33 protein-coding genes, 2 tRNA genes and 1 pseudogene (1 of these 36 cut by a window edge) are annotated in these 41,469 nt (G+C 71.2%); 20 read left to right on the top strand and 16 right to left on the bottom strand.

Annotated elements, in window-relative coordinates; genetic code table 11:
• The 6 genes from ADK54_RS22725 to ADK54_RS22700 form a co-directional block, all read right to left on the bottom strand.
• Positions 1 to 207: carboxyl transferase domain-containing protein (locus ADK54_RS22725; RefSeq protein ID WP_053727519.1), on the bottom strand; the 207-nt coding region annotated here is incomplete at its 3' end.
• Positions 208 to 282: 75 nt separating this feature from the next.
• Positions 283 to 1,260, bottom strand: a complete 978-nt coding sequence (locus ADK54_RS22720) for an LLM class flavin-dependent oxidoreductase (RefSeq protein ID WP_053727518.1) — start codon at positions 1,258 to 1,260, stop codon at positions 283 to 285.
• Positions 1,261 to 1,534: 274 nt separating this feature from the next.
• The gene (locus ADK54_RS22715; protein WP_053727517.1) at positions 1,535 to 2,326 is read right to left on the bottom strand and encodes a thioesterase II family protein; all 792 of its coding nucleotides are present in this window, start codon (positions 2,324 to 2,326) and stop codon (positions 1,535 to 1,537) included.
• Positions 2,323 to 3,987, bottom strand: coding sequence for a long-chain-fatty-acid--CoA ligase (locus ADK54_RS22710; protein WP_078966549.1), 1,665 nt, complete (start codon positions 3,985 to 3,987; stop codon positions 2,323 to 2,325). Before ADK54_RS22710 ends, ADK54_RS22715 begins: the two co-directional genes overlap by 4 nt.
• 37 nt (positions 3,988 to 4,024) lie before the next feature.
• Positions 4,025 to 9,865, bottom strand: a complete 5,841-nt coding sequence (locus ADK54_RS22705) for a type I polyketide synthase (protein WP_053727516.1) — start codon at positions 9,863 to 9,865, stop codon at positions 4,025 to 4,027.
• Positions 9,855 to 10,145: an acyl carrier protein gene (locus ADK54_RS22700; protein WP_267887031.1), complete on the bottom strand. Its 291-nt coding sequence runs from the start codon at positions 10,143 to 10,145 to the stop codon at positions 9,855 to 9,857. Before ADK54_RS22700 ends, ADK54_RS22705 begins: the two co-directional genes overlap by 11 nt.
• Before the next feature lie 459 nt (positions 10,146 to 10,604).
• Between ADK54_RS22700 and ADK54_RS22695 the strand changes: the two genes are divergently transcribed.
• The 4 genes from ADK54_RS22695 to ADK54_RS22680 all read left to right on the top strand — a co-directional run bounded on the left by ADK54_RS22695 (position 10,605) and on the right by ADK54_RS22680 (position 15,089).
• Positions 10,605 to 11,012, top strand: coding sequence for a nuclear transport factor 2 family protein (locus ADK54_RS22695; RefSeq protein WP_053727514.1), 408 nt, complete (start codon positions 10,605 to 10,607; stop codon positions 11,010 to 11,012).
• Positions 11,013 to 11,284: 272 nt separating this feature from the next.
• On the top strand, positions 11,285 to 12,745 hold the full coding sequence (locus ADK54_RS22690) for an MFS transporter (protein WP_053727513.1): 1,461 nt from the start codon (positions 11,285 to 11,287) through the stop codon (positions 12,743 to 12,745).
• A gap of 50 nt (positions 12,746 to 12,795) precedes the next feature.
• Positions 12,796 to 13,992, top strand: a complete 1,197-nt coding sequence (locus ADK54_RS22685; RefSeq protein WP_053727512.1) for a cytochrome P450 — start codon at positions 12,796 to 12,798, stop codon at positions 13,990 to 13,992.
• A 260-nt stretch (positions 13,993 to 14,252) separates the two neighbouring features.
• On the top strand, positions 14,253 to 15,089 hold the full coding sequence (locus tag ADK54_RS22680) for a helix-turn-helix domain-containing protein (protein WP_234392163.1): 837 nt from the start codon (positions 14,253 to 14,255) through the stop codon (positions 15,087 to 15,089).
• Here ADK54_RS22680 and ADK54_RS22675 read toward each other — a convergent pair.
• Entirely contained in the window at positions 15,076 to 16,011 is a 936-nt protein-coding gene (locus tag ADK54_RS22675) for an NAD-dependent epimerase/dehydratase family protein (RefSeq protein WP_053727510.1), read from the bottom strand. The two genes, ADK54_RS22680 and ADK54_RS22675, sit on opposite strands and share 14 nt — an antisense overlap.
• A gap of 83 nt (positions 16,012 to 16,094) precedes the next feature.
• Here ADK54_RS22675 and ADK54_RS22670 point away from each other — a divergent pair, with 83 nt between their 5' ends.
• Positions 16,095 to 16,862, top strand: a complete 768-nt coding sequence (locus ADK54_RS22670) for an SDR family NAD(P)-dependent oxidoreductase (protein ID WP_053727530.1) — start codon at positions 16,095 to 16,097, stop codon at positions 16,860 to 16,862.
• Positions 16,863 to 16,864: 2 nt separating this feature from the next.
• Here ADK54_RS22670 and ADK54_RS22665 read toward each other — a convergent pair whose 3' ends face one another.
• Positions 16,865 to 18,094 (bottom strand): hypothetical protein, encoded by a 1,230-nt coding sequence (locus ADK54_RS22665; protein ID WP_053727509.1) that lies wholly within the window; start codon positions 18,092 to 18,094, stop codon positions 16,865 to 16,867.
• A gap of 306 nt (positions 18,095 to 18,400) precedes the next feature.
• A complete protein-coding gene (locus ADK54_RS22660; RefSeq protein ID WP_053727508.1) occupies positions 18,401 to 19,348 on the bottom strand; it encodes a ScbA/BarX family gamma-butyrolactone biosynthesis protein in 948 nt (315 codons plus the stop codon).
• Positions 19,349 to 19,509: 161 nt separating this feature from the next.
• Here ADK54_RS22660 and ADK54_RS22655 point away from each other — a divergent pair, with 161 nt between their 5' ends.
• Positions 19,510 to 20,202 (top strand): ScbR family autoregulator-binding transcription factor, encoded by a 693-nt coding sequence (locus ADK54_RS22655; protein WP_053727507.1) that lies wholly within the window; start codon positions 19,510 to 19,512, stop codon positions 20,200 to 20,202.
• 250 nt (positions 20,203 to 20,452) lie between these two features.
• Positions 20,453 to 21,175 carry a ScbR family autoregulator-binding transcription factor gene (locus ADK54_RS22650; RefSeq protein WP_053727506.1) on the top strand — a complete coding sequence of 241 codons (723 nt, stop codon included), beginning with the start codon at positions 20,453 to 20,455 and terminating at the stop codon, positions 21,173 to 21,175.
• 22 nt (positions 21,176 to 21,197) lie between these two features.
• Here the strand turns inward: ADK54_RS22650 and ADK54_RS22645 are convergent, their stop codons facing one another.
• Positions 21,198 to 22,448: an acyltransferase family protein gene (locus ADK54_RS22645; RefSeq protein ID WP_063802036.1), complete on the bottom strand. Its 1,251-nt coding sequence runs from the start codon at positions 22,446 to 22,448 to the stop codon at positions 21,198 to 21,200.
• A gap of 336 nt (positions 22,449 to 22,784) precedes the next feature.
• Between ADK54_RS22645 and ADK54_RS46170 the strand changes: the two genes are divergently transcribed.
• From ADK54_RS46170 to ADK54_RS22635, 4 genes are all read left to right on the top strand, one after another.
• Positions 22,785 to 22,878 (top strand) — tRNA-OTHER (locus ADK54_RS46170).
• A 35-nt stretch (positions 22,879 to 22,913) separates the two neighbouring features.
• A tRNA-Gly gene (locus tag ADK54_RS46165) sits at positions 22,914 to 23,005 on the top strand.
• Positions 23,006 to 23,282: 277 nt separating this feature from the next.
• Positions 23,283 to 23,483, top strand: coding sequence for a hypothetical protein (locus ADK54_RS22640; protein WP_053727505.1), 201 nt, complete (start codon positions 23,283 to 23,285; stop codon positions 23,481 to 23,483).
• A gap of 214 nt (positions 23,484 to 23,697) precedes the next feature.
• Positions 23,698 to 24,462 carry an alpha/beta hydrolase gene (locus ADK54_RS22635; protein ID WP_053727504.1) on the top strand — a complete coding sequence of 255 codons (765 nt, stop codon included), beginning with the start codon at positions 23,698 to 23,700 and terminating at the stop codon, positions 24,460 to 24,462.
• 63 nt (positions 24,463 to 24,525) lie between these two features.
• On the opposite strand, the gene ADK54_RS22630 is transcribed toward ADK54_RS22635, so the two are convergent.
• Positions 24,526 to 25,275 carry a dienelactone hydrolase family protein gene (locus ADK54_RS22630; RefSeq protein ID WP_053727529.1) on the bottom strand — a complete coding sequence of 250 codons (750 nt, stop codon included), beginning with the start codon at positions 25,273 to 25,275 and terminating at the stop codon, positions 24,526 to 24,528.
• A 225-nt stretch (positions 25,276 to 25,500) separates the two neighbouring features.
• Between ADK54_RS22630 and ADK54_RS22625 the strand changes: the two genes are divergently transcribed.
• The 5 genes from ADK54_RS22625 (at position 25,501) to ADK54_RS22605 (ending at position 30,806) form a co-directional block, all read left to right on the top strand.
• The gene (locus ADK54_RS22625) at positions 25,501 to 26,169 is read left to right on the top strand and encodes a DUF4097 family beta strand repeat-containing protein (RefSeq protein ID WP_053727503.1); all 669 of its coding nucleotides are present in this window, start codon (positions 25,501 to 25,503) and stop codon (positions 26,167 to 26,169) included.
• 167 nt (positions 26,170 to 26,336) lie between these two features.
• On the top strand, positions 26,337 to 27,053 hold the full coding sequence (locus tag ADK54_RS22620; protein ID WP_053727502.1) for an RDD family protein: 717 nt from the start codon (positions 26,337 to 26,339) through the stop codon (positions 27,051 to 27,053).
• A gap of 98 nt (positions 27,054 to 27,151) precedes the next feature.
• Positions 27,152 to 29,368 carry a telomere-associated protein Tap gene (tap, locus tag ADK54_RS22615; protein ID WP_053727501.1) on the top strand — a complete coding sequence of 739 codons (2,217 nt, stop codon included), beginning with the start codon at positions 27,152 to 27,154 and terminating at the stop codon, positions 29,366 to 29,368.
• Between the two features lie 9 nt (positions 29,369 to 29,377).
• Positions 29,378 to 29,935: a telomere-protecting terminal protein Tpg gene (gene tpg, locus ADK54_RS22610; RefSeq protein WP_053727500.1), complete on the top strand. Its 558-nt coding sequence runs from the start codon at positions 29,378 to 29,380 to the stop codon at positions 29,933 to 29,935.
• A 139-nt stretch (positions 29,936 to 30,074) separates the two neighbouring features.
• A complete protein-coding gene (locus tag ADK54_RS22605) occupies positions 30,075 to 30,806 on the top strand; it encodes a TetR/AcrR family transcriptional regulator (RefSeq protein WP_053727499.1) in 732 nt (243 codons plus the stop codon).
• Between the two features lie 362 nt (positions 30,807 to 31,168).
• Here ADK54_RS22605 and ADK54_RS22600 read toward each other — a convergent pair whose 3' ends face one another.
• The 5 genes from ADK54_RS22600 to ADK54_RS22580 form a co-directional block, all read right to left on the bottom strand.
• Entirely contained in the window at positions 31,169 to 31,573 is a 405-nt protein-coding gene (locus ADK54_RS22600; protein ID WP_053727498.1) for a DUF6009 family protein, read from the bottom strand.
• The gene (locus ADK54_RS22595) at positions 31,570 to 33,084 is read right to left on the bottom strand and encodes a DNA primase family protein (RefSeq protein ID WP_078966547.1); all 1,515 of its coding nucleotides are present in this window, start codon (positions 33,082 to 33,084) and stop codon (positions 31,570 to 31,572) included. The genes ADK54_RS22600 and ADK54_RS22595 overlap by 4 nt, the downstream gene beginning before the upstream one ends.
• Positions 33,081 to 34,205: a bifunctional DNA primase/polymerase gene (locus ADK54_RS22590; protein ID WP_078966546.1), complete on the bottom strand. Its 1,125-nt coding sequence runs from the start codon at positions 34,203 to 34,205 to the stop codon at positions 33,081 to 33,083. Before ADK54_RS22590 ends, ADK54_RS22595 begins: the two co-directional genes overlap by 4 nt.
• A gap of 711 nt (positions 34,206 to 34,916) precedes the next feature.
• On the bottom strand, positions 34,917 to 35,609 hold the full coding sequence (locus ADK54_RS22585; RefSeq protein WP_053727497.1) for a TetR/AcrR family transcriptional regulator: 693 nt from the start codon (positions 35,607 to 35,609) through the stop codon (positions 34,917 to 34,919).
• A gap of 184 nt (positions 35,610 to 35,793) precedes the next feature.
• The gene (locus ADK54_RS22580) at positions 35,794 to 37,710 is read right to left on the bottom strand and encodes an acyl-CoA dehydrogenase (protein WP_063802035.1); all 1,917 of its coding nucleotides are present in this window, start codon (positions 37,708 to 37,710) and stop codon (positions 35,794 to 35,796) included.
• 404 nt (positions 37,711 to 38,114) lie between these two features.
• On the opposite strand from ADK54_RS22580, the gene ADK54_RS22575 reads away from it, so the two are divergent.
• From ADK54_RS22575 to ADK54_RS22560, 4 genes and pseudogenes are all read left to right on the top strand, one after another.
• Positions 38,115 to 38,801, top strand: coding sequence for a ScbR family autoregulator-binding transcription factor (locus ADK54_RS22575; RefSeq protein WP_053727496.1), 687 nt, complete (start codon positions 38,115 to 38,117; stop codon positions 38,799 to 38,801).
• A 93-nt stretch (positions 38,802 to 38,894) separates the two neighbouring features.
• A complete protein-coding gene (locus tag ADK54_RS22570; RefSeq protein WP_053727495.1) occupies positions 38,895 to 40,124 on the top strand; it encodes a cytochrome P450 family protein in 1,230 nt (409 codons plus the stop codon).
• 319 nt (positions 40,125 to 40,443) lie between these two features.
• The gene (locus tag ADK54_RS22565; RefSeq protein WP_053727494.1) at positions 40,444 to 41,070 is read left to right on the top strand and encodes a ScbR family autoregulator-binding transcription factor; all 627 of its coding nucleotides are present in this window, start codon (positions 40,444 to 40,446) and stop codon (positions 41,068 to 41,070) included.
• 311 nt (positions 41,071 to 41,381) lie between these two features.
• Positions 41,382 to 41,469, top strand: a pseudogene (locus tag ADK54_RS22560) (AfsR/SARP family transcriptional regulator) (it continues 744 nt past the right edge of the window).

Here is a 41,469-nt window from a genome sequence, read left to right as displayed (position 1 = left end):
ACCCACCGCACGATGCCGACGCAACTGCTCCACCTCGTGAAACGAACCGGGATCGAGCAGCAGGTCGATACGCTCACGCGCCGTCAGCTTGCCCTTCGCGTGCTGCGCCTGCGTCGCCCGCTCGCTCGGCCCACGACACGCCTCCGCACGCAACGCAAGAAGCTCGGTGACGCGCCCTGTCAGGGACGGGTCCGCGGTGGTGGTCATGGTGGGGCGCTTCCCTTCGTTCGGTACGGCAGAGGCGGGCGGCACGGGGGAATGGGCCGCCCGCCGGACTGGGGGTCAGGCGCCGCGGAGGGCGGGAAGCACGGTCTCCGCGACTTCCTTCAGCTGTTTCTCGGGGGCCATCGAGCCGATCCGGATGATGATGTGCCGCGCGCCGGAACGGACGTAGCCGGCCAGCCAGTCGGCGCAGCGCTCGGCGGAACCCCAGCCGTACGCCTGGATCTCGGCCATGCCGGCCAGGGTGTTCTTGTAGTAGCCCTGGACGTAGTGCTCCAGCTCGTTCTTGGCCGCCGTCTCGTCCGGGTTCACGTTGATGGTGGCGTACAGCGCGGGAGTGATCGCGCCCTGCGGCCTGCCCGCTTCCTCGCGGAGCTCCTCGATCTGCCGCCAGGCCCTGCCGTACGCGGGCACGGACGGCAGGAACGGCATCCAGCCGTCGTACTTTCCGGCCACCCGGCGCAGCACGGCCGGGGTGTCGCTGCCGGCCAGCCACAGCGGCGGGCCGTCCTCGCGCACCGGCGGGCACAGCCGGTCCAGGTCCTCGGCGCTGAGGTAGCGGCCCTCGAAGTCGTTCGGGGCGCCGGGCTCGCCGCTGCGCCACGTGCGGCGCCACAGCTCGACGATCTCGTCCAGGCGCCCGGCGCGTCCGGTGTAGGAGGCGCCGACGGCGGCGAACTCCCGCTCGGTCTCGGGGATGGGGAAGCCGGACCCCAGGGCGAGGCTGAGCCGGCCGCCCGCCATGTGGTCGAGGCTGGTGATCATGTTCGCGCCGATCAGCGGGTGGCGCAGGGCCGGGGTGAGGGCCGCGGTGCCGAGTGCGATCCGGTGGGTGGCGGCGGCCACGGCGGACAGCACGATCAGCGGGTCCAGGCGGGGCCGGGCGACCAGGGAGTCGCCGACCCACAGGGAGTCGAAGCCGAGCAGCTCGGCCTCGGTGGCGAACTCGATCAGGCCGCCCGCGTCGAGCGCGCCGAGCATGGCCTGCTCCCGGGTCGGCAGCAGAACCCCGATGTGCGGCCGGGGAGTTGGGGGCATGGGGGTGCTCCTTCGGTGTGCGGGTCGGTCGGACGCCGGGGCCGGGACGACCACGCTCCTGCGGCGGGTGCGGTGCCCTGCGCCCGGCCGGAGTGCCTGGGTGCTTACGCGGTAAGCACTTGCTCGGCCGCATCACGCTGGGGTGCTTACGCCGTAAGCACTGGCCCGGCCGCGATGCCCAAGAGCGCTTACGCCGTAAGCACCCCAAGCGAGCGGGCTCCCTTCGGCGCGGCCGGTTTCGGGCCGAGCCGAAGGGATTTGATGGTGCGTCAGGTCAGTTCTTCGCGGCCGCCGCCAGCCGGTACAGGTGGCTGCAGAAGTCCTGCGTGATGGCCTCGGCGTGGCTGTCGATGAAGAAGTGGCCGCCGGGGTACTCGCGGTGCCCCAGGTACTGCGGGCTGCGCGGGACCCAGGACTGGAACGCGTCGTCCTCCTCCTGCAGCCCGTCGTTCTTGCCGCCGTAGGACACCAGCGGGCACGGCACCAGGGCGCCGTGGTCCTTGCGCTGCGCGGCCACCGACAGGTCGGAGCGGAGCGCGGGGATGACCATGGCGAGCATCTCGGGGTTGTCGTAGATGTCGGCGGGGAACGATCCGAGCCGCTTGATCCAGCTGATCAGCTCGTCCGTGGGCATCTCGATGTGCTCCTCGGTCGGGCAGAAGAAGCCCTTGGGAGCCCAGCCGGACATGCCCACCATCAACGGCCCCTGGACGCCGTCCTTCTCCATGCGCACGGCCAGCTCGTAGGCGAGCTGCGCGCCGAGGCAGTGACCGTAGAACGCGAAGGGCCGGTTGTCGTTCGTGGCGAGCACCGCCTCGTACAGGCCCTCCACCAGCGGCTCCCACTCGGTGAAGGCCTGCTCGCCGCGCCGCTCCTGACGGCCCGGCAGGGTCAGGGCCTGGGCGCCGATGTCCCGCGGCAGCAGTTCGGGCCAGTCGCGGTAGATGATGGCCCCGCTGCCCGCGTGCGGGAACAGCAGCAGGCGGATCGAGGCGTCGGGATCGGCCTCGGCCGGCTGGAACCACTGGCCCTGCCTGGACATCTTCTGGGCGATCGAGGTGCTCATCGTGGAGTTCCTTCCATAACATCGGTTTTCTCGGCAACATCGGTCTTCTCGGCCGGCGCGGTGCCGGGTGCGGCCGCGCGGGTGCCCGCTCGCGCCGCGGGCCGCCGGTTGTTCAGCCCCTCCCGGACCACGCGGCGCAGGACCTTCCCGGCGGGATTGCGGTCGAGCGTCGCCACGAAGTGGTAGGCGGAGGGAATCTTGTAGTCGGCGACCCGGCCGCGCAGGAAGAGCATCAGTTCGCGCGGGGTCACCTGCTCGCCCGGCCGGAGCACGACGCAGGCGTGCACCGCCTCGCCCCAGCGGGCGTCGGCCATGCCGACCACCGCGCTCTCGGCGACCGCGGGGTGCTCGGCGAGCTCCTTCTCGATCTCGGCGGGGTAGATGTTCTGCCCGGCGACGATGATCGTGTCGTTGATCCGGTCGCAGACGTAGAGGTAGCCGTCCGCGTCGAGGTAGCCGTTGTCGCCCATGAACAGCCAGCCGTCGCGCAGGGTCTTGGCGTTGGCGTCGGGCCGGTTCCAGTACCCGAGCATGCGGGAGGGGGTGCGGATGCAGATCTGTCCGATCTCCCCGGCGGGCAGCGGCCGGCCCTCGTCGTCGACGATCTTCAGCTCGACGCCGGGGCACACCCGGCCCGCCGAGCGGAGCAGCGGGCTGCCCGGGACGTGGTCCTCGGGCGGCAGGCACACCGGCACACTGGCGGTCTCCGTGCTGCCGTAGATCTGGGTGAACTGACAGCGGAACACCTCCAGGCAGCGGGTCAGCAGCTGCGTGGAGATGGGCTCCCCGCCGTAGTAGACCTTGCGCATCGAGGCGAAGGCCTCCGGTCCCGCCCCGCGTTCGTCCAGCATCATCCGGAGCATGGCGGGCGCGGCGAAGGTGGTGGTCACGCCGAGCGTCTCGATGAGGCGTACCGCGTCCTGCGGTACGAACATGCGCATGACGACGTTGGTGAGGCCGGCGTTGAAGCCCTGCCAGAACCAGGCCGTGCCCGCGGTGCCCAGGCCCGGCAGGGAGATCAGGTTCACGTCGTCGGGCAGCCAGTCGACCCAGTCCAGGCCCGCCTCGCGCATCGCGGCGGGCAGCGTGAAGAAGCTGCGGTGCGGCACCACGGCTCCCTTGGGCAGGCCGGTGGTGCCACTGGTGTAGATCTGCACGACCGCGTCGCCGGGACCGGTCCCCGGATCCAGGTCGTCGTCCGGCGCCGTGGCCCACCACATCCGCAGCCCGGAGCCCGGGTCCTCGTCGCCGGTACGGTCGATCTCCACCAGTGTGTCGAGCGCGGGCAGCGTGGGCTGCACCCGCTCGGCGACCGGCAGGAACTCCCCGTCCACGAACAGGACCTTGGCGCCGGAGTCCCGCAGGATGTGGTCCGCCTCGCGGGGGGTGAGCCGCCAGTTGACCGGCACGAGCACCGCACCGGCCTTCGCGCAGGCGAGGACGACGGTGTAGTAGTACTCCGACTCCCGGCCGAGCCAGGCCACCCGGTTCCCGCGTCCCACCCCGGCCGCCCGCAGGGCGTGCGCCGCACGGTTGCTCATCAGGTGCAGCTGCGCGTAACTGGTGCGGCGGCCCTGGCAGATGACGGCCGGGTGGTCCGCGCGGTCGCGGGCGTGCGCGGCGGACGATGCGAACAACGTCCACTGACTGGCCTCGTCCATGTACTCCTCCGAAGGTGGTAGGTCGCGGTCGGCCGGATCAGCCGGTCTGCGGAACGAGCTGCGCGTCGAGGAACTCCGTGAGGAGCTGCGGGGAGGGGAAGTCGAAGGCGAGGGATGCGGGCAGCGCGACCTTGAAGACCGATTCGAGACTGGTCTTGAGTTCCAGTGCCATCAGCGAGTCGAGCCCCAGCGACACGAATTCCGTGGTCGGGTCGATCTCCTCCTCTTCCTCCGCGTGCAGCGCCGCCGCCACGCTCGCCAGGACCACCTGGCCGACCACGGCCACGCGTTCCGGCTTCGGCTTGGCGACCAGGGCGCTCAGGTCGACGGCGGGCCGCCCGGCCGGCTGGTCCCCCGAGGCGGCGTCCCGGCCGCCGAGCAGCCGCGCGTACAGCGCGTTGTCCAGCGGGTTCAGGGACACGAACCGGTCCCAGTCCCACTCGCCGGCCACGTACTGCGGCGCGGGCGCGGGCAGCAGGCGCTCCATCGTGCGCAGCGCCCTGGCCGGGGAGAAGAACCGCATGCCGGTACGTTCCAGCTCGCGCGCCAGGTTCTCGTCGAGGCGGGCGGACATGCCGACCCGGGACCACATGCCCCAGTTCGTCGCCTGCGCGGGCAGCCCCTGCCGGGTCCGCCAGGCGACCAGGCCGTCGAGGAAGGCGAAGGCCGCGGCGTAGTGCGCCTGCGTCGAGCCGCCGACGACCGCGGCGATCGAGGAGTGCACGACGAAGAAGTCGAGATCGGGGACGTCCAGGCTGGCCTCGTGCAGCAGCCAGCCGCCGTACGCCTGGGCCTGGAGCTGTTCGTCGATGGCCCCCCAGGTCAGGTTGCCGATCAGGGAGCTGCCCGCGCGGCCCGCCGCGTGCACGATGCCGCCCAGCGGGACCCGGCCGCCCCGGATCTCGGCGAAGAGCCTGTCGACATCGGCGGCGTCGCCCAGGTCGGCCCGGGCGAGCACGATCTCGCAGCGCTTCGCGAGTGCTTCCAGGACCGGCTCGGCCTCGGGCGTGGGCCGCCCGCTCCGGCTGACGAGCACCAGGTGCCGGGCGCCGAGGTCGGCCAGCTTCGTCGCGGTGACCAGGCCGAGGCCGCCGAGGCCGCCGCTGATCAGATAGGTGCGGTCGGGACGTACGACGGGAGTGGCCGCCGGACTATCGGAAGCGGCCGGGGTGGGCGCCAGGGTCACCACCGGCTGTGCGGCGCCTTCCTGACGGTCCGTCACCAGTGCTTCGTCGGCCTCGTCGAGGGCGAAGGCGAGGGTGTGCACGGCCGGGAGGTCGCCACGGGCCACGGAAGCGGCCACGTCGCGCAGCGCCCGGCCCGCGGACTGCTCGGAGTCGTCCGCGTTCGCGGCCCGGTGATCGGTGACGTAGGTGACCGGGAGGGCGGCGGCCGCTTCAAGGTCCATGCCGTCGGGGACCGGGGCCACGGCCGCGGCCGCGACGGTGACCGTCCGGCGCAGGGTGCCCCGGTGGCAGGTGATGACCCGGTCGCCGGCGGCGAACTCCACGACGCCGTCGCCGACCGCGAGGACCGTGCCGCTGCATCCGGAGCCGAGCGCCACCGGGGTGTCCGCGGCGTCGGCCGCGTCCGCCTCGCCGGGCCGCACGGCCGCGGTGTGCACGAGGAGCTGGACCTGGCCCGGGCCGGGAGGAACGTCCTCGGCCGCGACCGGGCGGAGGCCGGTTGCGTCGCCGGACTCCGGTGCCCGCACCTCGAACCCGCCGCTCCAGGCGGGCGTCGACTCGCCGGCCAGGATCCGGCGCACATACCGCCGGCCGTCCCGGTGGGCGATCTGGAAGTCGCCGGTGTCCGCCGCCCGCCACTCCGCGGCCAGCACTCCGAGGTCGGCGCCCTCGGGCAGGTCGACCAACGTGGCGCGGTAGCGCGGGTATTCGTTGAGCAGGACGTGCCCGAAGCCCCACAGGGTCGCCGCGGCCAGCTGCTCGCCGGTGCCGGGACGGTCCTGCGGCAGCCACTGCGCGCGCTCGGTGACCAGCCACAGCCGCGGCGCCGTGTTCGGTCCCGCGCCGGTCAGCGCGGTCACGACGGCCAGCAGGTCGCGGTAGTTGCGCTCGGCTTCGGCGCGCAGCACGGCGGCCGACATCGGCCTCCCGTCCGGCCGCCAGAACCAGCACACGTCGGTCACCGAGGGGTCGGCGAGCGCGTCGGGCAGCGCGTCGGTACCGGCCAGGCGGGTCAGCCGCACCCCGGAGGTCTCGGCGGCCGCGAGCCGGTCGGGCTCGCCGCCGAGGACCAGGACGTGCCGGTCCGCCGGGTCGCTCCGGGGGGTCGCGCTGTGCCGGAGCCAGCTGAGGCGGTGCAGGAACGAGGACCGCTCGTCGGGGCGCCCGGGACGGGCCAGCACCACGTCGCGCAGCTCGGCCACGGGGGAGTCGCCGTCGAGCAGCAGGACATCGGCGTGCCGCTCGTCGGCGGCGAAGGCCGTGGTGAGCCGCGCCACCACGCGCAGCCGCTCTCCGCGGGGCTTCCTGAACAGCCGTACGCTGCCGAGCCGCGCCGGGGCGAACGCCGGGCTCGTGCCGTCCAGGGCCACCGCGGCCTGCACGGCGCACTCCAGGACCTCGACCGGCAGATGTTCGAGCGCCGAGGCGTCCCGGCTCGTCAACTCGGCTGTCAGGACGCCCTGTTGGTGACGGGACACCTCGGTGAGCAGCTGGTAGCGCGCGCCGTAGCGGCGCCCTACGGACGCGAAGTCGGTGTAGATGTCCTCGCCGTCGACACGTTCCTCGGTCTCGCCGGGTGCCTCGGCGAGCGCCAGCAGCGTCGCGTCCGGTCCGTCGGCGCGCTCGCCCGGTGCGGCGAGGCGCGCGGTGGCGTGCAGCAACTCCTGACCGGCGGGACCGCTGACCACCTCGACGCGGGCCTCGCCCCCGTCCTGGGGAAGCAGCCGGGTGCGGAGCGCGACGGCGGTCTCCTCGGGCAGCGGCAGCGGCTCGTGCAGCGTCACGTCGAGCAGGGCGCCGCGGGTCTCGCCGTACACGGCGTCCCGCAGGGCGAGCAGCATCTCGACGTACGCTCCGGTCGGCAGCACCGGCCCGTCCGGGCCGTCGTGCCCGGCCAGGAACGCAGGCTGGCCGACCGTGTACTCGGCGGTGAACTCCCGTATTCCGTCCGCCAGTTGGGAGGAGGTCACGGACCGGCCGAGCAGCGGGTGCCGGCTCGCGCCCTGGGCCGCGGGGGTCCGCGGGGAGGTGGCGGGCAGCCAGTACCGCTTGCGTTCGAAGGCGTACGTGGGCAACTGCATCTTCGGCAGCGCCCGGTCCGCGTGGACGCCCGTCCACGACACGGAGACCCCGGCCGTGTACAGCGAGGCGAGGCTGCGCAGCATGGTGTCGCCGCGCGGGTCGCGCTTGCGGACGCTGGGCACCCAGTGGTGGTCCTCCGCGCTGATGCAGCGCTTGGCCAGGGCGGTGAGCGCGGTCGAGGGGCCGATCTCGACGAAGGCGTGCCGGCCGCGCTGTTCGACGGCCCGGATGCCGGACAGGAAGAGCACCGGCTCGCCGATGTGGCGCACCCAGTAGTCGGGGGTGCCGAGCTCACTGAACCTGCCGAGCGTGCCGGTGGTGTTGGAGATGAGGGGGAACTCGGGCTGGTGGAAGGTGAGCCCGGCCACCGCCGCCCGGAACTCGTCGAACACCTCGGCCATCAGGGGGGAGTGGAAGGCGTGCGACACGGCCAGCGCGTCGACCTTCACCCCGCGTTCGCGCAGCTCGGCGCAGAGCGCATCGAGCTCGTCGGCCACGCCCGAGACCACGCACTGGTCGGGCGCGTTGACCGCGGCGAGCGCGAGGCCCGGGCGGCCGTCGAGCAGCGCCGTGACCTCCTCCTGCGCCAGCGCGACCGCGGCCATCCCGCCGGCCGTCCGCACCGACTGCATCAGGCGTGCGCGGGTGGCGACCAGCGTGACGGCGTCCGGCAGCGAGAAGAGCCCGGCGACCGCGGCGGCGGCGACCTCGCCGATGCTGTGGCCCATCAGGACGCTGGGCTGGACGCCCCACGACATCCACAGCCGGGCCAGTGCGTACTCGAAGGTGAACAGGGCCGGCTGGGTGTAGCCGGTCTGGTCCAGGAGGCTCGCGTCCTTGGCGGTGCCGAGGATCAACTCCCGTACGGACGCGGTCAGATGGGGCGCGAAGAGGCGGTCGCACTCGTCCACCAGGTCGCGGAAGACCGGGTACCGCTCGTAGAGCGCTGCGCCCATGCCCGCGTACTGGGTGCCCTGCCCGCCGAACAGGAAGGCGACCTTGCGGACGGAGGGTGTGGCGGGCTGCTCGTCGCCGAGCGCGGAGTCGAGGAGTTTGGCCAGGTCGGCGGGGGTGTTGACGGCGCCCGCGAGCCGGTGGCCGAAGTGGGCCCGGCCGACGTTGGTGGTGTAGCACAGGCGGGCGATGTCCAGGTCGGGCGTGGTGTCGAGGAAGTGCCGGTAGTTCTCGGCCTGCCGCCGCAGCCCGGCGGTGTTCTTGCCGGACAGCGTGAACACCCCGCCCGGTGCGGCGGGTTGGGGGGCGGGCGGCACCGTGTCCGGCGCCGGGGCCTGTTCGAGGACGGTCGCGGCGATGGTGCCCGCGAACCCGAAGCTGTTGACGACGGCGCGCCGCGTCTCGGCCTTCCACGGCAGCACCTCGGTGGGCACGGTCACCGGGTAGGTGGCCCACGGGATGCGGCGGGAGGGCTCGGTGAAGTTCAGGTGGGGGTAGATGGTGCTGGAGCGCAGCTGGAGCGCGGTCTTGATCACGCCGACGATGCCGGAGGCCGGCTCCATGTGCCCGATGTTGGTCTTCACCGAGCCGACGACGAGCGGCTCCTCGTGGGTGTGGGACTTCGCGAACACGTTGCTGATGGCGCCGAGTTCGATGGGGTCGCCCAGCGGGGTGCCGGTGCCGTGCGCCTCCACGTACTGGATCTGGTCGGGGGTGAGCCCGGCGGCGGCCAGGGCCTGGCCGATGACGAGTTCCTGGGCGGGGCCGTGCGGCACGGTGAGCCCGGCGCTGTCGCCGTCCTGGCCGATCGCGGTGCCGCGGATCAGGGCGACGATGTTGTCGCCGTCGCGCTGGGCGTCGGACAGACGCTTGAGGACCAGCACGCCGCAGCCCTCGGCGCGCGAATAGCCGTCCGCCGACTCGTCGAAGGTCTTGCACTTGCCGTCGGAGGCGAGCATCTGGCCGTGCGAGAACATGACCATGAAGCTGGGGTGGTGCACGGCGTTCACGCCGCCGCACAGCGCGATCTCGCACTCGCCCGCGCGCAGCCCCTGCACCGCCAGGTGCAGCGCGCTCAGCGACGACGAGCAGGCGCTGTCGACACAGACGCTGGGGCCGCGCCAGCCCAGGAAGTACGACACCCGGCCGGCGATCGCGAAGATCGGGCTGCCGGCCGCGAGGTGCCCGTCCAGCTCCTCGTAGGGCAGCGCGCCCATGTGCAGGCCGTAGTCGAAGGAGCTGACGCCCATGTAGACGCCGCCGGTGCCGCGGCGCAGCGGCGTCGGGTCGATGCCGGCCTGTTCCAGGGCCTGCCAGGCGGTTTCCAGGACGATCCGCTGCTGGGGATCTATGTAGCGGGCCTCCTTGGGGGAGATGTTGAAGAACGGGGCGTCGAACAGGTCGATCCGGTCGAGGAATCCGCCACTGGTGGTGGTGATCTTTCCCTTGTCGTCCGGTCCTTCGGGCCGAAATGCCTCGACGTCCCAGCGGTCTTCGGGAATGGTCCGGATTCCGGACTTGCCGGCCCGCAGGAACGCGTCGAACTCGTCGGGTGATTCCGCGCCACCAGGCAGGCGCAGCCCTATGCCGACGATGGCTATCGGCTCGTTCTTCGCCGCCTCGTGCTGTTCGGCGGTCGTCTCGTCACGCGACATTGCACGCCTCTTCGTCAGTGGACGGGTTCGACAGGGCGTCGGCCAGATAGGAAACGAGTTGCTCGACCGTGGGCTGGCTGAACAGCACAGTCGCGTCGATGCCGAGGTCGAGCAATTCTTCGAGGTGTGCCCTGAGGTCGTTGAGCCTGAGCGATGTCAGGCCGATGTCGAAGTAGCCATGGTCAAGGGGAAGTTCCTCGTGGTCGTCCATCAGGAGAATCTCTTTGATGTATGCGACAACGAGGTCTTCCAGGGCGTCTCGGCGCTCTCGCCGGCTCATCTCTCGCAGGTACCGACTCGTATTCATCGCACCAAGGTAAACAGCATGTGCTGACGCCCTGCTGATTCAGAGCTGATGTGATCGACTGCGCTGAACCGGGGCGCCGCGCGGGCGAGTTGGCGAACACCCGTGCCCAGCTGACACCCTCGCCGGAGGCGGACCCCGCCCTCGCCGCGCGCCCGGGAGAGATCGTTCCGGGGGCGCCGGGGTTTATTACCCCTGAGGTAATCGACGGTGGCCGCCTCCCGCTGCGAACCTCGTAGAGGCAGGAAGAACGGACGTCCCCGCCGCACCAGGCCGCTCGGCCCCCCGGGCATCCGGCCGCACGGTACGGCGGGAAGTTATTACCCCTGAGGTAATCGACGGCCCGCACCCTTGCTGACAGCCTTGAGTTGTCGGGGCAGGCGAGCGCACTGCCGCACCGAAACTCCCACCCCCTTTTCGCACGAGGAGAGCACCATGAGTGAAATCGAAGCGGCCGTCGAGAAGTACGTCGCAAGCTGGGCGGAGCCGGACGCCGAAATTCGCCGCAAGGTCATCGCGGAACTGTGGGCAGAAGACGCGATCTACAAGAACCCGTTCGTCGAATTCCACGGCCGCAAGGGCGTCGAGGACGCGGTGACGCAGGCGTACGACCTCTTCGTCGCCACCAAGGGCGCCACGTTCAAGGTCACCAAGGTGGACATCAGCATGGACGCGGTCCGCTACACCTGGGAGATGACGTTCGCGGGCGCCACCGAGCCCGAGGCGATCGGCACCCAGGTGGTCATCCTCGACGAGAACGGCCTCATGGCCAACGACCACCAGTTCATCGACAAGGCCCCCACCGGCATGGAGGAGCTCGTCCACGTCGGTCTCGACGTCTGAACAGGAATTCCGCAGTTCACCTTCTTCGCCGCCACCCCATCCGCGGAGGGAATTGAATCCGCGACGTATGCCGGCAGAGCAGCCGAGGCACCGGCTTTCGGCTCTGCCGGCCCCCGGCGGCACCTTTCTCGCGCGTGACGGAACGGCTGGGCCGATTTCAGCTGCGCCGGAACAGGCGGAATCCCCGGAATGCGCATGGCCCCGGAGATTTCCTGCGAGCTTCACAGCCCGTGCAGGCAGTACTGAAAACACTTCGATCGGGAGACCGAACCATGTCGGTAGACGAAAGCATCCGCTCAGCCTCACCCGGGTTGGAGGAGGCGGCCGAACCGGGGATGGACAAGACCGCCCTGATCCGGATCCTCATCGTGGTCTCGGGCATGTTCATGATCGGCCTGGACTTCTTCGGGGTCAACGTGGCCATCCCGTCGCTGCGCTCGGACCTCAACGCCAGCTCCGCGTCCATCGAGTTCATCGTCTCCGGGTTCAACCTCGCCTACGCGGCCAGCATGGTCACCGCCGGACGCCTCGGCGACCTCTACGGCAGGCGCCGCATGTTCGCCCTCGGCATGGCGTTCTTCACGCTCGCATCCCTGGCCGCGGGCCTCGCGCCCACCCCCGGAGTGCTGATCGTGGCCCGCGTCGTCCAGGGCATCGGCGCGGCCGTGATGACCCCGCAGATGCTCGCCATCCTGAACACCGCCTTCACCGGCGTCCAGCGCGTCCGCGCCTTCACCGCCTTCGCCCTGTCCATGGGCCTGAGCGCCACCTTCGGCCAGCTCATCGGCGGCGCACTGATCTACCTGGACATCGCCGGAATCGGCTGGCGCACCATCTTCCTCATCAACGTGCCCATCGGCGCCGTCTCGCTGCTCCTGATGCGCAAGTACATCCCCGAGTCGCACGGCACCGGCCGCACCGGACTCGACCTGATCGGCGCGGTCCTCGGCTCCTGCGGCCTGCTCGCCATCGTCCTGTCCCTGGTCGAGGGCCGTGAGCAGGGCTGGCCCGCCTGGTCGTGGGTGGTCCTGGTGGCCTCCGTACCGCTGCTCGCCGCCTTCGCCTGGCGCCAGAACCGCCTGGAGCGCAACGACCGCGCACCGCTGATCTCGCTCAGCCTGTTCAAGGAGCGGGCGTTCTCCGTCGGCATCCTGATCATCCTGGGCTTCTTCGCGGCGATGGCCTCCTTCATGTTCGTCCTCGCCCTCTACCTCCAGGACGGCCACGGAGTCTCCCCGCTGCACTCCGGCCTGATCTTCGGCGCCCTCGGCATCGGCTACGTACCGGCCGCCTTCGCCGCCCCCAGGATCGCCGCCCGCATGGGCAAGCAGGTGCTCACCCTCGGCGCCCTCGTCGTCGCCGCCGGGTACGGCCTGATGATCGCCGCCACCTCCGTCATCGGTGTCACCGGACCTTCGCCCTGGGTGATGCCCGGCCTGTGCGTCGCCGGCATCGGCATGGCCCTGTTCGCCAACCCCGTCACCCCCACCGTGCTCGCCGGCGTCAAGCCCGACCACGCCGCCGCTGCCGCCGGAGTCCTCTCCACCGCCCAGGAAGGCGGCAACGCCCTCGGCGTCGCGGCCATCGGCGTGGTGTTCTTCGGAGTACTGGGCCACGGCGCCCGCAGCGCCTACGCGGACGCCTTCGGATGGAGCGTCGCCGTCCTCGCCGCCTTCACCGTCGTCGTCGCCCTCCTGGTGCAGGCCCTGCCCAAGCCGGCCCCCCAGAACTGACCGGCCCCCGCCCCCCACCCGTCTTCCCCGCCCCCCTGTGAGGAGGCACGATGACCACGTCCGAGACAGTCGCCCCGAACTGGCCGATGCCCCGGTCCTGCCCGATGCTGCCGCCCGACCAGTACGCCGAACTCCGTGAGGAGGCGCCCCAGCAGGTACGCCTCGACGACGGCACCCTGGCCTGGATCGTGAGCCGCCACAAGGACGTACGCGAGGCCATGATGAACCCGGCCCTCAGCGTCGACAACACCCGGCCCGGCTTCCCCCAGCGCCTCCCGATCCCGCCCGTCCCGCGCATCCAGTCCTTCATGCGCATGGACGCCCCCGAACACACCCGGCTGCGCCGCATGGTGATGCCCGAGCTCGGCAAGTCGGCCGTCAAGGCCTACCGGCCGATGGTCACCGAACTCGTCGAGGGCCTCCTCGACGAGGTGGCGGCCCAGCCGCACCCGGTGGACCTGCTGCCCGCCTTCGCCTTCCCCATCCCGGCCCTCACCATCGCCCGCATCCTCGGCGTCCCCGAAGGCGACGCCGACGTGTTCCAGAAGCAGACCCTCGCCCTCACCACGTGCGACGTGGGCAGCGACGCCGGAGCCGAGGCGCTCGGCCTGCTGACCGGCTACCTGGACGAGCTGATCCGCACCAAGGAGGCCGACCCCTGCGACGACCTGATCGGCCGCCTGGTGCGCCAGTACTGGGCCACCGGCGAACTCGACCACGCCGACCTGGTCGCCATGGTCTTCCTCGTCCTGGTGGCCGGTCACGAGACCACGGTCAGCCAACTCACCCTCAGCATCCTCACGTTGATCCAGCACCCGCACGAAGTCGAGAAGATGCTGGCCGACCCCGCACGCCTTGACAAGGTGATCGACGAGCTCCTGAGGTACTGGTCGATCCCCCAGGACAACCAGGTACGGGTCGCCGTCAAGGAGACCGAACTCGGCGGGGTCCCGGTCTGCCCCGGCCAGGGCGTGGTCTTCGCGATATCCGCCGCCAACCACGACGACAGCGTCTTCCCCGACCCGGCCGTCTTCCAGCCCGACCGCGACGCCCGCCAGCACCTGGCCTTCGGGCACGGCGCCCACTACTGCCCGGGCGCGGCGCTCGCCAAGATGGAGATGGAAGTGGCCCTGCCCGCCCTCTTCCGCCGCTTCCCGGACCTGCGTCTGGGAGTCGACTTCGAGGACCTCTCCTTCCGCCACGACACCGTCGTCTACGGTCTCAACGCCCTGCCCGTCACCTGGTGACACCCCCGACCGGGCGCGGCCGGCCGACCGCCGCGAGCCGCACCCCCGCACACCGCCCTGCTGCCGTTCTTCCCCCGGCCGGCAGCAGGGCCTTCCCCATCGGCCCGCCGCGCGGGGGAACACGTCCACCGGGGCCGGCCCGCCGCCGCGCACCCGCCCGGACTCCGTGAACACACCGTCGAACAAGGCGTGGTGACGGAGAATGACGCCAGGCGGACCGAAGCATCGCCCGCCCGAGAACGAGGTGAGGACCAGTGACCGTGACGACAACGGACCCGCGGCTTTCGCAGTCCCTCGGGGATCTGCTGCGGCAGTGGCGCAAGCACCGTCTGCTCAGCCAGATGGAACTGGCCACGCTGGCCGAGATCTCCCCGCGGCACCTGAGCTTCATCGAGAACGGCCGCTCGGTGCCCAGCCGGGACGCCGTCCTGCGCCTGGCCGAAGCCCTCGGCCTCGAACTGCGCGAACGCAACCCGCTGCTGCTCGCCGCCGGCTACGCCCCCGTCTACCACGAGACCAGTCTGGAGGCCCCGCACATGTCCGCAGTCCGCGACATGGTGCGCCAGGTCCTTGCCGCCCACGAGCCGTACCCGGCGGTCGTCCTGGACCGGTACTGGAACCGGGTCGACGCCAACGACCCGGCCTGGCTGTTCGGCCAGGGCGTGCACCCGGAGCTGCTGGAGGAGCCGGTCAACCTGCTGCGGGTCAGCCTGCACCCCGAGGGCATGGCCCCGCGCATCGCCAACCTCGGCGAGTGGCGCGGCCACCTGATGAGCCGGCTGCGCCAACAGGTCACGATGACCGCCGACCCCGATCTCATCAAGCTGTACGACGAGTTGAGCGGCTACCCCTGCGACCAGCCCGAGCCGAAGGTCGAGCTGCCCGGCCCCGGCGAGATCGCCGTCCCGCTGAGGCTGCGCCACCAGGGCCGCGAGCTCGCCTTCTTCAGCACCATGGCCACCTTCGGCACGCCGCTGGACATCACGGTCGCCGAGCTCGCCATCGAGTCGTTCTTCCCGGCCGACGCCGAGACCGCCGAAGTGCTGCGCACCACCGACTGGAAGGCCGCCGCCGAGGGCGTGGCTACCGGGCAGTGAGCACCGAGCGGTACCAGGGCAGGTACTGAGCGAACCGCGCGGGCAGGCCGGGACCCGCCGGGCAGCCCGACAGCTGCCACAGGCGCGAGCTGGTGAACCAGTGATCCGCGGACAGCATCCGCAGCGGCCGCCCGCCCGCCGCCCCGATCCTGGCCGTGGCCTCCTCCAACGACAAGGAGCGCTCGGGCAGTTGGAGGCCGAGTCCGCCGGCTACCTCGGCGACCAGGTCCCGTACGCGCACGGGCTCGGGATGGCAGCCGTGCAGGACCCGGCCCGCCGGCAGGCGCTGCGGCCGCACCGCGAGGGCCGCGACCGCCGCGGCCAGGTCGTCGGCGGCCACCAGGGAGAGCCGCGGCCGCCCCTCGTCCACCCAGTACGGAAAGTGCCGCAGGAGCTGGACGACCGCCGGTACGACCCAGGTGTCGCCCCTGCCGTACACGAGGTAGGGCCGCACCACCGTGCCGCCCGCCGCGAGCACCAGCTTCTCCCCGGCGAGCCGCGAAACGCTGGTCGCCGAGGTCGGCCCGGGCGCCACCTCGCCCTCGGCCGGGCCGGCGTGCGGGCCGTCCCCGTACACCGCCGAGGTGCCCATCTGCAGGACGTGCCGCACGCCCGCGCGGCGCGCCTCGGCGAGCAGCGCCCGGGTGCCCTCCTCGTTGACCGCGCGGCAGGTCTCCTCGTCCTTTCCCACGGCGGCGGCGATGTGCAGCACCGTGTCGACGCCGTCGCACGTGCCGCGCAGCGACGCCGGATCGGACAGATCGCCCCGCACGGTCTCCACCCCCCTGCCCTGATGGTCCGTCACCTCCCGTTCGTGCACCATCAGCCGGACCGCGGGGCCCCGGCCCCGGGCGGCCAGGGGACACAGCCGTCCGGCCACCGAGGTGCCCAGGAATCCGGTGCTGCCCGTGACGAGAATCATCGCGTTGCCTTTCGAGGTGGGATCCGGTCAACGTTTTCCACGAGGTAGGACTCGTGGCGCGGGCCGTGGGTAGCGTGGCGATCATGACGGAACGTGAAGGGCTGCTCACCGGCAGGGCCGCGCTGATCACCGGCGCGAGCAGCGGCATCGGCGCGGCCGCGGCCCGGGTGTTCGCCCGGGAGGGTGCCCGGGTCATGCTGGCTGCCCGGCGCGAGGAGGAACTCGCCGCCCTGGCCAAGCAGTTGCGCAACGCCGGGTTCCAGGCGGCCTACACGGTCACCGACGTGACGTGCGAGCGCGGGGTGGAGCGGGCCGTCCAGGAGACCCTGGACCGCTTCGGGACGCTGGACGCGGCCTTCAACAACGCCGGCGCCGCGCTGCCGCACACCCCGCTGCACCTGATGCCCGCCCAGGCCTACGACACCCTGATGGACACCAACGTGCGCGGCGTGTGGCACTGCCTGCGCCACGAGGTCGCCGCCATGCTGGAGCACGGCGGAGCCATCGTGAACACCAGCAGCACCGCGGGCACCGTCGCCACCCCGACCGCCGCCCCGTACATCGCCTCCAAGCACGCGGTGAACGGGCTGACCAAGGCCGCCGCCGCCGAGTACGCGGGGCACGGCATCCGGGTCAACGCGATCGCGCCCGGCACCACCCGCAGCGAGATGATCACCCAGTGGCTGGAGCTGCACCCCGAAGCGGAGACCGGGCTGCTGCAACGGGCCCTGCTGCCCCGGATCGCGGATCCCGAGGAGATCGCCGAAGCCGCGGCCTGGCTGTGCAGCGAGCGCGCCTCGTTCCTGACCGGCGCCGTCGTCCCCGTAGACGGGGGCTGGACCGCCCGCTGAGATCAGCACCCCGTACGCTCCAGCCACTCGCCGAGCGAGTGGCCCTCGGGGCCGCCGAAGCGGCGCTCGCGCGAGGCCTGCTCGGCTCCCGCGAGCGAGGCGAGGATTTGTTCCCGGATGCGGGCCGCCTGCCAGGCGGCGAGCGCGCCGGGGTCGTCCCGGAGGCAGCCCGGCACCTCGTCCTCCTCGCGACGGCGCGTCAACCGCGCGACGGCGGCCCGGAATTCGGCGTTCGGCGGTACCGGCTCCGGAGCATCCGGGCCGGCCGGGCACAGGGCCGTCCCGCCGAGTGCGGGCGGCGGCCGACGGGCCAGCCGCGCCCGGATGAAGGCGGCCGCGTCCCGCGGGCGCGGCGCCACCCACCAGGCGGTCAGTTCGCAGACGATCTCCTCGGCGTCCAGGCCCGCGTCGACCAGCGGGCGCAACGCATGGGCCAGGCGCCGCAGTTGGGTGCCCTGCGTCCATGCGACGCGGGGCCGGATCCTCGCCGCCAGGGCCACATCGGCCGCGACCCGCGCCGGCTCGCGCCGCGTACCGGCGGACGGCGCGCGGCGACGCCGCCCAGCGGTGGCTGTCGCGGGACCGGTTGTGTAGTTCCTTCCTCTTCCTACCTCGGCTTTCCCACTCAGGGGGGAGCGAGTGAAAGAAGGGGAGCAACGGCGGGCGGCCTCCCGCACGGCACGCCGCCTGCCGTGCGCGGTCACCCCGCACACGCGCTTCCAGTAGCCGGTCCCGGCCACCCGTCGGCCCATGGCCGCATCCCACTGCGGCGGCGCACAGGCGGCGTAGAGCGTCGCTGTAGCGGCATAGCCGGGCAGGCCCCGCGCACGGCGCGCATTGGCCCTCGAACCGCGCACCGCCCATACCAGGAGCCCGAGTTCACGCAGGTACCGGACGTGGTACGCCACCGAGCGCGGGCACATGCCGAGCCGGGCGGCCACGCGGTCGCGGCCGTAGGCGACCTGCCCGGCGGAGTTCAGCCTGCCCGCCAGGTCCTCGGCCACCCGCACGGTCGCGGCGTTCGCGCGCGGGTGCAGGGCGGCCGACACCGCCCAGCGCACCGCGTCCAGGAAGTCGGAGGCCCGGCGCAGTCGGCGGGAGTCGGTGCGGTCGACCCAGTGGCGCCCGGCATCCGGTACCGGAACGGGAGCCGGCTGCCGCGCGCAGGGGGTTTCGGCCAGGTCATGTGGCCCGGGGGCCGCTGGCTGAAGATGGGCGGCAGGGTCGTTCATGATGGGAGAGACTCCTCCGAAGAAGTGGATCCCCCTCCAGGCCGGTGCCGTACGAAGACGTCGCTCAGGGCCTGGAGGCAGCACGAAGTCCCGTGGAGGACTTACATGTTCAGTCAGCGCCGCAGCCGTATCCGGGCATGCGGCCGGGGCGTCCGGCACACCGGTCCGGGCGCGGCCACGGCGGGGCCGCCCCCTCGTCGAGGGCGGCCCCGCGATGCGGCGGACAACTGCGAAGCCGGCGCCCGGGACCCGGGCCACGCACGTGGCGGCCGGCGGGCGGGGCTTCACACGGGAGGCGGGGCGGCGCTAGCGCCCGGCCGGATCCTCCTCCATCGCCATGTGGGCGAGGAAGACGGGCTCACCGTCCTGATGGCACGTCACCAGTACGTCCGAGGAGCCCTGCTGAGGCCGTGCCTCGACCCAGCACGGCGTGGAGAACTCGGCATAGCGCAGAAACCGGACGGAGAACACGAGCGGATGAAACGCCTCAGAGGCAGTCGCCGCGCAGGCGGCCTGACGGCACGCCTCCATCAGCAGGATGCCGGGGAAGTGGTCGTTGGTCAGGTCGGGATGGTGCGGATCGACGCGCAGTTGCCAGCGGTTTTCGGCCGCCGGGGGCGCGAGCAGCACCTGCTCCGCCGTGGCGCAGCGGACGGTCCCCGGCGCCACCGGCCGGGGCTGGTGCGGCAGTTCGGCGGTGGCGCGTTCGCCGCGGATGCGGCGGTAGGCCGCGGGGGAGGTGATGCCGAGCTCCCCTTCGCCCTCGGCCCGCGCCGTGCCGCGGCGCAGCGTGACCCGGCAGTGCATGGCGGTGGGCCGCCGGCCGCCGCGGATGGCGGAGCAGGCCACCTCGACGGCCACGTCGTTCGTCGGGCCGTTGACCGGCAGGAAGTCCCGGCCCACCGTGTAGCGCAGGTCCTGCAGTACGAAGCGGTGGTCCAGCGGGACGCCGAACGCGGTGTGGGTGAGCAGGATGGCGGACTGCCGCATCGTCTCGGCGATGATCAGCGGCGAGTGCAGCCCGTCGTCCGGCCGGAACAGCCGGGGCTCCTCGGGCCAGCGCACGTCCACCTGGAAGCGGGAGTCGGCGACCTGCCGCCAGGCCGTGGGCAGGACGTCGTGGGCGACGGGACGGTGGACGAGTGCCGGGTCGACGGTGGGACGCCGCTGATGCGGAATCCTGCGGGGCTGCCCGGTTGAGCTCTTGGTTCCAGGGACGTGCGTTCTGTTCTGAAGGAACGTGCGCTGAGTCATGACTCCCCCTAGGTAGGACAGAAGGCGGCGGCCAAGGCCTGCCTTCGAGTCCGTAACATACGTGCATGACTGTATGGTTGCAATGAGAACACCGCAGTCGCTGGTAGATGCATCCCGCATCCGGCGCGGGCGGGCACGAGCAGGGAAAGGCAGGAGATCGCATGGCGACACGGGAACGTGGAGTCAGAACACGCAGGACGATCCTGAGGGCGGCTGGCGCGGTCTTCGCGGAGCGCGGGTTCGAGGGCACCACCATCAACGAGGTGATCTCCCGGGCGGGGCTGACGCGCGGGGCGTTCTACTTCCACTTCGACGACAAGGAGGCCGTGGCCAACGCGGTGCTCGCCGAACAGGTGGGTGCGGTGGCGGTGCTTCCGCAGCAGCTCAAGCTGCAGGAACTGGTGGACGCGGGCCTGGTCTTCGCGCACCGGCTGAGCGTCGACTCGATGCTGCAGGGCAGCATAAGGCTGTCCGTGGAGAGTGCCGGGCTCAACCTGGAGCGGGACAAGCCCTTCCGGCAGTGGATCGACCACAACCACCAGCTGCTGCGCGAGGCGCAGGACCGCGGTGAGGTCTTCCCCCACACCGACGTCGCCGAGGTGGCGGAACTGCTCGTCGGCGCCTTCTCCGGACTGCAGGCGCTGTCCGAAGTCCTGTCCGGGCGCAGTGACTTGGAGCACCGCACCGCGGCCCTGCTGCACTACCTCCTGCCCAGCTTCGCCACCCCGTCCGTCCTCGGCCGGCTCGACGCGTCCGCGGGGCGAGGTGCCCGGCTCTGGGAGCAGATGTCCCTCCAGTCGGAGGCCGAACCCCTGGAGGGCGAGGGCGAATTGCCCGCCCCCACCCATCGGTAACATTTACTTGTGTACGTTTTCTCGACCAGGTGCGCCTCCACCTCCCCCGAAACGGCCAGGTGGAGTCGCGGACCGGGGTCATTTGCATCCGCTACAGCCCGATTTGACCACCCGGTCATGCCCTCAAGGCAACCACCATTGCCGTTGACAACGCTGACTTGAGCCCTCTTAACTAGACATCGCTGTCGGTTTTCTATGTACCCGGGGCGCCGCCCCGACAGCCGACCACCAAGGCGGGGAGTTGTCCCAGATGAAGCAGGAGCGGGCGGTACGCACGCGGAGCGACCTCATCCTGGCGGCCGCCGAGGTCTTCGACGAAAAGGGTTACATCGCCGCCCGGCTCGCCGCCATCAGCCAGCAGGCCCATGTGAGCGTCGGCGCCCTGCACTTCCACTTCGAGAACAAGGAGGCCCTGGCCGCCGCGGTGGAGCGGCAGGCCGCGGCCGACCTCCGCTCCCTCATGGACGCGACCCGCAGCAGAGGAGCCAGGCCCGCCCTGCAGGTCCTCATCGACACCTCGCACGCCTTCATGGTGAAGCTGCGCAACGACGTCGTCGTACGGGCCGGGCTCCGGCTGAACGGCGACACGTCGTACGGCTGCGAGGAGGCCGATCTGCGCGCCGAGTGGGAACAGTGCGTCCAGCGGCTGCTCGACGACGCCGAGCGCGAGGGCACGCTCGCCGGGGGCGTGGCCCCGCACAACGCCGTGACGGTGGTCGTCTCCGCGACGGCGGGCATCGAGATGCTGGGCCGCCGCAGCCCCGGCTGGCTGTCGCCCTACCGGATGACGGGCATCTGGCAGATGCTGCTCGCCAGCCTCGCCGCCGAGGACATCCGGCACCGCCTCAACCCGGCCGGCGCCGAAGTGGACACCTGCGAGCCGCGCTGGTCCACCCCCCTGAGGCGGCTGGACCTGGCCGCAGCAGCGCATCGGCCCGGCCGCCACAAGGCTCTGGCGGCCGGGTCTTTTTGACGGTATGTCAGCTGTCGGGGTGTCAGCTCTCGGTACGGGGAACAGCCGCGTTCCGCGGGGTTCCGGAGAACACCAGGGCGTCCGGGGCGCCGACGAGCAGCCCGGGAGCCGGCGGCGTACGGGCGCCGGTGGAGGGTTTGCTCCACCGCCGCATCATCGGGGTCTCCACCGCCGTGTGCAGATGCCAGGCGAGGAGCACGCTGACGGCGAGCGCGAACAGCAGGACGGCGGAGCCGGCCAACGGGCCGAAGGTGACACCGAAACCGATCTTGCCGCGCAGATAGCCGAGCACCGGGCCGTGCACCAGGTAGAAGGCGAACGACACTTCGCCCAGCCAGAGTGCGACCGGCCCGCGGAACGGGGAGCGCCTGCCGCGCAGATCGGCCACCGCGGCCGAGGCGATCAGCAGAGCGAGCGGGACCAGGCACACGGCGACGGCGGCGAAGGACCAGGACGCCCTGCTCGCGGCGGCGTACGCGCCGATGGTCAGCAGGCCCGCGGGCAGCAGGGGCAGCCGGATCCAGCGTCCGCTCTGCACGATGCGGGCCATGAGCATGCCCAGGACGAATTCCAGCAGGCGTACGGGCGGAAGTGCGTAGACGACCCACACCTGCCACTGCGACGCCAGGAAGCGGGGACCTCCCGGGGAGGGCGTCATCGGGCTGCTGGGCAGGGCGAGTTGGGCGACGGCGGCCACGGCGAACACGGCCGCGACCACGATGCCCGCCCACGCCCACAGCCGGTCCGGCGCGATCTTGACCAGGCGGCGGTACAGCAGCGGGAAGCAGAGATAGAACACGATCTCGCAGGAGAGTGACCAGCTCGGCTGGTCGATGCTGAACACCGTGTCCAGGTGGGCCGTGGGGAACCAGGTCTGCACGAGGAACAGGTTGGGCAGCCACTGCCGCCAGGTCGCCGCCGTCGTCAGCAGGGCCATGGTCACGGCGAACATGACGACGTGGTTGGGGTAGAGCTTGGCGATCCTGCGCCGCCAGAACAGGCGGGGCGTGTCCGATGGGTTCGCCACCCACGTCAGGACGAATCCGCTGAGGAGGAAGAAGAACGAGACGCCGACCCAGCCGGCCTGCGAGAAGACCGTCGAGTACCAGTGGGCGGTGGAGCCGCGGAACAGGCTCAGGGGCGGGTCGGTACGGCTGCTGTGGAACAGGAAGACCAGCAGCGCCGCGAGGAAGCGCATCCCGGTGAGGGACGGCAACCGGGAGTGGACACCCTGCCCGGCGGCGGGCGGGGCGACTGAAACGCCAGGAGTCATGATGCCCTTCTCACCTGTGGGGTACGTCTGCGGCCGTCCGCGGCCCGGGCGACGAGGGTGTGCGCGGCAGTTGCGGCTCCGGCGGGGCGTTCGGACAGCCCGGCGGGATGACCCGTGGCCTGATCGGCCTTGATGACGAGGAGTTCCCTCTCACGATGCTTCATCTGGCCGAAGGTAGAGCAGCCTCCTGACCGGTTCCTGACGCTTGACACGCCAACAGATTCCGTTTGCCGAAAGGCGGTTAGAGCCGGACCGGCAGGGTGTCAGTTGGATGGGTCAGGTGGGTCTGGCATCGTAGTTGTTGTGAACGGCGAGGGAGACCGGAGCCGGGATCAGGGAGAGGTGCCCGGAGTGGTTGATCGGGGACCAGGGCGCAAGCTCGAAGTCGGATCCTTGGGGGTCCACGCAGGTTCGAATCCTGCCCTCTCCGCGTGGTCGGTCCGGGTGGTTGGGGCCGGTGTACTGGGAGAGGTGCCCGGAGTGGTTGATCGGGGACCGTGGCTCTGCCGAGGTCGGATCCTTTGGGGTCTGCGCAGGTTCGAATCCTGCCCTCTCCGCCGTGAATCAGCTGGACGGTGAGCGCCTCGCGCCGAAGCGGGGCGCTCACCGTCGCTCTCTTTCCTCGCGACCGGTGGCGGCTGGCCGGAAGCGGGCTCCCGGTCCTCTCCTCGGCCACTGCGCCGGCGTCCCCCGGGTGGAGCACATCGAGCCCGGCGAGTTCCTGGCAAGCTGTTGGTCCGCGCCCATGCTCCGGCCCGACGAGCTGTGCGGCTCGATCCGGTTGCTTGGCATGCCCACGGTCGGATCGGACGCGCTGATGAATGGGGACGAACCGTGACCCAGCTCAAGACCCTGAGTACGTACGTGACCCCCGAGTGCCGCGAGGCCCGCAACCTCCGCTGGGAGACGGGGCACCTGCACTGTCCCGGGCCGCTCGAACTGCGGCAGGCGCCGGGCACGGTGGCCTTCGAAGTCCTCAAGTGCGCCTGCCCCTGCCACGCGGCCGAGCCCGGAGCCTCCGCACCGCCGATCTGATCCGGACGGAGTTCGGAAACCGGCTCCGAATTCGGTTGGGCGCGACGCGGGCCCGCTGCTAGCGTGCGGATGCGCCGTGACCACGTACCAGGAGGTGAGACCCCATGAACGCAGTATCCCGATGGGTGCTCCCCCTCCCCGTTACGGTCGGCGACTGACGTAGGTGTCGCCGGGAGCGCCGAGACGAACAAGGCACTCCCGAAGGACAAGACCTATGAATTCTGTGCACTTCACCGCGGAGACATCGGCGAACGGTGTCATCGAGCAAGACTTCACCCTGGGCGAGCTGACCGGCGCCCTCTGGTCGCCGGCCTCCGGCGCCGGGCGCGCGCCCCTCGTGCTGCTGGGCCACGGCGGCGGCAACCACCGCAAGTCCCCGGCCATGGCGGGCCGGGCCGAGCGCCTCGTGACCAACGGCGGGTTCAACGTCGCCGTCATCGACGCACCCGGCCACGGCGGCCGCCCGCGCACCGAGCACGACGAGCGCGAGATCGCCGTGATGCAGCGGGCGATGGCGGCGGGCGAGCCCGTCGGCCCGATCGTCCGGCGCTACAACGCCCACCTCGCCGAGCGCGCCGTACCGGAGTGGCAGGCGACCCTGGACGCTCTCCAGGAGCTGCCGGAGATCGGCGCGGACGGGCCGGTCGGCTACTTCGGCCTCAACATGGGCACCGCGATCGGCGTCCCGCTGACCGCGGTCGAGCCCCGCATCACCGCCGCGGTGTTCGGCCTGTTCTGGCCGGAGACGCTGGTGGAGACGGCGAAGCGGATCAGCATCCCGATCGAGTTCGCGCTGCAGTGGGACGACGAGCACATCCCGCGCGAGGCGGGCCTCGCCCTGTTCGACGCGTTCGCCTCGAAGGACAAGACGCTGCACGCGAACGCGGGACGGCACAAGGAACTGCCCAGGTTCGAGGCCGACAGCGCGGTCCGGTTCTTCGTACGCCACCTCGGCGGGGCGGCCGGGCCGCAGGGCTGACCCGACCTGACGCGGTGCCGGCGCCCAGCCACCAGCCGGGCGCCGGCAACCGTACGAGAACCCTCAGCCGTTGCCCAGCGTGCGGGCGAGGAGCGGCAGCAGCCGGTCCCAATGGCGCTGCAACCCGGCGGGGTCGAAGGCTGCCGTGTCGGTCATGGTGAAGCCGTGCAGGGTGCCGGGGTAGACCTCGACGCCGTAGTCGACACCGGCGGCGTCCAGCGCCCGGTCGAGCTCGGCGATGCCCTCGGCCGTCAGGTCGTGCTCGGCGAGCCCGAAATGGACCTGGGCGCTGAGCTTGGGGGCGAGGCGGTGCGGACTGTCGGGCGCGTCGGTGACCAGGCCGCCCGGGTGGAACCCGGCGACGGCGGCCACCCGCTCGGGGTACGCCGCCGCGGTACGGAGCGCCAGCGCGCCGCCCATGCAGTAGCCGACCGCGCCGACCGGCCCGGCGCTCACCTCGGGCTGGTCGGCGAGGAAGGCGAGGTAGGCCTCGGCGTCGCGCAGCGCGAGCTCCGGGGTGAGCGCGTGGACCATGGGCATCAACCGGCCGAAGAGCTCGGCCCGGTTGTCCTGCCCGACGAACTCGGGAACCTCGACCACCGGGGCCGTGCCGTACCGGTAGAAGAGGTTGGGCACGAGCACGTAGTACCCGTGCCCGGCCAGCTCGGACGCCATCTCCTTCAGCACGGGCCGCAGCCCGATGGCGTCCATGTACAACAGCACGCCGGGGTGCTGCTCGCCGTGCTCGGGAAAGGCGGCGAAGGCGTCGGCCCGGCCGTCGGCGGTGGGAATCTGCAGAGTCTTGGTGGGAATGGCGGATCTTCCTTCCTGGGAGTGCCGCCAGTAGATCACCGGCAGCGGTGCAACGACCAACTACTTTGAGCCAGTTGACAGTTCGGGGACCAAGTGAGCAGCCCCCGCCCGGCCTGAAGCCCGCTGAAACCGCGGTAAAGCCCCACTGAAACCCGCCCCGCGCACTCTCTTCTCAACAACGCGGCGGACGAAGCCACGGAAGACAACGAGTCGCAGGAGAACATCATGCAGAAGTTCGACACCACCGCCCCGATCGCCGTCGTCCTCGACATCCCGGTGGGACGCATCCAGATCATCGCCGCCGACCAGGCCGGCGCCACCGTCGAGGTGCTGCCCGCGGACACCTCCAAGAGCCGTGACGTGAAGGCCGCCGAACAGACCACGATCGGCTACCGGGACGGCGTCCTGCGGGTCGAGAACCCGGTGAAGAACCAGTACTTCGGCGCCTCCGGATCCCTTGACGTCACCCTCCACGTACCGGCCGGCTCCCGCGTCGAGGCGAAGTCCGGCGGCGCCGAGCTGCGGACCGAAGGTGCCCTCGGCGACATCGCCTTCGACGGCGCGCACGGGGTGGTCGAGGTCGAGGAGGCCACGAGCCTGCGCCTGACCGTCCACGCCAGTGACGTGACGGTCGGCCGCCTGACCGCGGGCGGCGAAATCCGCGTCGCCAAGGGCGACATCGCCGTCACCGAAGCCGTACGCGGCACGCTCATCCTGCGCACCGAATCCGGCGGGATCACGGTCGGCGCCGCGCGCGGAGCCTCCGCCACCCTCGACGCCGGCACCACCTACGGCCGCATCAACAACGCCCTCGGCAACACCCAGGGCAGCGCGCCCGACCTCACCATCCACGCCACCACCAACTACGGCGACATCACGGCCCGCAGCCTCTGAAACACACCCCCACGTGGTCGAAGCCGCCCCCGTGGGCCACGGTCGCCTCGCCGGTGAGAGGCGTACGGGTCCATGGGCCGTCGGGTCGCTGGAGCCGACGGGAGACCGGCCCGCCGGTCCAGGAGAGGCCGTGACCACCGACCTCGCCGCATCAGTGGGAGACGACCATGGACAACGCCAGCGCCCCCGACCTGTTACCCCCTCAGAACCGCATCGCCGTCGCACGCCGAGCCGCCGCCTGGTCGATCGACTTCGCCCTGGTCCTCGTCGCGGCGTACGCCGTCGGCGTCCACACCGTCCACCGGATCACCGGCGCCTGGGACAACGCCCCCGAACTCGGCCTGTCCGGCTGGCAGATCATCACCGGCGACGGCAGCGCCATCGGCAAGGCGGGGCACGTCGCCACAGCGCTGTGGCATCAGGTGGTCACCGCGGTGATCCAGGGCTTCTTCGTCCTGGCCTGCACCACCTTCCTCTACCACTGGTCCACCCTCGCCCTCGCGGGCCGCACCCTCGGCAAAGCGGTCGTCGGCCTGCGCATCACCCCCCGTACTCCCGCGCGGGCCGCCGCCCGCGCGCTGGTCACCACCATCGCCGACGTGGGCTGCTTCTCCTTCGCCTGCTGTCTGCTGGTCTCCGGGCACCTGGTCTGGTCGGTGTTCGCCTGGCTCGGCGCCGTGGCGTTCTTCTGGTTCAACGCCCTGGCGGTCTACACGGGCCGCACGGTGGCCGACCGGGTGGCGGGCACGACGGTCGTCGCGGCGGTCCTCGCGGCGCGGCCGCCCGCGTACGGTGCGACCGGCCCGGTCACCCGGCCCGCGCGGTTCACCGCGGCCGTGCCTCCCATGCCCCGGTACGAGCCCGAATCAAGCCGGACGCCATGAGCGGTGGCTGCCGTGGCGGGGGACCCGTCGCCACGCGTGCGTTTCATGTGCGTTTCGGTGTGCGAGTCGCATAGGGTGCGCTGCTGGAGGTGGTACGTGTGTCCCCTGAGCAGGAAGAGCTGTTCGCGTCCGTCGACGCCCTGCTGGAGCAGGTGACCGCCGACGACGGACTGCCGGAACCGGCCGAGCGCAGGCGCCTGCGGAAGGCGGCCGGCCTCAGCCAGGAACAGGTCGCCCGTGCGCTGGACGTACGGCGCGAGTCGGTGACGTCCTGGGAAGCCGGGCGCTCCGAGCCGCGACCGCCCAAGCGCGCCGCCTACCTCCGCCTCCTGGACGGCCTCGCCGCCCGTCACCCCGAACCCCCGCGTACACCGGAGCCCGACGAATCGGCCGCCGCGGCGGCGCCTGTCACCGCGGCACCCGCCACCCCGGCGCCTGCCGCAGCGCCCGCCACCGTGACGCCCGCCGCCCCGGCCCGGGTGACCGCGCCTCCGTCCCCTCCGGCGGCTGTCCGCCCGGCCGCGGCGGCGCGGCGTCCCGCGCCGAAGAAGGAGGCCGCCCGGGCGTCGGCCCCCGCCGCGCCCGATCCGCGCTTCGCGCACGGTCCGCTCGTCGTCCTGGACGGCGACACCAACGCGTACTGCGTCGGCGGCCTGATCCTCGACTGCCCGGCCAAGGACATCGTCTCGCTGGTCGAATGGGCCCTGAACGAGGCGCAGTTGGGCGCTGCGCGGCTGCACCGCTCGGGCAAGGACGCCGACCCGCTCGTCGTCCTCACGGCGGCGGCCGCCGAGCGCCTCGGGCTCCCGGCGGTCCTGGAGGACCGGCGCGGCCTGCGTCTCGCGGAGGACCACCCCGCCGTCCGGCAGATCACCCGGGCCAAGTGGAAACTGACCCGGCGCGGCTTCGGGCCCTGGGCCCGCGTCTACCGCCCCGCGCAGTCCGGGCAGCGCCGGTGCGTGCAGTTCGCGGTCCTGCCGTGGGGCGCGCTCGACGCCCGCGCCTGGGGCAGTGCCGGGCAGCTCCCGCCCGCCGAACTCGCCCGCGTGCTCGGCGCGTACGCGACCCGTGTCATCACCCCGCGCGGCTCGACCGCCGTCTCGGGTCTTGAGCTGATGACCGCCCTGCGGCCGCCGACCCGCGCGGTCAAGGACCCCCACTCGGACGCCTGGGTGTCCGGCCCGATGCCGGGTTCGCTCACCGAGCCGGTCGATCCGGCGCCCCCCGAGGCGCCGGACGAGCACCCCGTCGTCGCGGCCCTGTATCCGCGCGGGCACCAGCGCACCCCGGACGAAGTCCTCGACGAGGAGGCCTTCGACTGGATCCGGGACCCGCAGCTGCTGACCGACGCGGAGTGCGCGCGGCCGTTCGCCGTCGGCATCGACGTGAACACCGCCTTCCTCGCCGCCGCGAACCGGCTGGTCGTCGGGCTCGGGGCGGCCGTCCACGTCGCCGCCCCCGCCTTCGACAAGACGGTGCCCGGCTCCTGGCTGATCGACCTGTCCGGCATCGAGATGGACCCGCGCCTGCCGAACCCCTTCACCCCGCACGGCGCCCGGCCCCAGGGAGCGGCCTGGTACACGACGCCCACCGTGGCCTACGCGCACGAGCTCGTCGCCGCACACGGGCTCCCCGTCGGCCTCACCCCGCTCGAAGGGTGGCTGCGGCCCGACAGCGGGTCCTACCTCGACCCCTGGTACAAGCGGCTGAGCGAGGCGTACAAGGAGACGATGGCCGACCTCGGCATCGAACCCGGCATGGACGAGGGGCAGTTCCTCGCCGCGATGGAGACGTACAAGGAGAACGATCCGGGCCTGGCCGCTCTGCTGTCCGCGATCAAGTCGACGGTCAAGGGCGGCATCGGCAAGCTGCGCGAGCGGCCGCAAGGAGCGGGCTACCGGCCCGGGGAGCGCTGGCCCGCCCTGGAGCGCCCCACCTGGCGTCCCGACATCCGCGCCGCCGTCATCTCCACCGCCCGCGTCAACATGCACCGCAAACTCGTCAAGACCGCCCTCGCCACCCAGCAGGCCTCAGCCCCTTGGGGGCACCTGCGCTTCGCCGACGAGGCGCTGCTCCCCGTCGCCCTGCTGTCCGACTGCGCGGTGTACTTCTCCGACGGACCCGCCCCGCTGGACTTCCTGCCCCGCACGGCGGAGGGAAAGCCCGCACCCGGTACGTTCCGTCTGGGGGTCAGCCCCGGCATGGTCAAGCACGAAGGCACCCAGGAACTGCTGTGGGCGGTGAAGATGCTCGACGAAGGCCACAACCCCGCCCGGCACATCAAGGGCACCGACGCCGCGATCGACGGAGAGTAGACCACCTCGATGGGCATCATCGGCGACAGCCTCGACCGGGCCGCTGCGAACACGTTCACCCGGCCCGTCCCCAAGTCCGCCCAGGCGCAGATGAAGTTCCTGGTGCGGCAGGAGAAGGGCTCCACCCAGGCGGTGGCCCGGCTCCTGGGCGTCTCCCAGCGCACCGTGGAGCGCTACCTCAAGGGCCAGTTGAAGCAGCCCCGCAAGGACCTCGCGGCCCGGCTCCTGGGCGAGGTGCGCAAGCGGTGGCAGCCGAAGGTCCGTGAGCGGGCGCGCAAGCAGGCCGCGTCCACCGGCGGCATCGTGATCGAGACCCGCGCCCGGTTCGGCTACACGGCGGCCCCCGGTACGTCCGACGACGGCCGCCTCCGGCTCATCACCCAGTCCCTGCCACCGGCGTACGCGGCCCGGCTCTTCGACGCCCAGTCCTCGGGCGCCACCGAGCAGCAACTGCGGGACATCGCCGCCGAGGGCCTCCAGGAGATCTACTTCAAGGACCGCGGCCGCCGCGCCCGCGACCTCCAGGTCGAATTCACCGACATCGACTACGTCGAGCTCGACTACTAGCCAGAGCTCCGGCGCGGAAAAGCTTCGTGCCGCAGGGGGCGGGGCTGGCACCCGGCGTCCGGTGTGCGCAACATGCGAACGGTGTTGGCTACGGTAGGCCGTGACACAGATCGTCCGGTCCGGAGAAAGAGGACGCCCCATGGCAGGCAACGAGACGCCGATCTCCTCGGTGTGGACCCGCCCGCACCGCCAGCGAGAGCAGTTGAGCCGCGAGCAGATCGTGTCCGAGGCCGTGAAACTCCTGGACACCGAGGGGCTGGAGGCCCTGAGCATGCGGCGCCTTGGCACCCGCCTCGGGGCCGGGGCCACGTCGCTGTACCGGCACGTGGCCAGCAAGGACGAGCTCATCGAACTCGTCGTGGACGAGGTCTACGGCGAGCTCACGGTGCCCGCCGCCGAGGACGACACGAACTGGCGGCAGGCCGTGGGCGCCGGCGCGCACAGCCTGCGGTCGATGGTCCTGCGGCATCCCTGGGTCGCCTCCGTGCTCGGCCAGGTCGGCCTCGTCCGGCTCGGGCCCAACGTGATGCGGATGTCCGAGCGCATGCTCGCGGTATTCGCGACGGCGGGCTTCGCGACGGAGGAGAGCGACCAGGCCATGAACACCGTCATCGCCTGCGTCATCGGCATGACGATCAGCGAGGCCGCCTACCTCTCGATGATCGCCCGCAGCGGCAAGGACGAGCAGGAGTGGCTGGACAGCCTGCGGCCTGCCGCCGAGCAGGCCGCACAGGACTACCCGCGGCTGCGCGAGGGGCAGGCCGCCCAGCGTGGCAGGAACCCCGAGCAGATCCGCGAGGCGAACTTCGCCTACGCGCTCGACCGGGTCCTGGACGGCCTGGAGGCCCGCCTGGGCCGGCCGAACGGCTAGCAGGCGGCCCAGCGGCGTACCCCAACCCCCGCTGCGCGAGCGCCCGTCGGCCCGCCGCCCGCGCAGCGACTGAACGCGGAGCGACTCAAATTCTTTGGGTCGCTGCTTCGGCCCACCGAGAAAATCCCAGGTCACAGAGCTTCCATGAGCAGATCAGCGACTGAAGCGACTCAAGCCCCCTATCTATGACGCGCACACGCGCACGCACGCGCACCCGGGAATGTCCTCATAGATGGGAACTTCGGTCGCTTCGGTCGCTGAGACGTCATCAGCACCCGCGCTGACCTGGGATTTTGTTCTGAGACCGGCTCGGTCGCCTCAGTCGCTGAGTGGCTGTGCGCCTTCAGTCGCTGCTCTGGCGCTCAGGCCTTCGGCAGGATGATGCCGAGCTCGCGCATCGCCTCGGACTCCGGGCCGCCCTCGGAGCGCTGGGTCTTGTAGCCCTTGATCCTCGGGGCGATGGTGCGGGGGTCGACGGCCTCCGAAGGCGCGCCGGACGCGTACAGCCCGCCGGGCCGGCCGTCGCGGTCGTGCGGCGCGAGCCAGAACACGCGGCGCAGGAAGGTTCCGCTCGCGCGCGAGGAACGCGCGTCGGGGCCGAGCACCGCGTAGCCGACCATGCGGCCGTCGCGGTGGTAGGCGGGCTTGCCCCGCCGGGTGGGCAGCCGGTCGAGGCTCTGGCGCACGTAGTCCAGGCCGGTGATGTCCTCCAGCCACACGAGGCCGCTCTCATGGGCGAGCTGCGCGGGCTCGATCAGGGCGCTCATGAGGTCGCTCCCACTTCAGCGTTGAGTCCGATGCCGGGATAGAACTTCCGCTGGTTCGACAGAACCATGTCCTTGGGGGTGGCGATGCCGACGGTCTCCCGCACCCGGGCGGCGAAGGACCGGGAGGAGGCGGGGTTGGCCCCTTCCAGCTGGCACCAGTTCTTGTAGCTGTTGTACAGCTGGGCCTGCTCGGCGCGCAGGGCGGGTCCCAGCGTGCAGCACTCGCCAAGGAAGCGCCCGGTGTGGTCCTCGGTCTCGGCGTAGGCGGTGGTGGCGACGCGGACCTGCTGCGGGCCCGTGAGGTCGCGGGACCCGGTGAGGTAGCGACGGGCCCCGGTGACCAGCCAGTTGAGGATGCCGGGGCCCTCCTCGGTGACCAGGACGTCGGCGAGGTTGTCCACTTTGCGGTCGTCGGCCACGACCCGCTCGAAGGGGATGAGCTTCATCCGGCGCCAGAACGCGTACCCTCCGGTGCCCACTTCGGGCCGGTGGTTGCCGAGCAGCCACAGCTTGTGGGTCGGGTTGAAACCGAAGAAGTCCTGGCGCATCCGGCGGGCCTTGATGCGGTCGCCGCCGGTGAGCAGCTTGACGCGGGCCTCGTCGAACCGGTCGCCGGGCTTCAGCTCGGAGCACACGATGATGCGCCGGCCGTGCAGCTCGGCGAGGTCCGTGGGATGCCCCTCGAAGGGGCGGGCCATCAGGAACCCGGGCGGGGCGGCGTCCGCGTAGTCGCCGAGGAGCTTGACCATCACGTCGAGCAGGACGCTCTTGCCGTTCTTGCCCTGCCCGTAGAGGAACGGCATGATCTGCGCGCCGACGTCGCCGGTGATGGAGTAGCCGAGCAGTTCGTGCAGGAAGTCGATCATCTGGCGGCCGTCGGCGTCGTCGCCGAAGGTGTCGGTCAGGAACTGCTGCCAGCGCGGTGTGGGCATGGCCCGGGAGGCCACGCTCGTGGCGCGCGAGTGGTAGTGCTTCTCGGGATCGGGCGGGGTGAGGACGCCGGTGGAGAGGTCGATGACGCCGTCCGGGGTGCACAGGGCGTAGGGATCGGCGTCGAGCAGCGAGGCGTTGAGGACCATGCCCGGAGCCGCCTTCGCCTGCATCAGCATGGCCTTCATGCCCGACGTGGACAGGGCCCGACGGCGATGCCGACGCAACGCGGAGTCGCTGTAACGGGCGCGGGCGTCGGTCTCCGCGAGCGTCTCTGCCATCTCGCCGGCCGCCCACAGCACGTTGTCGTCCTCGTCGATCTCCCAGCGGAAGCCGGACCACCGGTACCAGCCGAGGCCCGGCACGTGCCGGAAGTCCCGCCCGTACAGGGACACGAACAGCTTCGCGTTGCCCCGGTCGCTGAGGCTGTCAGGGAGCAGGCCGTCCTCCGTGGCCTGATCCCGCGCCGTCTCGGGCGGGGCCTGGGCGGGCACCTGGTCGGCGGGGGAGCGGAGCATGATCTGCCGGGCGACTTCGACCGGGTCGAACAGCCCTTCCTTGGCGGACGATGCGCCGTTCATGTACGGACCCCCGGATCGAGCGGCCGTCGGCTGCCCGCGTTCATTCCGCTGCGGATGATCTGCAGGCTGCGGCCTTCCTGGCCTGGGCGGGCCTGCGCGGCGGCGGCCATCAGAGCGGACTCCGCGTCGGCTAGGTCCATGCGGCCGGCCCCCACCAGACCGCCCGCGGTGAACGCGGCGCGGTTGAGTTTCTCGCTGAAGCCGGCGCCCTCGGGAACGGCCGCGCATTCCGCGACCGCCATCAGGACGGTGGCCAGGGTCCGCCCCGCGGCGTCACGTCCGCCGCGCGCCGCCATGACGGCGGCACGGGCCCGTGAGGGTACGGGCGTCGGCGTCGGGGGAACCGTTAATGCCGGGCGGTGGCCGGTGCGTTCGAGCTCCGCCGCGAGCCAGCCGGGCAGCGGCGCGGGGCGCCTGACGGGCCGACAGGCGGTGTAGGTGCCGAGCGCCGTCGTGGTGCCGGGCGCGATGATGTAGCCGCCGTGCGCCCGGACGTCGACCTGCCAGGCCAGGGCCCGCTTGGCGCTGGAGCCGGTCGAGCACCGCCACAGGTGCCCGGGCCGCGCCGCGTACCACAGGTGCAGGCCCCCGGACGGGGTGCGCACCCGCAAGGTGGTGTCGTCCTGGCTCGGATCCTGCTGGCCACGCAGCGCCGCCAGCAGGGCCAGGCTGTGAAAACCGTGCCGCAGGCCGCCCAGTGACACGGAGGCGGGGATGTGGATGCCCGGCAGGAGCCGGTCGGGGTCCGGCAGGGGCGCCGGGTGCGCGTCGACGTCGATGACGACGAGGTTCGCCGGGCCGCAGGCCACGCCCACCCCGAAGCGGGGCTGCTCCGCCCACCAGGCCCGGATCCGGTGCGGGTCGGTCGTGGCGGCGTGAAAGCCGTGGCACCAGCGACCGGCGGCGATGCAGGGGCATCCCTGGGCGCTGTGCGGCTGGTCCCGGCAATGGCCGCAGTTGGCGGCAGGCGTCTTGCGGCCCGGGGCCAACGGGTGCACCGGCCAGCCCTGTTCGGCGCACCACAAGGCGGTGTCCAGCGGGGTCCCCGGTCTCTGGCCCTCGGCGCCGACCGGTGCGTGCCGAGTTGAGTCGCTGCCAGATATCCCCAGGTCAAGGGACATTGATGGATCCTTTCGGCGACTGAAGCGACTCAAGTTCGAAACGTGCTCCGCGCAGGCTAGCGGAAACGTATTCGATCGGTCCCGCAGTCGGAGAACTCAGTAGTGGGGGGGTGTCGGCCGGTGTGGGGAGCACCGGGCGAGCGACCGAAGCGACCGAGCGCGGCCCTTGGTGTCGTCAAGGGTGGGGGCGGCGGCATCGGCCCGATGGTGCCTTCCGGCAGCCGATCCGGCTACGGCCGAGGGCAGGGGCAATGCCGCGTGCGCGCGGGTGGGGAGAGGAAACCGACGGGCGATGCGGCGGACCGGAGCGGGGTGGAGGCGGCGACTGCCGTGCGGCCACCGGGTCCGATCGCCGGCCGGTCAGGGACGCGTTCGCCGGCCGTGGCCGAGGCACGTCCCTCCGGGGGCCGTGGCGCCCGGCGAACCCTGTGGTGACGTGAGTGGACGTCGTCCCTTGGCGATGTGCATGCCTTTTCCCCCGGGCGTGCGAAGTGTTCTCCGCGGCCTGCCGGCACGCAGAGCCTGGCGGTGAGGTGTTGGGCGCCCGCTCCCTCGTGGCTGTCGATCACCCGCAGCACACCGTCCGAAGCAAAATAAAGGGTAACCGGTCTGTTTGTCGAGTGACTGGTGGGTTCTCGTGGCACGGACCACAAGTACCGGCGGCCGGCCGGGCCGAGCGACGGCGGACGAGGGCCGCAACGAGCCCGGTCCTCAGGAGCGGGCGGCGGTGTCAACACCTGACGAATCCTCACCAACCGTCCGTACAAAGGGCTTTGGATCCGCTCCTTTGGTGCGAGGGAGGCGCCCTGCCTCCTCGGGGACGCCCACGCCCGACAGCGCGAGCCGCCAGACGCTCTCCAGCTGGGCGACGCCGCTCCCGGAGGCCGCCGCCGGGCCCGGGCGGCCGCGCAGGAACGCCTCCGCTCCCGCCGTCAGGTACTCGACCAGCATCGTGACCTCCGCGGGCCGGGCCCCGCCCCTCAACTGCCCGTTGCTGTACGCCTGGTCGAGCAGTTGCTTCACGACCGGGAGCCAGATGTCCGACCAGCCACCGGTGCCCGGCCGCTCCCTCGCCAGCCGCACCGCGCAGCGGACGGGCGTCTCCACCTCCAGCAGACGGGTGAGCTCCAGCGTCAGCTCGACGACCTTGCCCAGCGCCGTGCCCGGCCGGGCCGAGACCTCAAGGAGCGCCGCCTGCGTCAGCGCGCGGCCCTCGTCCATCACCGCGTCGGCCAGTTCGGCCTTGGTGGGGAAATGGAAGGTGAGGGCGCCCAGCGAAATGCCCGCGGTCCCGCACACCCTGGCCAGGGACGTTCCCTCGTACCCCTCGCGGTCGAAGTGCGAGGCCGCGGCCTCCACGAGGACAGCCCGCGTCCGCGCCGCCCGGCCCTGCTGTTTGGTCATGCTCACTCCGAGATGGGATTGCCGGTGGATGAGGGGATCGCGACGCGTCCCCGTGATCCGGAAGTTCCGTCCTGGCGTACCCGCCCAGTATCGACGTGACACCGTCCGGCCGGGGGCGGTCACGGAGCCCACCTTGCCCCTCCAGAATAAACCGCTGGCCCGGTCTTATATGTGGCGGCGGTGGTCACACGGGGAGCGGGGCCGGGCCGGTGGCCGAGGCGTCGAGGCACTGGTCGATGTAGGCGCCGTTCGCGATGGGCACGGAGGTCAGCATCTCGGCCGGGATGTCGAACGCGTCGACGAGGGTCATCATGTGCGGGGCGAGCTCGGAGATGACGGCGTTGACGGTCCTCGGCAGCTCACGCACCTGGTCGGCGGTCATGTGGCCGTCGGCGAGCAGGTCTCCGGTGTGCTCGTTGATCTGCCCGAGGAGGAAGAGCAGGCACAGGTTCCCCAGCAGGAAGCGGGCCGACGGATCCATGGCCTGGGCGGTGGCGGAGATGAAGGCGTCGGCGGCCTGGAGCCGGGCGTGAACGGAGACCATCTCCAGGGCGGCGGGGGAGGTTTCGTTCCATCGGGACAGCGGGTCGCCGGACGGACCCTCCCGCAGGGCGGTACGGGCCCGGTCCTGCCACAGGGCCTCCACCTCGGCGAGCAGGCCGCGCAGGAAGTGAAGATCCGTCAGATCCCGTTCACCGGCCGGGAGTTCAATGGGGTCGCGGCGGTCGACCTCGTGGCCGAGCACCATCTCGGCGGCGGCCTTGACCCAGATCACGAGGTTGTCGCCCTCGGCGGTGATCCCGCCCTCGATGTTCAGGGGGAGGTCGGCCAGGCCGTTGGCGGGGAAGAGCCCCTGCGCTCCGCACCGCTCCCGGCACTCGATCGTGATGCCCCGGGCCTGCCAGGTGATCCAGCCCTTGGCGATGGCCACCAGACGCTCGACCTCGGCCCGGTCCCCTTCGGTGTGCGCGGCCCAGCGGGCCACCGTGGTCCGGTGCAGGAAGGTCATGGCGTACGCCGTCGCGAGCTTGTCGAGCAGGCGGCCGTGGTGACTGCGGTGGGCGACCAGCGCCACCCGCTCGCCGGGCTTGGTCCCGGCGATGAACCGGTTGTGGGCGTAGCGCACCGCGATGGCGAGCGCGGTGCGGGACATGCCAAGGGTGCCGGCGCTCATGCAGAGCTTCCCCATGGTGATGCGGCTGATGGAACGGAGCAGGCGTTTGCGGCGGTTGCCGAGGTTGCTGCTCAGCTCTCCCTTGGAGTCCAGCCGGCCGTGTGCGGCTTCCAGCAGGGCCTCGCGAGGCAGCCACACGTGGTCGAACGAGGTGAGGCTGTGGTCGACCGGGGTGCCGGTGCGCTGCGGCAGCCGGTGGACCTGCACGCCGGGCAGGTGGCCGTTCTCGTCGCTCAGCGGGGTCAGGAAGAGGAAGACCCCGTGGTCCCGGCCGTCGATCACCAGCCGGGCCGCCACCACGGCGCTCTTGGGGCCGCCGATGGTGCTGGTGTTCGGCATGAACTTCCGGGCGCCCGGGGTCGGGGTGTCCAGGACGAATCCGTTGGTCGTGCGGTCGAGCACCGCCGTCGTCTCCATCGAGGCCACGTCGTTGCCGTGTTCGAGCTCTGTGCACAGAAACGTTCCTGTGCGCTGCATCGAGGTGAAGGCGGAGAGGTCACGGCCGTCGGTGTCGTGATCGAGGAGGCTGCCGAGGAAGAGGTTGTAGTGGATGCTGGCCACCGTGCACAGACCACCGTCCACGGGCCCGGTCCACTCGTGCAGGCTGGCCAGCCGGTAGGGGTCGTCGGCCAGCTCCGCGGCGTTGCCGACGGCCTCGTTGACCAGACGCAGCCGGTCGTAGGAGAGGGCGGCTCGCTCGTCCGGCGACAGCCCGGCTCGGTAGGTGAAGTTTCGGCCACTGACGAGGCCGCGCCAGGTCTCGTGGATCCGGTCCCGGTCCTGCCTGTCGAAGAGCAGATGCGCGAGTTCACCGGCCGCCATGGTCGAGGGCCCGAACGCGAAACGGCTGCGCGGACCGTTGCTACCAACGGCCCCCTCCACCTCTGCCCCGATAAAGGTGTCGTTCTGGAACGTCAGCAAGGTCATGGACCTCTCCCCGTTGATGAGGGACCCGGTAAGTGGGAATCTCAGCCATGAAGATACGTACCAACCGGTTTTGTTTACAACCCCTTTCGGGGAACAGGCGGGTGTTGCTCAAGTGGTTCAGGAGCAGCTTTGAACCATACCGGAGTGACGCATTCCGGACATGATGCGCCGATGTTGGGCAATCGCGGGCGCCAGATCCTGCGGTGGGGCGCCTCTGGGATGGCTTGAAAAACCAGCAATCTGGTTTTATTCTTCGGAAGGTTCCTTGGGTCGCAGGCGAAAACGGGACTCTAGAGGCGGTATGGGGCCCTTCGGTACCTACTCGTCGTGCAGGGCCCTCGATGCTAGAATACGAACCCTTTGGTTTATTTCTTGTCCGTCGGGGGCTGGCATGGAGGTGGGTTATGGCGCAGCAGGAACGAGCCATCCGTACGCGGCAGAAGATTCTCGTCTCGGCGGCAGAGGTGTTCGACGAGGTCGGATTTGAGGCGGCGACGATCGCCGACATCCTGAAGAAGTCCGGCATGACCAAGGGAGCGCTCTACTTCCACTTCACCTCGAAGGACGAGCTGGCCCAGGCCGTTCTGGCGGAACAGGTCATCGCCATGCCCGTCGTTCCGGAGCGGGAGTTGAAGCTGCAGCAGTCCCTGGACGAATCACTGCTCCTGACGCACCTGCTCGGGCGGGACTTCGGCGATCCGATCATCCAGGGGAGCATCCGCCTCACCGTGGACCAGGGATCGCCCAAGGACGGCCTGGACCGACGGGTGCCGATGGCCGCCTGGATCGACCACACCACGGACCTCTTCGAGGCGGCCAAGGCGAACGGCGAGATCCTCCCGGACACGGACGTGCCCCGCGTGGCGAAGTTCATGGTCGGTTCCTTCACCGGCATCCAGGTGCTGTCGAGGATCATGACCGACCGGGCGGACATGGCGGACCGGGTGGTCGACCTGTACCGGCTCGTGATGCCGTCCATCGCCGTGCCCGCCGTCCTCGTCCGGCTGGACTTCTCGGCGAGCCGAGGACAGCAGATCTACGAGACGGCGATGCGGGAACGACAGGACGCGGAGCTCGAACTGGCCGGCTGAGCCGGTCGTTTCAGCAGTACGCCGGGGGGCCGTGCTCTCTGCGCGCAGGGTTTTGGAACGTGAAGACGCAGGACTCACCGAGCGGAGACACGAATGAAGCAAGCTGTCTGCCCTTATGCGCTGGATGTCACGGGAAGCGATCTCGCTGGTGAGGCCGCGACACTGCGCGGGCAGGGGCCGGCCGTCGAGGTGCTGCTCCCCGGGGGAGTGGCGGCGTGGGCCGTCACGCGGCACCGCTATGCCAAGCAACTGCTCCTGGACCCGCGGGTGTCCAAGGACGCCCGCAGGCACTGGCCCGCCTTCATCGAGGGGCGGATAACGCAGGAGTGGCCGCTCTACCCCTGGGTGGCGAACGAGAACATGCTGTTCTCCTACGGGGAGAGCCACGCGCGGCTGCGTCGGCTGGTCTCGGGGGCGTTCACGGTGCGCCGCACGGAGGCGCTCCGTGGCCGGGTCGAGGAGGCCACGGCCAAGCTTCTGGACACTCTGGCGGACGTGCCGGCGGGCGAGACGATCGACCTGCGCGAGTCGTTCGCGAAGCTGCTGCCGATGCAGGTCATCTGTGAGCTCTTCGGCGTCGCGGAGGAACTCAGGCAGCCGCTGTGCTCCACCCTGGAGGTCGTCTTCGACACCGTGGTGTCGGCCGAGGAGATGGCCGCCGCGCAGGTCAGGGCCTTTGCCATGCTGGGCGAACTGGTGGCGGACAAGCGGGTCCGGCCGGGCGACGACCTGACGTCCGCACTGATCGAGGCCCGGGACAACGGCGACGCGCTGACCGAGGACGAACTCCTGGGCACCCTCTACCTGATGATTGCTGCCGGCCAGGAGACCACGTCCGCCGTCATCACCAACGCCGTCGGCGCGCTGTGCGTCCGCCCGGAGCAGCTGGCGCACGTGCGCGCGGGCCGTGCCGACTGGTCGGACGTGATGAACGAGACCCTGCGCACGCACAGCCCCACGGCGTTCTCGCCGCTGCGGTTCGCGGTGGAGGACATCGACCTGGACGGTGTGACGATCAAGAAGGGGGACGCGATCGTCATCTCCTTCGCCGCCGCCGTCGAGGATCCCGAGCAACACGGGGAAGACCTGAAGGAGTTCGACGTGCTGCGGCGCCGTGGCGAGGACCTCGCCTTCGGACACGGCGTGCACCGATGCCTTGGGGCTCCGATGGCCCGCCTGGAGACCACCGTTGCCCTGGAGGGGCTCTTCGAGCGGTACCCGGACCTCACCCTGGCCGCACCGCTGGAGAGCATCGACCCGATGCCGTCCTTCATAGTCAACGGCTACGGATCGCTGCCCGTGGTACTTCGGCCCGCCGGCTGACCTCCCTTCCCGCGCGGCCCGGCAGTCGGCCGCACAGAGCTCCGCAGCCCCCTTGGGCGGCGGAGCTCTTCGCTTTGGACGCGGCCTCATGGCACCCCATGCTCAAGCGGTGGTCGAGACTCTTTGCCTCTTACTGGAAACCGCCCATGCGGTTTGTTACTGTTGCCTTACGCGGGGGCGCCCGATGAGACGGCCAGGGCGGCCACTGTGTGTGCTCAAATGATGACAAAGACGTCCCCAATGAGAGAGCGCGCTCAGACGGTTTCACCGGCGAAGTTCACACCCGATGCCCGTCCCTCTGCACCACCGGAGCCCTCTGATGGCCAAACAGGATCGCGCGGTACGTACGCGCACCGCCCTGATCGAATCCGCTGCCGCGCTGTTCGACCGCGAAGGCTACGAGTTGGCCTCGCTGTCCACCATCAGCGCCCGGGCGGGGGTGAGCAGCGGCGCGCTGCACTTCCACTTCACGAGCAAGGCGGCCCTGGCCGACGCGGTCGGGCAGGCGGCCGCGCAGCGGCTGGAGGGCATCACCCAGCAACGGGCCGACGGCGCCCTGCAGACGCTGATCGACGTCACGCACGCCCTCGTCCAGGCCCTCGACCGCGATGTCGTCCTGCGCGCCGGGTTCGGCCTGAGCGACAGTCTTGAGCACGTACGCGTCGGCGCGGGGCTGCGCGGCAAGTGGCAGGGGTGGGTGGAGGATTCCCTGGCCCGGGCGGACAGGGAGGGCGCCCTGGCGCCGGAGAACTCGGCGCAGGATGCCGCGACGGCCGTGGTGGCGGTCACGGCGGGCCTTGAGACCCTGGGCCGACAGGACGAATGGTGGCTCTCGCATGCCCCGCTCACTCGGTTCTGGCAGCTGATTCTTCCGCGGCTCGTGGAGCCTTCCCGCCTCGACGCCCTGGTGGCGTCCGGATCGGGGGCGGGGGTGCCCTGGGCGTAGGCCACTTGCCGGGACGCCGCCCCCTGAGGCTGCCCCGACGTTGCCCGTGCAAGTTCACAGGACCGGCCCGCCACGGCGGGTGTCGAGTGCCCCGCCGGACATGGTCCGGCGGGGCACTTCCTGTTCGCGGTGCCGCCGACTGCTTGAGGTCGCGGCCCGCCGGCCCGGTCTCCGCCGGCTTCAGGCGCACTCAAGGGGTGGTGGCGGGCATGCATAAACAGCGGTTGCGGTCTGGTATTGACAAACCGGACTGCTGGTTTTTTACTGGGTGGGCGCTTGAAACTGGCCACACACGATCAGGGGGATACGGCGTGGATATCGATGTTCTGGGTCCGTTGGGTGTGAGGGTGAATGGTGTGGGTGTGATGCCGTCGGCGCCGAAGCCTCGGAAGGTGTTGG

The organism is Streptomyces sp. WM6378 (assembly GCF_001279695.1).
Lineage (GTDB): Bacteria > Actinomycetota > Actinomycetes > Streptomycetales > Streptomycetaceae > Streptomyces.
This window is presented reverse-complemented; position numbering and strand designations above follow the sequence as displayed.

Coding starts and splice junctions, on each gene's coding strand:
- ADK54_RS22720 (WP_053727518.1), bottom strand. CDS start 1,260: ATGCCCCCAACTCCCCGGCCGCACATCGGGGTTCTGCTGCCGACCCGG.
- ADK54_RS22715 (WP_053727517.1), bottom strand. CDS start 2,326: ATGAGCACCTCGATCGCCCAGAAGATGTCCAGGCAGGGCCAGTGGTTC.
- ADK54_RS22710 (WP_078966549.1), bottom strand. CDS start 3,987: ATGGACGAGGCCAGTCAGTGGACGTTGTTCGCATCGTCCGCCGCGCAC.
- ADK54_RS22705 (WP_053727516.1), bottom strand. CDS start 9,865: ATGTCGCGTGACGAGACGACCGCCGAACAGCACGAGGCGGCGAAGAAC.
- ADK54_RS22700 (WP_267887031.1), bottom strand. CDS start 10,145: ATGAGCCGGCGAGAGCGCCGAGACGCCCTGGAAGACCTCGTTGTCGCA.
- ADK54_RS22695 (WP_053727514.1), top strand. CDS start 10,605: ATGAGTGAAATCGAAGCGGCCGTCGAGAAGTACGTCGCAAGCTGGGCG.
- ADK54_RS22690 (WP_053727513.1), top strand. CDS start 11,285: ATGTCGGTAGACGAAAGCATCCGCTCAGCCTCACCCGGGTTGGAGGAG.
- ADK54_RS22685 (WP_053727512.1), top strand. CDS start 12,796: ATGACCACGTCCGAGACAGTCGCCCCGAACTGGCCGATGCCCCGGTCC.
- ADK54_RS22675 (WP_053727510.1), bottom strand. CDS start 16,011: ATGATTCTCGTCACGGGCAGCACCGGATTCCTGGGCACCTCGGTGGCC.
- ADK54_RS22670 (WP_053727530.1), top strand. CDS start 16,095: ATGACGGAACGTGAAGGGCTGCTCACCGGCAGGGCCGCGCTGATCACC.
- ADK54_RS22665 (WP_053727509.1), bottom strand. CDS start 18,094: ATGAACGACCCTGCCGCCCATCTTCAGCCAGCGGCCCCCGGGCCACAT.
- ADK54_RS22660 (WP_053727508.1), bottom strand. CDS start 19,348: ATGACTCAGCGCACGTTCCTTCAGAACAGAACGCACGTCCCTGGAACC.
- ADK54_RS22655 (WP_053727507.1), top strand. CDS start 19,510: ATGGCGACACGGGAACGTGGAGTCAGAACACGCAGGACGATCCTGAGG.
- ADK54_RS22650 (WP_053727506.1), top strand. CDS start 20,453: ATGAAGCAGGAGCGGGCGGTACGCACGCGGAGCGACCTCATCCTGGCG.
- ADK54_RS22645 (WP_063802036.1), bottom strand. CDS start 22,448: ATGACTCCTGGCGTTTCAGTCGCCCCGCCCGCCGCCGGGCAGGGTGTC.
- ADK54_RS22635 (WP_053727504.1), top strand. CDS start 23,698: ATGAATTCTGTGCACTTCACCGCGGAGACATCGGCGAACGGTGTCATC.
- ADK54_RS22625 (WP_053727503.1), top strand. CDS start 25,501: ATGCAGAAGTTCGACACCACCGCCCCGATCGCCGTCGTCCTCGACATC.
- ADK54_RS22620 (WP_053727502.1), top strand. CDS start 26,337: ATGGACAACGCCAGCGCCCCCGACCTGTTACCCCCTCAGAACCGCATC.
- tpg (WP_053727500.1), top strand. CDS start 29,378: ATGGGCATCATCGGCGACAGCCTCGACCGGGCCGCTGCGAACACGTTC.
- ADK54_RS22605 (WP_053727499.1), top strand. CDS start 30,075: ATGGCAGGCAACGAGACGCCGATCTCCTCGGTGTGGACCCGCCCGCAC.
- ADK54_RS22600 (WP_053727498.1), bottom strand. CDS start 31,573: ATGAGCGCCCTGATCGAGCCCGCGCAGCTCGCCCATGAGAGCGGCCTC.
- ADK54_RS22595 (WP_078966547.1), bottom strand. CDS start 33,084: ATGAACGGCGCATCGTCCGCCAAGGAAGGGCTGTTCGACCCGGTCGAA.
- ADK54_RS22590 (WP_078966546.1), bottom strand. CDS start 34,205: ATGTCCCTTGACCTGGGGATATCTGGCAGCGACTCAACTCGGCACGCA.
- ADK54_RS22585 (WP_053727497.1), bottom strand. CDS start 35,609: ATGACCAAACAGCAGGGCCGGGCGGCGCGGACGCGGGCTGTCCTCGTG.
- ADK54_RS22580 (WP_063802035.1), bottom strand. CDS start 37,710: ATGACCTTGCTGACGTTCCAGAACGACACCTTTATCGGGGCAGAGGTG.
- ADK54_RS22575 (WP_053727496.1), top strand. CDS start 38,115: ATGGCGCAGCAGGAACGAGCCATCCGTACGCGGCAGAAGATTCTCGTC.
- ADK54_RS22570 (WP_053727495.1), top strand. CDS start 38,895: ATGAAGCAAGCTGTCTGCCCTTATGCGCTGGATGTCACGGGAAGCGAT.
- ADK54_RS22565 (WP_053727494.1), top strand. CDS start 40,444: ATGGCCAAACAGGATCGCGCGGTACGTACGCGCACCGCCCTGATCGAA.